The sequence below is a fragment of the Blautia sp. NSJ-175 genome, assembly GCF_022867815.1.
Taxonomy (GTDB): Bacteria; Bacillota; Clostridia; order Lachnospirales; family Lachnospiraceae; genus Blautia; species Blautia celeris.
This window is the reverse complement of record NZ_JALIFQ010000002.1, coordinates 173,014-230,684: the sequence shown is the minus strand read 5'-3', so window position 1 is coordinate 230,684 and position 57,671 is coordinate 173,014. Positions and strand designations below refer to the sequence as shown.

Annotated in this window: 42 protein-coding genes, 1 pseudogene and 3 riboswitches (2 of these 46 only partly in view); of the genes and pseudogenes, 33 read left to right on the top strand and 10 right to left on the bottom strand. The window is 46.2% G+C overall.

Going from position 1 to position 57,671, the window contains the following annotated elements; all coding sequences use genetic code 11:
* The 4 genes and pseudogenes from MUB35_RS04580 to phnX form a co-directional block, all read left to right on the top strand.
* Positions 1–308 carry the end of an ABC transporter ATP-binding protein gene (locus MUB35_RS04580; RefSeq protein ID WP_103732238.1) on the top strand. 463 nt of this gene lie to the left of the window's left edge, so the window shows 308 of its 771 coding nt (coding positions 464–771); its start codon lies off the left edge, out of view; it ends in the stop codon at positions 306–308.
* Between the two features lie 4 nt (positions 309–312).
* A pseudogene (locus tag MUB35_RS31000) lies at positions 313–2,966 on the top strand (extracellular solute-binding protein).
* A gap of 50 nt (positions 2,967–3,016) precedes the next feature.
* On the top strand, positions 3,017–4,114 hold the full coding sequence (gene phnW, locus MUB35_RS04565) for a 2-aminoethylphosphonate--pyruvate transaminase (RefSeq protein WP_103732235.1): 1,098 nt from the start codon (positions 3,017–3,019) through the stop codon (positions 4,112–4,114).
* Positions 4,111–4,878, top strand: a complete 768-nt coding sequence (phnX, locus tag MUB35_RS04560; protein WP_103732234.1) for a phosphonoacetaldehyde hydrolase — start codon at positions 4,111–4,113, stop codon at positions 4,876–4,878. The genes phnW and phnX overlap by 4 nt, the downstream gene beginning before the upstream one ends.
* Before the next feature lie 318 nt (positions 4,879–5,196).
* Here phnX and MUB35_RS04555 read toward each other — a convergent pair whose 3' ends face one another.
* Positions 5,197–6,363 carry an ROK family transcriptional regulator gene (locus MUB35_RS04555; protein ID WP_103732851.1) on the bottom strand — a complete coding sequence of 389 codons (1,167 nt, stop codon included), beginning with the start codon at positions 6,361–6,363 and terminating at the stop codon, positions 5,197–5,199.
* Between the two features lie 240 nt (positions 6,364–6,603).
* On the opposite strand from MUB35_RS04555, the gene MUB35_RS04550 reads away from it, so the two are divergent.
* Complete coding sequence (locus MUB35_RS04550) at positions 6,604–7,491, top strand: DUF1002 domain-containing protein (RefSeq protein WP_054352998.1); 888 nt, start codon at positions 6,604–6,606, stop codon at positions 7,489–7,491.
* 100 nt (positions 7,492–7,591) lie between these two features.
* Here MUB35_RS04550 and MUB35_RS04545 read toward each other — a convergent pair whose 3' ends face one another.
* The 4 genes from MUB35_RS04545 to MUB35_RS04530 all read right to left on the bottom strand — a co-directional run bounded on the left by MUB35_RS04545 (position 7,592) and on the right by MUB35_RS04530 (position 11,095).
* Positions 7,592–8,245 carry a GTP pyrophosphokinase gene (locus MUB35_RS04545; protein WP_181014537.1) on the bottom strand — a complete coding sequence of 218 codons (654 nt, stop codon included), beginning with the start codon at positions 8,243–8,245 and terminating at the stop codon, positions 7,592–7,594.
* A 167-nt stretch (positions 8,246–8,412) separates the two neighbouring features.
* On the bottom strand, positions 8,413–9,471 hold the full coding sequence (locus MUB35_RS04540) for a PTS transporter subunit IIC (protein WP_033140635.1): 1,059 nt from the start codon (positions 9,469–9,471) through the stop codon (positions 8,413–8,415).
* Positions 9,472–9,488: 17 nt separating this feature from the next.
* Positions 9,489–10,193 (bottom strand): S1 RNA-binding domain-containing protein, encoded by a 705-nt coding sequence (locus MUB35_RS04535; protein WP_103732850.1) that lies wholly within the window; start codon positions 10,191–10,193, stop codon positions 9,489–9,491.
* Between the two features lie 167 nt (positions 10,194–10,360).
* Positions 10,361–11,095, bottom strand: coding sequence for a 3-isopropylmalate dehydrogenase (locus tag MUB35_RS04530; RefSeq protein ID WP_118593835.1), 735 nt, complete (start codon positions 11,093–11,095; stop codon positions 10,361–10,363).
* A gap of 587 nt (positions 11,096–11,682) precedes the next feature.
* On the opposite strand from MUB35_RS04530, the gene MUB35_RS04525 reads away from it, so the two are divergent.
* From MUB35_RS04525 to MUB35_RS04415, 23 genes are all read left to right on the top strand, one after another.
* Complete coding sequence (locus tag MUB35_RS04525; RefSeq protein WP_103732946.1) at positions 11,683–13,341, top strand: putative manganese-dependent inorganic diphosphatase; 1,659 nt, start codon at positions 11,683–11,685, stop codon at positions 13,339–13,341.
* A gap of 31 nt (positions 13,342–13,372) precedes the next feature.
* Positions 13,373–14,881 (top strand): glycoside hydrolase family 31 protein, encoded by a 1,509-nt coding sequence (locus tag MUB35_RS04520; RefSeq protein ID WP_103732945.1) that lies wholly within the window; start codon positions 13,373–13,375, stop codon positions 14,879–14,881.
* Between the two features lie 24 nt (positions 14,882–14,905).
* Positions 14,906–15,490, top strand: coding sequence for a flavin reductase family protein (locus MUB35_RS04515; protein WP_054352939.1), 585 nt, complete (start codon positions 14,906–14,908; stop codon positions 15,488–15,490).
* Complete coding sequence (locus MUB35_RS04510) at positions 15,487–15,993, top strand: shikimate kinase (RefSeq protein ID WP_054352940.1); 507 nt, start codon at positions 15,487–15,489, stop codon at positions 15,991–15,993. The genes MUB35_RS04515 and MUB35_RS04510 overlap by 4 nt, the downstream gene beginning before the upstream one ends.
* A 252-nt stretch (positions 15,994–16,245) precedes the next feature.
* Positions 16,246–17,538, top strand: coding sequence for a UDP-N-acetylglucosamine 1-carboxyvinyltransferase (locus MUB35_RS04505; RefSeq protein ID WP_103733061.1), 1,293 nt, complete (start codon positions 16,246–16,248; stop codon positions 17,536–17,538).
* Positions 17,539–17,630: 92 nt separating this feature from the next.
* The gene (locus tag MUB35_RS04500) at positions 17,631–18,470 is read left to right on the top strand and encodes an AraC family transcriptional regulator (protein ID WP_158587240.1); all 840 of its coding nucleotides are present in this window, start codon (positions 17,631–17,633) and stop codon (positions 18,468–18,470) included.
* Positions 18,471–18,541: 71 nt separating this feature from the next.
* Positions 18,542–19,354: a leucine-rich repeat domain-containing protein gene (locus MUB35_RS04495; protein WP_103733063.1), complete on the top strand. Its 813-nt coding sequence runs from the start codon at positions 18,542–18,544 to the stop codon at positions 19,352–19,354.
* A gap of 272 nt (positions 19,355–19,626) precedes the next feature.
* Positions 19,627–19,757, top strand: a riboswitch (cobalamin riboswitch).
* An 85-nt stretch (positions 19,758–19,842) separates the two neighbouring features.
* Positions 19,843–20,027: riboswitch (cobalamin riboswitch) on the top strand.
* Positions 20,028–20,178: 151 nt separating this feature from the next.
* Positions 20,179–20,703: a hypothetical protein gene (locus MUB35_RS04490; RefSeq protein WP_054352945.1), complete on the top strand. Its 525-nt coding sequence runs from the start codon at positions 20,179–20,181 to the stop codon at positions 20,701–20,703.
* 93 nt (positions 20,704–20,796) lie between these two features.
* Positions 20,797–26,049 (top strand): hypothetical protein, encoded by a 5,253-nt coding sequence (locus tag MUB35_RS04485; RefSeq protein WP_118593836.1) that lies wholly within the window; start codon positions 20,797–20,799, stop codon positions 26,047–26,049.
* Between the two features lie 15 nt (positions 26,050–26,064).
* A complete protein-coding gene (locus MUB35_RS04480) occupies positions 26,065–30,120 on the top strand; it encodes an Ig-like domain-containing protein (RefSeq protein WP_118593837.1) in 4,056 nt (1,351 codons plus the stop codon).
* A 65-nt stretch (positions 30,121–30,185) separates the two neighbouring features.
* Complete coding sequence (locus MUB35_RS04475) at positions 30,186–31,400, top strand: DUF4430 domain-containing protein (protein ID WP_103731396.1); 1,215 nt, start codon at positions 30,186–30,188, stop codon at positions 31,398–31,400.
* On the top strand, positions 31,393–32,439 hold the full coding sequence (locus MUB35_RS04470; RefSeq protein WP_103731395.1) for an energy-coupling factor transporter transmembrane component T: 1,047 nt from the start codon (positions 31,393–31,395) through the stop codon (positions 32,437–32,439). Before MUB35_RS04475 ends, MUB35_RS04470 begins: the two co-directional genes overlap by 8 nt.
* Positions 32,393–34,192: an ABC transporter ATP-binding protein gene (locus MUB35_RS04465; protein ID WP_181014412.1), complete on the top strand. Its 1,800-nt coding sequence runs from the start codon at positions 32,393–32,395 to the stop codon at positions 34,190–34,192. The genes MUB35_RS04470 and MUB35_RS04465 overlap by 47 nt, the downstream gene beginning before the upstream one ends.
* A gap of 5 nt (positions 34,193–34,197) precedes the next feature.
* Entirely contained in the window at positions 34,198–35,058 is an 861-nt protein-coding gene (locus MUB35_RS04460; RefSeq protein WP_054352951.1) for an ECF transporter S component, read from the top strand.
* 3 nt (positions 35,059–35,061) lie between these two features.
* The gene (srtB, locus tag MUB35_RS04455) at positions 35,062–35,895 is read left to right on the top strand and encodes a class B sortase (protein ID WP_103731394.1); all 834 of its coding nucleotides are present in this window, start codon (positions 35,062–35,064) and stop codon (positions 35,893–35,895) included.
* Positions 35,896–35,927: 32 nt separating this feature from the next.
* Entirely contained in the window at positions 35,928–37,016 is a 1,089-nt protein-coding gene (locus MUB35_RS04450) for an adenosylcobinamide amidohydrolase (RefSeq protein WP_103731393.1), read from the top strand.
* A gap of 74 nt (positions 37,017–37,090) precedes the next feature.
* A riboswitch (cobalamin riboswitch) is annotated at positions 37,091–37,281 on the top strand.
* A gap of 339 nt (positions 37,282–37,620) precedes the next feature.
* Positions 37,621–38,172: a DUF2284 domain-containing protein gene (locus MUB35_RS04445; RefSeq protein WP_054352956.1), complete on the top strand. Its 552-nt coding sequence runs from the start codon at positions 37,621–37,623 to the stop codon at positions 38,170–38,172.
* 266 nt (positions 38,173–38,438) lie between these two features.
* The gene (locus MUB35_RS04440) at positions 38,439–39,467 is read left to right on the top strand and encodes a LacI family DNA-binding transcriptional regulator (protein ID WP_054352957.1); all 1,029 of its coding nucleotides are present in this window, start codon (positions 38,439–38,441) and stop codon (positions 39,465–39,467) included.
* A gap of 174 nt (positions 39,468–39,641) precedes the next feature.
* Complete coding sequence (locus tag MUB35_RS04435; RefSeq protein ID WP_103731392.1) at positions 39,642–40,913, top strand: uroporphyrinogen decarboxylase family protein; 1,272 nt, start codon at positions 39,642–39,644, stop codon at positions 40,911–40,913.
* Between the two features lie 33 nt (positions 40,914–40,946).
* Complete coding sequence (locus MUB35_RS04430) at positions 40,947–42,290, top strand: ABC transporter substrate-binding protein (RefSeq protein ID WP_103731391.1); 1,344 nt, start codon at positions 40,947–40,949, stop codon at positions 42,288–42,290.
* 21 nt (positions 42,291–42,311) lie between these two features.
* Positions 42,312–43,184 carry a carbohydrate ABC transporter permease gene (locus tag MUB35_RS04425; protein WP_054352961.1) on the top strand — a complete coding sequence of 291 codons (873 nt, stop codon included), beginning with the start codon at positions 42,312–42,314 and terminating at the stop codon, positions 43,182–43,184.
* A 9-nt stretch (positions 43,185–43,193) separates the two neighbouring features.
* Positions 43,194–44,024 (top strand): carbohydrate ABC transporter permease, encoded by an 831-nt coding sequence (locus MUB35_RS04420; RefSeq protein WP_158587241.1) that lies wholly within the window; start codon positions 43,194–43,196, stop codon positions 44,022–44,024.
* Positions 44,025–44,055: 31 nt separating this feature from the next.
* Positions 44,056–46,905: a hypothetical protein gene (locus tag MUB35_RS04415; protein WP_186971017.1), complete on the top strand. Its 2,850-nt coding sequence runs from the start codon at positions 44,056–44,058 to the stop codon at positions 46,903–46,905.
* A 124-nt stretch (positions 46,906–47,029) separates the two neighbouring features.
* Here the strand turns inward: MUB35_RS04415 and MUB35_RS04410 are convergent, their stop codons facing one another.
* From MUB35_RS04410 to MUB35_RS04390, 5 genes are all read right to left on the bottom strand, one after another.
* On the bottom strand, positions 47,030–47,776 hold the full coding sequence (locus MUB35_RS04410) for an EFR1 family ferrodoxin (RefSeq protein ID WP_186971016.1): 747 nt from the start codon (positions 47,774–47,776) through the stop codon (positions 47,030–47,032).
* Positions 47,777–47,805: 29 nt separating this feature from the next.
* On the bottom strand, positions 47,806–48,150 hold the full coding sequence (locus tag MUB35_RS04405) for an ArsR/SmtB family transcription factor (protein ID WP_054352967.1): 345 nt from the start codon (positions 48,148–48,150) through the stop codon (positions 47,806–47,808).
* 16 nt (positions 48,151–48,166) lie between these two features.
* Entirely contained in the window at positions 48,167–48,940 is a 774-nt protein-coding gene (locus tag MUB35_RS04400) for a nitroreductase family protein (RefSeq protein WP_054352968.1), read from the bottom strand.
* 226 nt (positions 48,941–49,166) lie between these two features.
* Positions 49,167–50,435 (bottom strand): lactate racemase domain-containing protein, encoded by a 1,269-nt coding sequence (locus MUB35_RS04395; protein WP_103731385.1) that lies wholly within the window; start codon positions 50,433–50,435, stop codon positions 49,167–49,169.
* Between the two features lie 31 nt (positions 50,436–50,466).
* The gene (locus tag MUB35_RS04390; protein ID WP_033142621.1) at positions 50,467–51,489 is read right to left on the bottom strand and encodes a zinc-binding alcohol dehydrogenase family protein; all 1,023 of its coding nucleotides are present in this window, start codon (positions 51,487–51,489) and stop codon (positions 50,467–50,469) included.
* A gap of 357 nt (positions 51,490–51,846) precedes the next feature.
* On the opposite strand from MUB35_RS04390, the gene MUB35_RS04385 reads away from it, so the two are divergent.
* From MUB35_RS04385 to MUB35_RS04365, 5 genes are all read left to right on the top strand, one after another.
* Positions 51,847–52,542, top strand: coding sequence for a GntR family transcriptional regulator (locus MUB35_RS04385; RefSeq protein ID WP_033142622.1), 696 nt, complete (start codon positions 51,847–51,849; stop codon positions 52,540–52,542).
* Between the two features lie 208 nt (positions 52,543–52,750).
* The gene (locus MUB35_RS04380; protein WP_103730931.1) at positions 52,751–54,148 is read left to right on the top strand and encodes a GntP family permease; all 1,398 of its coding nucleotides are present in this window, start codon (positions 52,751–52,753) and stop codon (positions 54,146–54,148) included.
* Positions 54,149–54,392: 244 nt separating this feature from the next.
* Positions 54,393–55,088 (top strand): FadR/GntR family transcriptional regulator, encoded by a 696-nt coding sequence (locus tag MUB35_RS04375; protein ID WP_033142623.1) that lies wholly within the window; start codon positions 54,393–54,395, stop codon positions 55,086–55,088.
* A 264-nt stretch (positions 55,089–55,352) separates the two neighbouring features.
* Positions 55,353–57,074 (top strand): dihydroxy-acid dehydratase, encoded by a 1,722-nt coding sequence (gene ilvD, locus MUB35_RS04370; protein WP_054352972.1) that lies wholly within the window; start codon positions 55,353–55,355, stop codon positions 57,072–57,074.
* 5 nt (positions 57,075–57,079) lie between these two features.
* Positions 57,080–57,671 carry the 5' portion of an SDR family NAD(P)-dependent oxidoreductase gene (locus MUB35_RS04365; RefSeq protein WP_033142625.1) on the top strand. The gene runs 179 nt beyond the window's last position, so the window shows 592 of its 771 coding nt (coding positions 1–592); the start codon lies at positions 57,080–57,082; the stop codon falls past the right edge of the window.

Sequence of the window (57,671 nt, the reverse complement as noted above, 5' to 3'; positions counted from 1 at the left end):
AGCCTCTGAGTGCCCTGGACGGCGTTATCAAGGAATCCATCAAGGAGAAGATCAAAGAGATCTCCAGAGAATTCCATCTGACAACCATTATCGTCACCCACGATCCGGAGGAGGCGCTGACCCTGTCCGATAAAGTGCTGATCGTAAACAAAGGAACCATTTCCCAGTACGGATGTCCGGAGGAAATCATAACTGCTCCGCAGAACCTCTTTGTAAAAGAGTTCATCCTGAACCAGTTGGAAATCAAGAAAAACAATATTTTCATGCTGTTCCGCCAGGATAAGCAGGTGAGTCTGCAGGTGGTGTGACTGTATGATAAAAAGAAATGAAAAGGAAATAAAGGTGATTTATGTACTGGTGGTCCTCCTGTTTTTGATATTTCTTGCAGTTCCCATAGTAAGGCTGCTGGGAAAATCCTTTGAGGGGACAGATGGATTGTCCGCGGAAAACTACATTGCAGTGCTGACCGGAAAAGGATTCGGCAGGGCACTTTTGAACAGTCTGTGGATTTCCGTGTGCAGTGCGCTTCTGGCTACTCTGCTGGCATTTTTCCTGGCTTACACGATCCATTACACCAATCTGAAAAAGAGGACAAAGAAACTGATTCGTACTTTGGCGGTTCTTCCCATGCTGCTCCCCACAATTACCTATGGGTTTGCCATTATTTATTCCTTCGGCAAACAGGGACTTCTGACGAGGCTTTTCGGACGTCAGATCTTTGAGATTTACGGCTTTAACGGCCTGCTTCTGGGGTATGTGATCTATACACTTCCCGTTTCCTTCCTGCTTATTTTGAACACCATGAGCTACATAGATAAAAAATTTATGGTGGTCTCAAGAGTCATGGGAGATAAACCTTTTGCCACCTTTATGGGAACCGTGGTGCGCTCACTTCTGGGCACTCTCGCAGCCTCCATGATACAGTGCTTTTTTCTGTGTTTTACTGACTACGGGATTCCCGCGTCGGTGGGAGGTAAGTTTGAGGTTGTGGCAACCGTTCTTTACAACGAAATGCTTGGCAGTGTGCCAAATTTCCGGAATGGAGCGGTAGTGGCAATGATGATGCTGCTCCCCTCTGTGCTGAGCATTTCCCTGCTTCACTGGCTGGAACGCTACAATGTCCGGTACAACAAGATTTCCGCCATAGAAATAAGACAGAACAGGAGAAGAGATTTTTTCTGCGGCCTGACAAGCGGTGTAGTTCTGCTTGTGATCCTCTCCGTATTTGCCGTGATCTTTGTGGTTCCCTTTGTGGAGGAATGGCCCTACAGAACAAATTTTACCCTGTCTCATGTGACGGAAGTCTTCCGGGACAGCAGTCTGCTGGGGGTATTTAAGAATTCCCTGCTCATGGCAGTGCTGACTGCGCTGGCAGGACTTGTCACCACCTATGGAGCGGCCCTTGCCACAGCCAGAAGCCAGCTTGGAAGGAGGTGGAAGGGCATCATTGAGAGCATTGCCCTGGTCACCAACACGATTCCGGGCATGGTGATCGGTATAGCATTTCTGCTTATTTTTACAGGTACACCGCTGCAGAATACCTTAGCGCTTATTATCCTGTGCAATGTGGTACATTTTTTTTCCACCCCGTACCTGATGATGAAAAACTCTCTGGAAAAGCTCAACAGTTCCTGGGAGACAACAGCCCTCCTGATGGGGGATTCCTGGGCGAAAACCATTTTCAGGATCGTAACGCCAAACATGCGCTCCACCATTCTGGAGGTATTCAGCTACTATTTTGTCAATGCCATGGTGACAGTCAGCGCCGTCATCTTTATCGCCGGAGCCAGAACCATGGTCATCACCACCAAAATAAAAGAGCTGCAGTATTACACCAGATTCAATGAAATATTCGTCCTGTCCCTTTTGATCCTGGCAACGAATCTGGTGGTGAAAGGACTAGTGGGATACCTGTCCCAGAGAGAATTCCATCCTGGAAAGATCCTGGAATCATCCATATTAAAAAAGAAAAGAGGAGTACAGAAAGTATGAAAATGAAAAAAGTGACAGCATTTATGATGACAGCAGCTCTGGCGGCATCCGTTCTTTCAGGGTGCGGTTCGGGCAGTGAGAAACAGGTAGTAATCTATTCCAATGCAGATGACGAGGCTGTGGAGGCTATGAAAGAGACACTGGACGCAAACGGTTATGAGGGAAAGTACCTGTTCCAGACCTTCGGCACCTCAGAACTGGGCGGCAAACTGCTGGCAGAGGGGAAAGATATTGAGGCGGACATGGTAACCATGAGCTCTTTCTATCTGGACAGTGCACAGGAGCAGAACAATATGTTCCTGGATCTGACCTTTGACTATAAAACCCTCACTGAGTTTCCGGCATTTTATGCACCCATCACCTCCCAGGAGGGCGCCATTATCCTGAACACAGAGATGCTCAGCGAAAACAACCTGGACAGACCGGAGAGCCTGAAAGACCTGACAAAACCGGAATACAAAGACCTGCTATCCGTGACAGATATCAAAAGTTCATCCACAGCATGGCTTCTTATGCAGGCGCTTGTCAGTGAATACGGCGAGAACGGTGCCAAAGACGTCCTGAAAGGCATCTATGAAAATGCCGGCGCCCACATCGAGAGTTCAGGCTCTGCGCCGCTTAAGAAAATCCGTGCCGGTGAGGTGGCAGTGGGATTCGGCCTCCGCCACCAGGCAGTTGCTGACAAAAAAGACGGCCTTCCCGTGGACTACGTGGACCCCAAAGAGGGCAACTTCTCCCTCACAGAGTCCGTTGCAGTCATTGACAAAAAAGAGGCGAACCCTCTGGCCATGGAAATGGCTCAGTGCATTGTGGAAAAAGGAAGAAGCGAGCTGATCAGGACATATCCGAACCCTATCTACGAGGGCGAGGAGGCAGACCCTGAAAATATGTCCGCCTACCCAAAAGTATTTCCAGAGAAGCTCACCGTTTCCTTACTGGAACGGCACCAGGAGCTTTCGGAAGAATGTAAATAAACGAAGGCTGTGAAAGATACCAATAAAATCACATACAGGAGAATAGAAACATGTTAAACTATAAATTATTAACCCCAGGTCCTCTGACCACGACAGACACCGTAAAAAAAGAGATGCTTTTTGACCACTGCACATGGGATGATGACTACAAAAAAATCACTCTTAGTATTCGCAGCCAGCTTCTGAAACTGGCTCATGTAACCGAACCGGAATACACAGTTGTCCTGATGCAGGGCAGCGGCACCTTCGGTGTGGAGTCCGTCCTCACCAGTGTGATCGGCAAGAGCGACAAACTTCTCATTGCCGCAAACGGTGCCTACGGCGAGAGAATGGCAGATATTGCTGCCCACGCAGGTATTCCCTATGTGCTGTACCGTGAGGAATACGACAAAGTCCCCTCAGCCAAGATCATCAAAAAGATCATAAAAGAAGACCCGGAGATCACCCATGTATCCATGGTCCACAGCGAAACAACCTCCGGTATCCTAAACGATATTGAATCTGTTGCAAAAGTGGTAAAAGACATGGGAAGGACCTTTATCGTGGATGCTATGTCCAGCTTCGGCGGTGTGGATATCCCGGCAGCAGACTGGGGCATTGATTTTCTTATCAGCAGTGCCAACAAATGCATCCAGGGTGTCCCCGGATTTTCCTTCATCATCTGCAGAAAAGACAAACTTATGGACAGCAGCGGAAAAGCCAGAAGCCTGTCCCTGGACCTGTACGACCAGTGGCTGACCATGAACAAAGACGGAAAATGGCGTTTCACATCCCCCACCCATGTAGTTCTGGCCTTCGCCAAGGCTCTTGAAGAACTGGAGGAGGAAGGCGGCATCCCGGCCCGTGCCAGACGCTATGAGGAAAACAACCGATATCTCATTGAAAAAATGGCAGAACTGGGCATACGTCCCTACATAGAAGGCAAATACCAGGGCCCCATCATCACAACCTTCTACTACCCGGAAGGCAGCCACTTCTCCTTTCAGGAGATGTACCGGTACATCAAAGAAAGAGGCTACGCCATCTATCCCGGCAAAGTCACAGATGCGGATACTTTCCGCATAGGAAACATAGGCGAGATTTACCATGAAGACATGGAAAACCTCTATAACATTATCAAAGAATTTCTGGAGGCAGACAAGAGATGAGCAGATTTGACGCAGTTATATTTGACTGGGCAGGAACCACAGTAGACTACGGAAGCTTCGCACCCGTACAGGCATTCATAAAAGCCTTTGAAGAATTTGGTATCACCCCCACCATAGAGGAGGTGCGTGCCCCCATGGGCATGCTGAAAATAGACCACATCCGCACTATGCTGTCCATGGAACGCATCCGTAATTTATGGTATCAGATCCACGGCGCTCCCTTCACAGAACAGGATGTAAAAGAGGTCTACGAGCACAGCGAGACAGCAATACTGGAAATCCTCCCCGACTTCGCTGCCCCCAAGCCCTACGTCCCGGAGACCATAGAAAAACTCCGAAGCCTGGGCCTTCAGATAGGCTCCACCACAGGATACACAGAACAAATGATGAAAATCGTAGCCCCCAAAGCCGCAGAGCAGGGATATGCCCCTGACTTTTGGTTCAGCCCCGACGACGTAGGCGGTATTGGCCGACCCTACCCCTACATGATCTTCCGCAACATGGAATCCATGCACCTGATGGATGTCCGCCGCGTTCTCAAAGTAGGTGACACCATAGCTGACATCAAAGAAGGCAAAAACGCCGGAATGCCAACCGCAGGCATCCTGGAAGGCAGCTCCGTCCTCGCCCTCACGGAACAGCAATACCAATCCCTCACTTCCAAGGCCCGTAACCACTGCCTCTATGAGACTGAACAAACATTCAAAACCGCCGGCGCCGATTACATCCTAAAAGACATCCGCGATATCCTGAACCTCCTGTAACTCCACCAGATTCCACACCCCATATCCACACCCAGCTTCCCCAGCCGCAGTCAAATCACAAGGGGGGGGAAAGGGTTCAATATTCTTCACAACAAAAGCCATCGCCCGGACATATCCAAACCGGGCGATGGCTTTTTCTATAAATATTAAAGGAAGGAGAGCCGGTCTTTCGACCGACATATGAAAAAGAAAATATAAAAATAATGTTTGTTTTGAATTATTTTTATGATATAAGTATATTCCCCAAATATGTGCAAATCATGTTTAAGTTGTGAAGAATTCATGAACGAAAACCGAATCTTTTATGAATGTAAAAAATTATCGTAAATTGTCACTAAACGGCACCCGTATTTTCAAATGTTTGATATCCAGAAAGTGCTCAGTCCCAAGCCGTATGCCGCCCATAAGTCCTGATGTATCCTGCAGTTTTGATGGAATGATGCGGCAGTCTCTGTTCTGGTGGCGGGCCAGATAGGCCACGATCCGCCGGTTGATGTCAGGGATATAGTTGGAGAAGGAGCTGTTCAGCACGATTAGGTCAATATTGAAGGTGTTGATGATATTATTAATGCCGATGGACATGTATTTTACAAACAGATCCATCATTTCCAGCGCCTCGGGTTTCTGTTCCTGATAAGCTCTCAGAAAGCTGTCAATGGTGACAGAATCCTGATGTGTGCGTGCGGCATATTCATTCAGTATGGCTCTCTCTGAGGCGTACAGCTCAAAACAGCCGTTATTGCCGCAGGGACAGGGCTTTCCGTCGGGAAACAGGATGGTGTGGCCAAACTCTCCGGCGTAGCCGTCACGGCCCTTGTAGAGCTGTTCATCGATCAGGATACCCATGCCGACACCGTCGTGGATATTCAGATGTATCATGTTTTTATAATTATAGTGGAAAGCAGACTCGCCCAGCACGGACAGGTTGGATTCGTTCTCCACAGTGACCGGTATGCCAAACTCCTCAGCCAGTATTTTACCGAGATGAGGCTCCGGAAGGGGATAATAGGGAGTGAATATTATTTCATTATCCCGCACAACACCGTATATGCCGATGGAGATCCCCACGATTCCGTAAGGCGCATCCTGACACCGTGGAATCGTCTCCTTTATTATACGGCGGAGTAGTTCAAGCAGGCAGTCCTCCTCCCGGAAAGGGTATTCCCTTAAATGGCAGTCCTCACCTTTCAGATCAGAGGTCAGGGTGATGATCTGTCTGGGATGGACGTCAATGGAGAAGGCATAGCCGCATTTTTTCTGGAATTCCATCAGGATCGGCTTTCTGCCCAGGGCGGTCTGGGCGCTCCCTATCTCAGCCACCAGATTCTGGTCCATAAGCTCCTGTACGATATTGGATATGGTTGCCTTTGTCAGGTGCAGCTCCTTGGCCAGGGCAGCGCGGGAAATGGGCGGATTGTTTACGATATACTCCAGGACCAGACGCCGGTTGTTGTCTCTTATCATTTCTTGGTTTGCGATTGCCATAAAGATCCTCCGTGATGCAGCAGCTGATCATGCCGCATCTTTTTACTGTTACAGTAATCATACCACTTTTTTGGTGCCTGGGGCAAGCAGTTTGTTTACCCACTATACAAATATTGTGAACAGTAACAACAGTAACTTAATAGAAACTTTAGATGCAGGATTTGGCGATTTGTGCTATTCTTAATAGCAAGCAGGGACATCCTGCGAGCTGCAAGGGGATAAATGAAAGGAGTTATGATTATGATGAAACGAGGAATTGCGTTCCTGGCTGCGGGGATCATGCTGCTGGCATCACCAGTCAGTGTACTGGCAGACAGGGAGGACGCCAAACTGGAAAAACCATATGTATCATTAGGCGCGGATCTGAATGCGCAGGAGCGTGCAACCGTACTGGAGCTTCTGGGGGTTACAGAGGATGACCTGAAAAATTATACGGTAGCCACTATCACCAACCAGGATGAACACGACTATCTGGATGCTTATCTGGACAAGAGTGTGATTGGTTCCAGAGCGCTCTCATCCGTACTGGTAGAAGGCAAGACGGACGGGAACGGAATCAAGGTAACAACTCACAACATTTCCTATTGTACCACCGGTATGTACCAGAATGCCCTGGTGACAGCAGGCATCAAGGATGCGGATATTGTAGTTGCGGGACCATTTAAGATCTCAGGGACAGCAGCTCTTGTAGGCGCCATTAAGTCCTACGAGAACATGACCGGAGAGAAAGTGGAGCAGGAAAATGTGGACACAGCCACCAATGAGCTGGTCATCACAGGAAAGCTGGCTGAGAATGTGGGAGACAGCGAGAAGGCAGAGCAGCTTGTGGGCGCGGTCAAGGAAAAGGTCGTGGAGGCCCAGAACATGTCAGAGGATGAGATAGGTGACGTGGTGGACCAGGCGGCAGATGAGATGGAGATCAATCTTTCCGCTGAGGACAGACAGGCTATTGTGAATCTGATGGAGAAGATCAAGGGGCTGGATCTGGACGTGGACAGCCTGAAGGAACAGGCAAAGGATTTGTATAACAAGATTGAGGACCTGGGACTGAAGCTGGATATTAACCAGGAAAAGGTACAGGGATTTTTTGATAAGATCATAGAGTTCTTTAAGAACCTCTTTAGCTGATAAATAAAAGGATGGCCCCGGGCATGCAGAATATCTGCGGCCAGGGGCCTCTCTTTCATACTTCTTAACAGCCGGCACTCTTTAAGGCCGGCCCGGACGTCTAATCATTATCATAACCGGTGCTGCACTTCTGAATTGCCTCGTTCAGGGACAGCATACGGCGGTCAAGCTGGGATGCTATTTTGGCACATTCCTGTAATTCACTGCTTATATAGGCCGGAGCATTTCCCTCAAATTTGTAATAAATCTTGTGCTCCAGGCTTGCCCAGAAGTCCTGGGCGATGGTGCGGATCTGTATTTCCACCTTGGTCTCCACTACTCCGTCTGACAGGAAGATGGGTACGGTTACGATCATATGGTAACTCTGATAACCGCTCTCCTTAGGATTCTTGATGTAATCCTTCAGGGAAAGTATCTTCAAATCAGTCTGTTTTGCAATCATGTCGGCTATGCGGTAAATATCTGAAGTGAAAGAACAGATGATTCGGATACCTGCAATATCGTTTACATACTTGACCATGTTCTCGATATTGGAATCATATCCGTTCTTCCTCAGTTTCTTTACAATACTCTCAGGAGTTTTAATCCTGGATTTTACATGTTCTATCGGATTATAACGGTGGATGTGCTGAAATTCTTCGTTCAGAATATCAATCTTGGTCCCCACTTCCTTCAATGCGGCATTGTACAGGAACATCAGAGTTTCCCAGCTGTTTACGTCCTCGTAATTGGTAATATGAAGGGCGCTGCTCATTCTTTTCACATCCTCTTTCGTGATTCGTGGCAGTTCAAGGACACTCTGTCAGGTGTATTTTACTGCCGGCAGGAAGATTTCCCACTTTTATCAAGTATATCACAAAAGCGTCAGATTGTCACATTTTTGACGATTGTTAATGAAAATTTTATAGGATTGACAATATTTTACACTTCCAGCTTCATATCACCATTCTTGATCCAGTTCAGCTTCCGCATACAGTTGCAGAAGAACAGGGACAGAAGTCCCGGCAGCAGAAAATGGATCACAATGATTTTCACCATTACGAGTACGGCCCCCTCTGCGGGAACCATAGTCTGCCATGTCATGATCTGGCCTACAAGCCCTGCGGTTCCCATTCCGGAACCGGTGGCGTTGTTGGTCATTTTAAATACCATGGTGCCGATGGGTCCCAGAATCGCACTGGACAGGATTACCGGCAGCCAGATGACCGGTTTTCTTACTATGTTGGGCACCTGGAGCATGGATGTACCGATTCCCTGTGCCAGAAGACCGGAAACCCCGTTCTCCTTAAAACTTGCCACAGCAAAGCCTACCATGTTGCAGCAGCATCCTACGGTTGCTGCGCCGGCAGCCAGACCGGACAGATTCAGGATAACGCCCAGTGCGGCAGAGCTTATAGGCAGCGTAAGTATCATGCCCATAAGGACAGACACGATGATGCCCATAAGAAACGGCTGCTGTTCGGTTCCCCAGTTGATAAGGGAGCCTAACTGTGTCATCATGCGGCTGATGGGAGGGCCTACAAGTATGCCCACAGCAGAACCGGAGAGGATACCCACAAGGGGTGCCAGGATAATATCCAGGCGTGTTCTGCCTGCTACCAGCCTTGCCAGTTCAATAGCAACATAAGCGGCCACAAAGGCACCGAGAGGTTCCCCGGGGCCGGACAGGATGACAGAACCGTCCTCTGCAAATACGGCGCCCGCAGTGATCTTACCTGCGAAACCGCCCACCATGCCTGCGGTGGCGGCAGAGAGCACCACAAGAGGTGCCTCCTTAAATCTGCAGGCCACACCCACACCGATTCCGGCGCTTGTCATGGCTGCAGCCATCTTGCCGAACTGGTACAGCAGAGTCCCGATATTTCCGCCAATGAGATTTCCTATCTGCTGGATGATCGTGCCGATGATCAGCGTGGCAAAAAGCCCGGAGGCCATGCCGCTCAAACCATCCACGAAAATCCGGTTCAGTAATTTTTTCAATGTTCTGTACTCCTGTCTTAATCCAGTTTGATATTTTTAAACAGGGAGCCGAGAGTGGTGGTCAGCTCTTCGCTTTTCGGAATTTCGATATCTTCAAACTCATCTTTCTCTTCCGGCACTTCCTGGAGTGCTTTCATGCTGAGGCTGATCTTGCCGTCTTCATTCTTGATCACTTTAACAGTTACCTTATCGCCTACAGATAAAACTGCTTTCGGGGATTTGATCCTCTTCTGGCTAATCTGGGATACGTGTACCAGACCGGAGATACCGTCACCTAAGTCCACGAATGCGCCGTAGTTCTGCAGTGTCTCAACAGTGCCTTCCAGAACTGTGCCGACTTTGATGTCAGCGATTTTTTCACGTCTCTCAGCGTCTCTCTTCTCTCTTAAGACTTCTCTTGCTGAGAGGACCAGGTTGTTCTCCTCCTCATTCACATCAAAGACGCGGACAGTCAGAGTTTTTTTCAGGAACTCTTCCGGGTCTTCCACATACTGCAGGGACAGCTTGGATACGGGGATGAAAGCGCGGATGCCTTCCACGTAAGCGATAGCGCCGCCTTTTACAATACCCTCAATAGTCACTTCAAATTCGGTCTTGTCCTCTTTCATCTTCTCCAGCTTCTCCCAGATGTCCATATCCGCATCTCTGAAACTTTCAAAAGAAGCATCGATCTCCTTTGCGAAGTCGTCCATAGTTTCCTGGTTTTTCATTTCTTCTGCCATGATTTTCCCTCCTGTGTCGGTTAGCAAATTCTTTTGCTTTCGATTATATCACAGAAAGGGGAAGGTCTGCAATGTCCGTGTGCAGTTCTTTCTATATCGGTGCATCGCGAAGCGTGTTACCAAGCACACAGTTGAACAGTAACCGGTTTTGAGGGTATGGGCAGGATTTATTGGATTTTCTGTTCAAAGTCCTGAATTGTCTCGGCCCTGGCCGCATATCTGAGCCAACGGTCCAGAACTTCGGTATCGTTCTGCTCCATAATATTTTGCTGCAGTTTTTCAGATACTTCACCCAGATCTTTAAGCAGAGTTATAATGCCCTCTGCCTTACCCAGAGCCAGACCTTCCGCTTTTTTGGCTTCCAGCTCATCCTTCATCAACTCTTCCAACGCTTCACACATAATCTTCGCCTCCTCGAATTTACCTCTGTTTGCACGGACAATAAGATCCATAACGGATTTATACAGGTTATTTTCTTTATGCTTTCCATACTGCTCAATCAAGCGTTTTGCCATTTCTGTTTCTTCCAGTTCATCTGTCAAGTGCCGCATGAGACTGCGCGGATACCGGTGGCATACAAAGGTTATGGTAATGTCATGAATGGCGATGCTGTCAGCCTGCGCGGTATCTGCCTTATAAAAATCATCCACGCTCAGATAATCCTTAGGACTTTTATATTCCACAATATTGTGCGTCCTGAAAATCCTTCCGATATTTTTCCGGATAGAAACATCTCTTTCTTTTTTTACAATCAGCACATCGATTTCCTTTGGTTTTGTCCCCAATTGATGCTCGTTTTCAAAGAGCAGCAGATCTGCCTCCGCTTCCAGTTCAATTTGAATCCCGGCATAAAAAGCAGGATGCCACTGCAGGGCATGCGGCTGCTGTTTCCGTTCTTCCATATAAAACCTCCTTTTTAGTTATAGACGCAGGAGGTTTCCAACCTTTCCGAAAACTCCTGCAAAAAATGTGGTGAAAAGCACGAATTTTCCGAAAGGACAGGCCGTACATACGTCGACCCGTTATTATGAAATGATATAAGATATTTTGAATCCCAAGACAGATTCAAAAAAAGAAAGATGATCCAGAAAATATGCTTTTTCTTAATTTTAGCACAGGCTTTTCCTGCCGGCAACAGGTATTTCCGGTCTATAACTGAAATATATTATGGTTCGGCCAGGGTCATCCAAGCAAATCTTATCTCCGCATAAAATCTGACAAAACAGTACGGAGGACACTGATCAGCAAACGATAAATCCCCATAACTGTTTATAATGAAAAAGGATATGAAAAAGGGCAGGTAAATTGATATTCTCCCAAAAGTATGTTAGGATGTAACTATTCAACAGGCCAGTGTATTTACCACACTGACCGCAGGAATTCCCCGGTAGGGGATCACGTTTAGCCGTCAGGCAGAAATACAATGCATAGACTGGAAAATTCTACAGAAAATTATAATTATATAGAAACAAGGGAAAGGACGCAGAGAATGGCAAAACAAGGGAAAATCTATATTATGGGCCATAAAAACCCGGATACGGATTCCATCTGCTCAGCTATCGCCTATACGGATATCAAGAACCGCTCCGGCGATGGAAGAAGATATTTGGCAAAGAGAGCAGGACAGATCAACAGTGAGACGGAGTATGTACTGAAGCGTTTCGGCATGGAAGCGCCGGGTTATCTGGCAGATGTGGGAACACAGGTGAAGGATATGGAGATCAGGGAGACACCCGGTGTTTCCAGCAGTATTTCCATCAAGGATGCCTGGGCCATCATGAAGGAGAGCAATGCCGTGACGCTGCCCATAACAAAAGAGGACGGACAGCTTGAGGGACTCATCACCACAGGAGATATTGCAAAATCCTATATGGATGCCCACGACAACTATTTCCTGTCAAATGCCAGAACCCAGTACAGGAGCATTGCCAACACTGTGGATGGAACTGTAGTGACGGGAAATCCCCATGGATATTTTGTCAAAGGCAAAGTGGTTATCGGTGCGGCCCATCCGGACAAGCTGGGAGAATTTCTGGAGGAGGACGACCTGGTGATCCTGGGTGACAGACACGAGGATCATTTGTGTGCCATCCGCGAGAACGTGAGCTGCTTTATTGTCTGCAACAACACCGAGGTGGCGGAGAATATCAAGGATGCAGCCGTGAAAAACGACTGTGTGATCATCCGTTCCCCCCTGGATACATTTACAGTGGCAAGACTTATCAACCAGAGTATTCCGGTAAAACACATCATGAAAAAGGATAATCTGATCACCTTCCAGACCGACGATTTCACAGACGATATCAAGGATGTGATGGTCAAGAACAGACACCGGGCTTTCCCTGTGGTGAACAAACATGGAAAATACATCGGAACCGTGTCAAGACGTAACCTGTTAGGCATGAAGAAGAAAGAGCTGATCCTGGTGGATCACAATGAGAAGACCCAGGCAGTGGATAATATTGATGCAGCGGATATCCTGGAGATCATTGACCACCACAGACTGGGATCTCTGGAAACCATCTCACCCATCATGTTCAGAAATCAACCGGTGGGATGCACTGCCACCATTATGTATCAGATTTATACGGAAAAAGCCATGGAAATACAGCCAAACATTGCAGGGCTTCTCTGTGCGGCCATCATTTCCGACACGCTTATGTTCCGTTCCCCCACCTGCACCCATATGGACAAAATGGCAGCAGGGGCGCTGGCTCTCATTGCCGGTATAAATATAGAAGAATTTGCAAAAGAAATGTTCACAGCGGGAAGCAATCTGAAAGGAAAGACCACAGAGGGCATTTTCTATCAGGATTTCAAACGCTTTACCGCAGACGACACCAATTTCGGCGTGGGACAGATCAGCTCCATGAATGAGGAGGAGCTGAAGGACCTGAAAAAACGCTTGATTCCGTTTATGAAAAAAGAATGCGGCAAGAACGGGATCACCATGGTATTCATCATGCTTACCAACATACTGGACGAATCCTCAGAGATTATCTGTTACGGGGACGGAAGCGGGAAACTGGTGGAGGATGCCTTTGGTGTGAAAGAGGAGGAGGGCGGCTATATCCTTCAGGGAGTCGTATCCAGGAAGAAACAGCTTATCCCGGCCTTTATCGGTACGCTGCAGCAGAATAATAACTAGGGCTCTGCGGGGTCTAATACGGGAGGAAGATATGGTATTTCCAATTTTAGAAAATGAATACTGGTACGGCGGATATGTATACGGCTCCTGTGCGCAGCCCTATGATGCCTCCAGTGAAGCAGAGATCGATCTGCGGAGAAATGACAGTACAAATCAGGCGGTTCCCTTCTTTGTATCCACAAAGGGCCGCTACATCTGGTGTGAAGAGGGCTTTCTGCTGCATTTCGGCGGCGGAAACATTACAATTGACCGGAATGTGGAATTGAGGGAAGGTTATGTAAACCTAAAAGGCGCATATCTGGCCGCCTGCAGAGAACATTTTCCTTTCAGGGAAAACACCCTGAGTGATGAGTTTTTCAAAAATCCGGTCTACAATTCATGGATAGAGCTTACATTCTGGCAGAATGAAGAAGACATTCTCCGTTATGCGGATCACATTCTGGAAAACGACATGCCTGCAGGTGTGCTCATGATCGATGACGGCTGGTCTGATTACTATGGAAAATGGGTTTTCAGCCGGGAAAAATTCCCTCATGCGGAGGAAATGCTGAAGACACTTCACAGCAAAGGCTTTTTTGTCATGCTCTGGATCTGTCCCTACATTACCCCGGACACCCTGCAGTACCGTCAGGCCAAGGCCATGGATATTCTCATCAAAAATCCTGACGGAAAGCCTCTCATCACAGAGTGGTGGAACGGCTGGTCCGCTGCCCTGGATCTGTCGAACCCCGCGGCTGTAAACTGGCTGGACGAGCAGCTTCAGGCACTGAGAGCCATGGGCGTGGATGGTTTTAAGTTCGATGGGGCGGACGTGCTGTATTATCCTGACGACATGGTCACTGCCGGCGGTGTTACACCCAATGAGATGGCACGCCTCTGGTGCGCCTACGCAGAGAAATTCCCGTTCAACGAGCTGCGCATGGCCTTTAAGGCAGGGGGAATGTCCCTGATGCAGAGACTCTGTGACAAGCCCCACAACTGGGGAGAGGAGGGCATCCGGGCGCTGCTGCCCGACACTCTTATGCAGGGGATCACAGGACATCCCTTTGGCAGTCCGGATATGATCGGCGGCGGTGAATACGTGAATTTCCAGGAAAACAGCGGTAATCTGGACCAGGAGCTGTTCAACCGGCACAGTGAGATCGCCTGTCTCCTGCCTGTTATGCAGTTCTCCGCAGCACCCTGGAGAGTGCTTGGCAGGGAAAGCTATGACAGGATATTAAAGAGTGTGAAACTGAGGGAACGCTATGCGGCCAGGATCCTGGAGCTTGCCCACCATGCCGCGCGGACAGGGGAACCCATTGCCCGGTATATGGCATATGAATTTCCTGAGGGCGGATACGAGAGAGTCAATGACCAGTTCATGCTGGGAGAAGATATCCTGGTGGCACCCATCTGCGAAAAAGGCAGAACGTCCAGAAATGTGGCAGTGCCAAAAGGGAAATGGCGTTTCCGCGGCACTGTGATCGAGAGCGAAGGAACCCTCATGGAACTTGCTCCGGAGGACGGTGAGCCGATTGTGCTCGAAAAATGCGAATAAAAACCTTTGAAGAAAGGAAACAAAATGTCTAAAATAGAATGGAAGCCCGGAAACATGCTTTACCCGCTGCCGGCCGTGATGGTGACAGTGGCGGATGAAGAAGGGCATGACAATATCATTACCGTGGCATGGGCCGGGACGGTCTGCACCAATCCGCCCATGGTATCCATCTCCGTAAGGCCGGAGCGCTACTCCTATAAAATGCTCTGCAGCACCAGGGAGTTTGTTATAAATCTGACCACGGAAAAGCTGGCATATGCCACAGATTACTGCGGGGTAAAATCCGGCAGAGATGTGGACAAGTTTAAAATGGCCCATCTCACCAAAGAGGAGGCTTCCCATGTGGGTGCCCCGATGATAAAAGAATCACCGGTCTCCATAGAGTGCCGTGTGAAGGAGATCACGGAGTACGGGAGCCACAGTATGTTCCTTGCGGATGTGCTGGCCGTACATGTGGATAAAGAATACATGGATGAGAAGGGGAAATTTGACCTGGCCCTTGCCAATCCCATTGTCTATTCCCACGGAGAGTATTACAGCCTCGGGAAAAAGCTGGGAACCTTCGGATACAGTATTAAGAAACGCAGAAAGAAGAAAAGCAGAAAATGAAAAGAAACATAGTATTGATCGGAATGCCCGGTGTGGGCAAAAGTACGGTTGGAGTCATTCTGGCAAAGGTACTGGGATACCGGTTCATAGACGCAGACCTGGTGATCCAGGAGAGAGAGAACCGGCTGTTAAGTGAGATCATTGCCCAGGACGGGCTGGAAGGATTCCTAAGAGCAGAGGAAAATGCCAATATACAGGTTGCCAATGAGGCCAAAAAGGCTGTTATCGCCACAGGGGGGAGCGTGGTGTACTGCAGCCGGGCTATGGAGAAATTATCAGAGACAGGACAGATCGTCTATCTGAAACTGGATTACGACACCCTGGACAAACGCCTCAGTAATTTGAAGGGACGCGGCGTTGTCCTGAAGGAAGGTCAGGACCTGAGAGGACTCTACGATGAGCGCATACCGCTGTACGAAAAATATGCGGATATCACAGTTGATGAGAAAAATCTGGATGTGGAGGAAACTTTACAGAAAATTGTAGAAAGACTGAAACAGTGACAGAGAATAGAGAATGTCGGTTTATGAAGAAAAAATGAAAATATTAATTTTTGTTTACAAATTGCTTTATCTGTTATAATATAATATTTAAGTCGTAGACTATCTTAGCAGGAAGACAAATCATGAACCTGCCGGAAAGTCTGTCTTTTATCCGATCAGATGAATTAAGAAAAGTAAATTTGAAGACGAGATTATGTTTTCTGGTACCGAGTATACCGGCGGGGAGCATAAATAAAATATAGAGGTGTGAATATGGAACAATATGTTATCAAAGGCGGTAACCCGTTAGTCGGCGAAGTGGAGATCGGCGGCGCGAAGAATGCGGCACTGGCCATCCTTGCGGCGGCAATTATGACGGATGAAATGGTTTACATCGAGAACTTACCGGACGTACGTGACATCAATGTTTTATTAGAGGCAATCAGGGAAATCGGCGCATCTGTTGAGAGAATCAGTCCCACAGAGGTGAAGATCACAGGTTCCACCATAGCCAACATCAGCGTGGAATACGAATATATCAAGAAGATCAGAGCGTCCTACTATCTTTTGGGCGCGCTGCTTGGAAAATACAAGACAGCGGAAGTTCCTCTTCCCGGAGGCTGCAACATCGGAAGCAGGCCCATTGACCAGCATCTGAAAGGTTTCCGGGCTCTTGGTGCGTCCGTTGATATTCTCCACGGCGCAGTAGTCGCCAAAGCGGAGAAGCTGACAGGAAAGCATATTTTCCTGGACATGGTGTCCGTAGGAGCGACCATCAATATCATGATGGCAGCCGCCATGGCAGAGGGCAATACCACCATCGAGAATGCGGCCAGAGAGCCTCACGTGGTGGATGTGGCCAACTTCCTGAACAGTATGGGAGCCAACATCAAGGGCGCCGGTACGGATGTTATCCGTATCAAAGGCGTGGAGAAGCTTCACGGAACCAGTTATTCCATCATCCCGGATCAGATTGAGGCGGGTACTTTCATGTGCGCTGCAGCAGCTACCATGGGGGATATTATGGTGAAGAACGTGATTCCGAAGCATCTTGAGGCGACCACAGCCAAATTAGAGGAGATCGGATGTGAGGTGGAGGAATTCGATGACGCGGTACGCGTAGTAGCCTCCAAACGCCTGAAACGCACCCATGTAAAAACCATGCCCTATCCGGGCTATCCCACAGACATGCAGCCCCAGTTTACTGTGGCACTGACACTGGCGGAGGGGACAAGCATTGTGACGGAGTCCATTTTCGAGAACCGTTTCAAATACGCGGACGAGCTTTCCCGTATGGGAGCCAGCATCAAGGTGGAGGGCAATACAGCCATTATTGACGGGGTACACAAACTGACCGGTGCCAGGGTAAGTGCGCCCGATCTGCGCGCGGGAGCGGCTCTTGTCATTGCAGGACTTGCGGCAGAGGGACTTACCATTGTGGACGATATTGTTTATATCCAGCGGGGATATGAGCGTTTTGAAGAGAAATTAAGATGCCTGGGAGCAGAGATTGAGAAGGTTTCCAGTGAGAAGGATATACAGAAATTTCAGCTTCGTGTAGGCTGACAGGAAATAAAAAAACAGGGATGCTGCGCAGGGCGTGCGGCATCCTATTTTGTTTGTCGAAATATGTCGAAAAAGCATGGGGGAAGGTACATATGAAAAAGATCATGGACGATAAGATACTGGCCTATATAGAGACACATTTGGATATGGAGTACGGGCAGGATGATATTGCAGAGGCTTTCGGCTATTCCACAGATCATTTTCGCCACCTTTTCCGCATGTATTACGATATGCCTCTGGGAGAGTATATACGCAGGAGGCGGCTTCTCAAAGCAGCAGCCAGGATTGGGGACGGAGAACAGATTGGGAATGCCGCGTCAATGTATGGTTTTGAGACAGCAGCTGGATTTGCCAAAGCCTTTAAGAAGGAATTTGGTTTTCCTGCCAGTGAATTAAAGCGGCAGGATGATATCAGGCTGGATGTGCTGCCTGAACCGGAATACGACGGGAATCAGATACGCATTTCATTTCTGGAGACACAGGAGCTGAAGATGGCCGGACGGTCAATCATTCCGGAGGAAGGAGCAGATATTGACCTTCTGGAGGAGGTGGCTTACTGGCTGGACCATGAGTTTCCGGAAATAGATAACGCGGAGCTTTCCGGAATGCAGTGTTTCAAGGATGATTACATAGCCATGTGGTATCATCCCCTGGACAGCCAGGAGATCACATATCTTATGGGGCCTGTCGTCAAAAATTTCTCCTGTGTGCCCGAGGGTCTTGTAACTGTAACCATACCGGGGAGGCGCTATGCTGTGTTCGAGACAAAACAGGATTCAGACAAAAAAGAGCTGGCAGAGACCGTGAGATATCTCTGCAAATACATATTCAGGGAGTGGGTGCCTGCCAATGATGTCATTGCAGACAGAATGGGTTTTACATTTGAACGGTATTACGGAAATAAAGTTTCTGTTTATCTTCCTTTAATATAACCAGTTTGGACAACAAAAATATTCCCTCTCTATGTTATAATGGCACATATGCAAGGCGGGAGTGAAGAAAGATGGAATATTGTGTACTGGAACGAAAAAATGTTATTCGCGCAGCGGAGGAGGATATGCAGATACCTGCCTGTTACCAAATGCTGGGCGTGTGTTTTCTTAAGAATAATATCAAGGTAAAGAACATAAAACTGCCCGCTGTCCGTGTCGTGGGTACAGAGGCGTTTTTTAACTGCACAGCTCTCAGGCATGCAGCGCTGCCCAGAGTATATGTGATCAAGAAGGGTGCCTTCGGCAACTGCAGCAATCTGAGGGAGATACTGCTGCCAAAGACAGTGAGGGAATTGGGAAAAGGCGTATTTGACGGATGCAAGAGGATGGAGAAAGCCCTGTTTGACCCCATGGGAAACTGCAGGATACTGCCGGACATGACATTTGCCAACTGCCGTGCCCTTTCCAATGTTACACTGCCCGAGGTGATGTGGACAATTGGGAATCAGGCGTTCTATAAGTGCGAGTCCCTGGAGGATATAAAATTTCCCGAAAAACTGCACAGGATAGAAAACCAGGCATTTTATCAGTGTGGCCTCAAATCCCTGCATTTTCCGGAACATCTGGAAATGATCGGTGAGAGTGCATTTCTAAAATGTAAGAAGCTGGAGTATGTTTTCATTCCGCCGTCGGTGCAGAAGATAGGAAAATGGGCTTTTCATGGCTGCAATAACCTGAAGGTGCTGGAAATCCTCCATGACCCACAGGATGTGGGGGAATGGCTGACCAATAAGAACTGTGTCATCCGCTGCCGCCGGGGAAGTAAGATGGAGACCTATGCGGCACAATACGGCATTCAGGTGGAATATGCCGACGGCATCTGAAAAATAGTGACATATGGTTACTGTTCACTGCGTGCCCAGTAACACGTTTCGCGATGCACAGTTCTGCCCTTTAGGGTACAAAATGCAATAAATTGCATTTTGGCGCTGGCTAACTCGGGATTTTGCTTCGCATCGCGCAGCATCCCCTTGGAGAAAACACCTCCCGGGGCAATGGCGTGTGACCTGTTATGACATATGTACAAAGTAAGAAAATTATTGCACAGTATATTGACAAATATTACCAAATGAGTTAGAATGTAGCCATATCGAGAATATAGAAAAAAGATTGCAGTTTATTCTGATGCATAATGTCAGAATAATAATGGGAAATCCGGTGAGAATCCGGAACAGATGTAAATCTACTGTAAACAAAGTCAGTGCCCGCTGTTTTCCTGTCATGTACAAGGGAGCAGTCTGGGTATATTTATTATGAATCCATAACGCCTTCCTGTATGTACGGGAAGGCGTTTTATAGTTTGAACAGAAAAATTAAATATATCTTCTGTGGTCAGGGCAATAGCCCTGTTTAAAGGAATCCGGTGAGAATCCGGGCAGAACATCCCTGCTGTAAGGGGGACGAACAAAGCAGCAAAGCCACTGGGCATCATTCCCGGGAAGGCGCTTTTAGTAGGACGAACCCAAGTCAGAACACAAACACAGTTGTGGCAAACCAATTATTTGCAGTGTCCGAAGGCATGACGGACGTGTATTTTTTGTACCATTTTTTGAATAATTTAATAGATTATGACAAGACGAGGGCCCAGTCTTGTTGTGATAGATACTGCCGGAAGGCAAAATAAAAAATATCATAAGGAGGAAACAAAATGAAAAAAGGTATGAAACGGTTTTTAGGTATTGTATTGGCAATGGTTATGATGCTGTCGATGAGCATCAGTGTGTTTGCAGCCGATAATGATATTTCCGTAACGGTGACGTTAAATGCTGTGGCGGATGGGACACATCCTGCATTGAACGGGAGTGCTACAGTTAAAGTGGCGCCTGGTACCAATGTGGAGTTAATAGTAAAAGAAGCGCTTCCTAAGATGAACCTTGATATTACAAAGGGATTCTGGAAGGTGGTACCGGATTGGCAGAATCCAGATATTAAATACAACGCAATAGATGGACTGTATATAGGTGGAACCGCAGAAACAAATCTGTTTTATCAGGGAAAAGCGTACGAGTCAGATGCTGCATATTATGGTGTGGGCTGGACGTATTCGGGATTTGATGGAAATACACCATTAAATGAAAACAATTATATGAGCCAGAATACAATTAGCCAGGATCGTTCATCAGTTGTACTTAGCTATGCTAGCTACTATTATCCTAAAACTACTTCTAAATAAAGAATATTAATATTCCAGGAGGACAGGACGGTATGGAGACATACTGCCCTGTTTCTTAGTGAATTAATATGAATATAATATGGAGGAAGAAATATGAAGAAGTTGCTAAAGATTTTGAGTATGGCAGTTCTTGTAATGATCGCAGTACTAAACAAGACAGATGTATGGGCAGCAGAGAATACAGCAGATAATTCTCAGATACAGATAAATATAAAAAATAGCGACCATGAATTTTCATTACAGCCATTGGAAGAAAACGGAAATATCTTTGTCGGAAACAAGGATTTTTATAGAATTTTTTATAATGATCAAATTATAATAGAAGGCGTTTTACCAGATTCCGAAAGCAAAGTTACAGAGGTCTTTGGTTCCTTGGATATATATAATGAAGAGGGAACCCTGTTCGCTGATTCAGATAAAAAAATAGAGAATACAGTAAAAGATGGAAAGACACATTTTATTATAACCTATTCCAATATTATGAGTGATATGCAAATGTATTCCAATACATCTATATTTGGCGCATTGTATTTTGATATTAAAGTAGAAGCTGCAAATGGGAAAGAGACAGATCTTATAGCTGTTTTCAATACGGAAACGTCCTTTGGAGCAGACTCGGGTTATCCGTTTCTGGTTGAATATTTAGGCATTAAAAACAATGAGACAGATGAAATTTTATCAGGGGAAACAGAGAAAACAAATTTTGAAGACGGTCTATATCATTATGCTGAGCTGTCTGGTGATATAGATAATTTTTCCATGGTAGTAAACAGGCAGCAAAATAAAATGGAAACAATTAACCTAAGTGCCATAACGAAATCCTGCTTTTATTGGATGAATATAGGAAATAATTATATGTCAGTAAACGGCAGCTCTCCACAACGGTTTGATGTAATCAGTAATATATATAAAGGAAAATACAACACTCCGGTCATCAAGCCTCATAAGGGTTTGAACGTAGTTAATTTATCTTTTATTTTGGGTGTACCACCTATAAAGATGGATATTGATTTTAGTGAAATGCCTCCTGTGATGAAGATATTAGATACGAATATTAGCGTACCAGGATTAAACGAATCCGATAATATGCTGCCGAGATATGTTTTGAATATACCTTATATCTTTTACTGGGATGGTGAAGAGGCTGATATTGAAGAAAGCAGTGACACGAAAATATCTGAGATTAAGGCAGTATCTTTTCCTGAAAACTATGTGTTCCCAATACAATATGAGACAGCGTTAGACAAGGAGTCCGGGAATTATATCATCAGTGTTCCTAAAACATCAAAGAACAATAAACTTTTGCTCAGTGTTCTTCCCTCTGCCGGCGGAGCGAAGGTAAATGTCCTTGGAAACGAAAATAGCGAAGGTGGTTATTTTGATGACGGAAAAGGGGAATGCGGCAATTATATAGGAGTTAATTTAGATGATTCGGGTATAGAGATAGATGAGAGTGGAAACAAGATTATAGATGTTGAAATTACTGCGCCGGATGGAGTGAGCAAAGATATATACAAAATAAAGGTGGTCCGTAAATCAAGTGGGTGTTCCTTAGAAGCTTTAACCATAAAAGGAGGTACGGTAAAAGATTTAGAGCAAAGTTTGAACAGCGGGGAGAATAGTTTTATTCTGGAACTGGATTCTGATGATGGAGAGATAACGTTTGATGATATTCAGATTTCTGCTGATGCAACTTATACAATAGACGGAACAGAAGTCGAAGATAATACTTACACGGTCAATGCAGGCGATGTCACCAGAATTGAGGTGACGGCTGAAGATGGATTGAATTCTAAGGTATATATTTTCCTTCATCAGAAACAAGATGGTACACTTCCATATTACTCTATTTCTCAGGAGACAAAAGATCTGGCGAATGATATTCTTTCCGGATGGTACGCACGTCCAGAAGAAGAGAAAAAGAATCTGGGAGGTTCATGGCCAATATTTATGGCATGTGCTACATCAACAGATGAGAATAATAATTTGGACGGGGCGGCTGTGAATGATGTAAATGAAAATACATATAGTCAGCCCACCGACTATGCAAGGACAATCATTCAATTAATTATGACAGGAGAAAACCCATATAATTATACAGACGATAAAGGAAATAACCTGGTTGAACATTTGGAAAAAAATTGGACGGGACCATATGCTAATACGATATGGGCGTTGATGGCTTTAAAAGCAGCAGGTGCCAATATACCTGATGGGTTGATAGATGATGTGACGGGGTTAGCTGCTTCTGATACGTTTGATCTGGACATGCGTGCGTGGGCACTGGGGGCTATTGCTGACCAGGTTTCCAAAACTAAATTAGCATCCCTTGTGGAAGGATTTCGGTCGACGTTAATCACTGAGGGAGACGAAGCAGGAATGTTTTATAATTTCTGGTACAAGTATGCAAATACGATATCTCACGGCTGTGTACTTGAAGGAATGGCAGCAGCAGGAATCGATATTGAAAAAGTCTTTGCAGTAAGCGATACAATTACACCATTAAAGGCGCTTCAGAGATATCAGTTGGAGGATGGGTCGTTTTGGTATGATATCAGCCAAACACAATCTATGTGGTCAAAAGATGCGATTATAGGTTTGGGAGATACTGTACATGGAGATAACGTATGGAGTCGTTATGCCCTGACTCTTGACAAATATGATAATCTGATTGATACGGCCATGGAGTGTTATGGCGAAGACGGTTCCTCTATTACTGATGAAACCAAGAGAAAAGCTCTGGAGGATGCTCTGAATACAGCAAATTCGGCACGTGCAGATGCGGAAAGCATTCAGGGGCTTGGGGACGAATATTATGCGTTATACGCAGCCGTTGCAGATGTGGATTATACATTGGTAGGACAACCTCAGGTAAGAGTCTGCAGTTATGAAGAGTCCGTGCAGATTGACGCTGTAATTGAGTCTATCAGTAAATTGGAAGATTTAGCTTCTGTAACAAAAGAATCAGTTCAGACTGCCGGAAGTGCCTATGAAGCCCTTGGCGGTGATGATACAGAATTAAAGGAAAAGCTTCAGGGATATGTTACAAATAAGAGCGTTTTGAAAAAAGCAGAAGCCTATCTGAATTTCTCCGAATTAGTGGATGTCGTGGGAGAAGTAACCTTAGAAAGCGGACAGGCTATTCAGGATGCGGAAGCTGTATATGAAAACTTAGATGTGTCCTATAAAGACGATCAGTCATTTGCGGACAAGTACCAGGTATTGCTGGACAGCAGAAAAGTATATGATGTACTGTCAGCTATTGCGGCTCTGCCGTCTGAGATCACTTTGGATGATGCAGATACAGTGGAAAGCATCCGCACATCATATGACGCTCTTACAGATGATTTGAAATCAAAAGTTAGTAATGCATCCGCTCTTATACAGGCTGAAAAGACAATAAAAGATCTAAAAGCAGTTAAGAGTGTGGAAGCGCTGATCGCAGAACTGCCTTCTCCGGATGAGGTGACGGCAGAGGATGAGGCTGCTATTCTGGAGGCATACAGTAACTATAATCTGCTGACATCTGAACAGAAAGCAATGGTAAATGCTGAATTGTCGGAGAAACTGGAAACGGTTTATTCTGCACTTGATCAGGCGAAAAAGGATGCGGCAGCTGTAAAAGATGTGATTGATAATATTGCAAAACTGGAAAATCTTGATGATGTCACACTGGAGGATCAGGAGTTTATCAGAAATGTGCGCAGTCTCTATGATAATTTGTCCTCAGATGCTCTTCGTTCGCAGGTGAGTAATTATGATCTGCTGGTTGCGGCGGAGAAGAAACTTGAGACACTTGCCAAAGAAAATTTGTTGAATAAAGTTGAGAACCTCCCGTCACCGGATGAATTGGAAGGAACAAAGCCGGATGGATCTGATATCCAGATGACAGAAGAAATCCTGCGGGCAATTGCTGATGCAGTCAGCACATATCAACAGATGGATGATGCACAGCAGAAGATATTTGCGAATGAGAATCCCGATGCATATGAAAAGTTAATGACATTAAATACGATTGCGGAGCAGTACGAAGGATACGTGAATGAAGTCCTTGCACCTATTGTTGCAAGAATCGCAGCGTTTGAACTTCCTGTAACAAAATTCAATCTGGGAGAGGCTGGCGATCTGCTTACAAAATATGAGGCCAATGAGGATGCACGTACATATCTTGACAGCATTGTCTGGGAAGACGGAACAAAGCTCGTTGACAAGATGGCTGCTCTAAAAGAGCAGATAGGACAGGTGAATGAGGATCTTACGCAGGCAGCAGCAGTAGATGCTATGATTGAGAAACTGCCGTCTGAGGTGACTGCAGATAATCTGTCGGATGTGAAAGCGGCACTGGAAGCGATCAAAACTGCTTATGAGGCATTAAATGAGCAGGCGCAGGAGTATGTGAATGATACAGGCACGTGGAACACTGTGGAGTCATTGGTAAAGAACTTCGAGAAATCACAGGAGAATGCAGAAAAAGTACTTGAAATGATGAAGGATGCTGTGGATGAAGATGCTTATGAGCTGACATCTGAAGAAATTATTACAGTGTTGAAAAGTGCGCAGGAGGCATACGATGCCCTGACACCGGCTGAACAGGCATTGATACCGGCTGATGCTGTTGAGAACATGGAAACTTTGAAGGAGAAAATATCCAAGACTAAGACCAAGGATTCTTCAGAGAACAATCTGGTTACATACAAGGGAAACATTCCATGGGATGTAGTCATCGAGATAGAATCAGTGGCACAGTCAGATAATTCCTATACAACACTCAGTGGAAAGCTGGATACAGATAAGAAAGCTTCTGTTATGAAAGTATTTGAAATCAAAGCGTACAGAGTACTTGCCGATGGAACGAAAACAGATTTCATGGTAAGCGGAGGATTAACCTTTGTTGTACATACAGGAAACGATCTTACGGGTAAAACCATAGTTCTCGTTCATCTTCTGGACGATGGAACCGTCGAGTATCTGGACTGTAAAGCAGATGGCAGTGATCTTACATTTACTGTGAAAAGTCTGTCCGCGTTTGCAGTCGGAGAGGTCAAGACAACATCCGGAACAGATGATGAAGAGAAGGGTAACAACAATAATAACAATAATAACAATAATAACAACACAAACGGAAGCGGAAATAATTCTGGTTCCGGAAATAAATCAACATCCGGCTCTTCCAACAATAAATCTTCTGGAAGCGGTAATAAGTCCACTACTACAGGAGGAAGTACAGGTGTACCTAAAACAGGAGATACACTGGCATCTCAAATGGACATTATGAATCTTCTTGTACTTGCCGGAAGCTTTATCCTGTTTGCATGCCTGAAAAAAAAGAGAGAGAATAACAGATAAGAAAAGAGGAAGCATATGAACAGAGGGAAAATGACATTAAAAAGAATATGGGCTTTCCTGATGGCATGCTTTCTTGGGCTGGGACTGGCGCTGGGAAATCCGGCGCCGGTTATGGCCAAGGATGCGTCCAGCTCCGTGATTTTATCCGTAGAGCGTTTTGCTCTGGGGAAGGGATGGGTGACAGTGCCTGATGTGGTGCCGCTGCAGAACGGAGATACGGTGGCTACGCTTCTGGAACGGTATATGGAAGAACAGGGATACCCTTGTATTGTTAAGCGGGATAGTTCCTATGGGTGGTACCTGGAGGGAATTACTGATGCGGATGGGGATGGACTTCCTCTCAGCATACCTCAAATCATCAAAAACAAAGCAAAAAAAGATGGATATAAGCTGGATGACAGCCTGATAAATGAGTACAAACCAAACCTCACAGAGTATTCATATTCAAAAGAAAGCGCAGGAACCACAACGTCCGGATGGATGTATTCGGTCAATGAAGAGTTTCCGGGATATAGTATGAACGGTTATAAACTGCAGGGCGGAGATGTTGTCCGGGTGCAGTTTAGTTTATATGGGACGGGGCTTGATGTGGAAGGGACTAATGCCTATGATTCCATTTACAAAAAGGCTGATAAATCACAATTACTGACTAAGATTGCTTATATTAATCAGGATACAGAGTCCTGGCTTCCGGAAGAATCAGACAGAGCGGCATATGATACAGCGCTGACAGTAATGCAGAAGCTGAATGCCTCACAGAGTGAAGTGGATAAAGCACTGGAAAATCTGCCTCAGACACAAACAGTTTGGCCGGAGACCGTGGTTTTGTCAAGCAGTACCCTTAGTTTGTATGATAATGACAGTGCAGTGCACCTCAGTGCGGATATATATCCTCAGGAGACTTTATTTAAAAAAATTGCATGGAGTTCTTCTGACGAGTCCATAGTCAGTGTTGACAATAATGGAAATATTATACCTCATGCACCTGGAGAGGCGGATATTACAGCAACCGCTCAGAACGGCGTGAGTGCTTCATGCAGGGTTACGGTTACATACAGGCCATATACAGCCATTGGATTGGATAAGACGGCATTATTCTTTCAGGCAGAACAGACATACCAGTTCCAGGTGACCGGCACACCATCTAATGCGACAGAAGAACTCCAATTGGAGTGGAGCAGCAGCGACGAAAATGTGGCTGTAGTTTCCCAGGAAGGGCTTGTGACTGCAGTCTCAGCGGGAAATGCAGTTATTACGGTTGTAAAAGCAGGAAGTCAGATATCTGCGTCTTGTCAGGTCACAGTGGGTAATGCTATGGAGATGGCAGAAGCAGCAGCGGGGCTGATCAGAGCACTTCCGAAAGCCGGAGAACTGACGATTCAGGATTCCGCTCAGGTGGCAGAAGCATCGGGAGCATATCAGTCGTTGTCTGAGGAGGCTAAAACGTATCTTGAAGACCGGGCAGAGCTGGAACAGAAGCTGGACAGGTGTGTATCCATGATGGAGGCTCTGCAGAAGAAGTATGCAAATGTAGCAGCAGCAGAAGAGCTGATAGGGCAGATTCCTTCTTTATCGGCACTGACCATTGACAGCAGCAAGACAGTGGAGGAAGCCCGGACCGCATATGAAGGTTTGAGGGCAGAAGAAAAGGTTTTGATCGATACTTCACTTAAGAACAAGCTGGACAGCGCAGTAAAACGTATGGAAGAATTAAAAGAGCACGTGAATACAGTAAACAGTATCCTGGCATCTCTTCCTGAAACGTTAACCCTGGAGGAAGCTGAGCTGATTGGTCAGGCCGCAGAAGAGTATAATAATTTGGATGACGCGCAGAGGGCACAGCTTTTTACCGGTGCCGAGGAACGGCTGTCACAGGCACTTTCTGCATTGACCCAGTTGATCACTGAGGCAGCGGAGGTCATGGACACTACTGCTAAAGTAAATCTTGAGGCGGCAGAGACAGCAAATTTTCTCAAAGCAGCAGAAGCTTTTGATCAGTGGAAGGATTTGCTGGCCGTAAGTGAGAGTACAGCCAAAAAGATTCAGGATGTTAAGAATTGGATTGGAAGCAATATCCATAGCCAGAACGGTGTGACTGCAGATAGTTACTGGTATATTAAAACAAATGCAGAAAAAACCGGGGATACCCGGGAGGCTGAAAAAGCAATCCGTAAAAAATATAAGAACGCAGAGGATTGTAAGTCAGCATGGAATTTGTCTTATACTGACATCAGAGATGGTAATAGTTATGAGCAGGAAAAAAATGTAACCATGACTTTTTCAGTGAGCAAACTGTCTTCTATGGAGAATCCTGTCCTTTTTTCCTATAAAGATGGCAAACTGAAAAAAATGAAGGCGGAGATAAATTCTAAAGCAGATACGATTTCCACCAAGGCAAAGACAGACGGAATGTATTTGATAGTGAATGTCCCTGTTCCTCTTACCGGGCTGAGTATGGAGAGTCAGATCCAGATTACAAAAGGCAATAGTAAAACGCTGACTCCAGAAAAAGTACCGGCAGATGCAACCAGTAAGGTGAATTATGTGTGGAAAAGTTCAGATTCTTCCGTTGTATCTGTGGACAGCAGTGGTGTAATTACAGCTAAAAAAGAAGGTACAGCCACTGTGACAGCTTCGGTTGAGGGCAAATCATCTATTAAAGCATCTGTAAAAGTAAAAGTCATAACAAAAGCGGACTCTCTGTCCCGTTCCGTGTCAGATGTACTGGCAGAGACAAAGGCATATGTTCTTGCCACAGATAAAAACCCCACTGTTGGAAGCGAATGGTATGTGATCGCTCTTGCACGGGGAGGGATGGATTTAAATGACAGTTATTTTTCTACATATTACAATCATCTGGCAAATTATTTAGCAGAGAAGAAGGGAGTGCTGACTGACACTAAAAAGTATTCTGAGTACAGTAAAACTATATTAACAGTAACTGCAATAGGCAAAGATGCGCGGAATGTGGCAGGTTATAATCTTCTTGAATATCTGTCGGATTTTAACAATGTCAAGGCACAAGGCCGCAACGGCCCTATTTGGGCTTTGATCGCCCTTAACTGTCATCCGGATTATACAATCCCTGAAAAGTCAGGAGTATCCAATCAGACAACAGAACAAAAACTGATAGATTATATTGTGGATGCACAGGTAAAGGACGGCGGCTGGACACTGACCGGATCAACAGCAGATTCGGATATGACAGGAATGGCACTTCAGGCTTTGGCACCCTATTATAAGAAAGACGGATATGATAAGGTGACAAAGGCAGTTGATAAAGCTCTGGATAATCTCAGTTCCATGCAGTTGTCAAGTGGTGGATTTGGTACCATGAATGTGGAAACCTCAGAGTCGGGAGCACAGATTCTTACAGCGCTGAGCGCATTAGGGATAGATCCTCAGACAGATGCAAGGTTCATTAAAAATGGTAAATGGATTGTGGGAAATATGATATCTTATCATATTAAAGACAGCGGGTTTATGCACGTAAAGGCCGGAGCGGAAAACAACGGTGGTGCCGAGCCGGGAACGGTGGACGGTCTTGCAACAGGGCAGGGGTTCTATTCTCTGGTAGCATATCAGCGTTTTCTGGATAAGAAGACAAGCCTTTACGATATGTCGGATTTGATTGTGCAGCCGGGAGGCTCCGGTGATGGAAGCGGAACCGGTCTGCCGGAGGAAGAAACTTCAGAATCAGTGCAATCGAAGCAGACGGGAACTTCTCAATCGTCATCTTCAGGCAGCAGTAAGACAGCATCAGGAAGCAGCAATAAGAAGACAGCGGCCGGCACTACAGCTAAGAAAAAGACTGAAGAAAACGATTCCAAGAAAAAAGAGAAGGATACACTCTGGAGTTTCAATGGGGACACATACGAGCCGGAAGTCAGAGAAAAAGCCGGAATGGATGCGTCTGAAGATACAGAAGAAACAGCAGCGGACAGCAGCGGAGGTGAGAGCAAACAGGGACTGGCCAGGATTTTCAATAAAAATACACTGCCGTATATTCTCTGTATAGCCTGCGGAGCAGCAGTCATTGGTGTCTGTGTTTATTTTAAAAAGAAAAATTAGCATTGAAAAGAGGGAAAGTGCATTAGGGCACTCTCCCTTTTGGTGCTGTGTTGGAGGCGAAACAAATGAAAAGGAAGAGAAAAGTATTCCTGGTCCTTTTAATTGCTTTTGTAATTTTAATAACCGGAGGATGCAGCCAGAAGGTAAAAAGTGATCAAATCACACAGCTTGACAGAGTAGAAACCACAGAGAAAAAGGGTACATCAGTCAAAAAACTTGAAAAGATAAATCAAATACCAGATGACGGTATTATCACAGCCGCTCAAATGGATACGATATCCGGTGAAGATGGTCAATTCCAATTTTCCGGAAAGGATCAGGATAAAGGGATTACTTATGTATGGACCTATGAAGGAAAACGAATCAAAAACCCTGTTGATCAGAATCTAAAAGTTGAATTTTCTGATGCCAAGATAGAAGAGGTAAAAAAAGCCGGGGGAAATGCTCCGTATGGCCTGGCCATTACACTGCAGAAAATGAATTTGGCGGCGCCGGCAGCTCTGGGCCTTACTTTAAATGAAAAGTGGGATGCAGATAATGCCGTTTTATGCAAATATGTGGATGGAGAAGCAAGGAAGGTTTGTGATGTGGTTGTAGGCTCTGTCTCCGGAATCGGGGATAAGGCGCTGACTAATCTTGCTTTTAATGTTTTAGAAGTAGGTGATACTTATTATATACTTGCCGGCAAAAGTAAAGAAGATAATGAGGAAAACAAAGGCGCAGAGGAGAAAACAAAAAATAACGGAAACAATGATCAGCAAAGTCATGAGGTAGACAATTCACCGACAGGTAATAATCAAAATGACTCAGAACAGGCTGCAGAGACTCAGAGCGGGCAATCGTCCGGCGAAAATCAAAATGATCAGGGCTCGTCCCATACCTGCACCATATCGATTGAATGTTCCACAATTCTTAATAATTGGGATGATTTAAATGAAGCAAAAGCGGATTTTGTACCCTCAGATGGGTGGATTCTATATACCTCTGAGGTAGAGTACTCTCCGGGTGAAACTGTGTATGATGTCTTGTACCGGGTGTGTAAAGATACTTCCATCCAAATGAGTGCAAAGTATACACCTGCCTATGGTTCTTACTATGTGGAAGGCATCAACCAGCTCTATGAGTTTGACTGCGGCGAATTGTCCGGCTGGATGTACAGCGTGAATGGCTGGTTCCCAAATTACGGCTGTTCTCAGTATGAAGTCAGCGATGGTGACATAATCGAATGGCGCTACACCTGTGACCTGGGCCGTGATGTGGGAGATCAGTATTATGAATAAACGGTCGGATGCATTTTCAGCCTGCCATCCTGCTGTAAATTTCTTTTACTTCATGCTTGTACTGCTGGTCACCATGTTTCTCAGCCATCCGGTCCTTCTGGGCATTTCCTTTTTGGGCGCATTTTTCTATGCGGTGCGCCTGAAGGGGTGGAAGGCTGTGGCAAAATTCAATTTGATCTTCACGCTTCCTGCTATGGTGATCGTGGCATTTATCAACCCGGCGTTTAACCACTATGGCGTCACTACGCTTTTTTATCTGAAGACAGGGCCGGTGACGTTGGAGGCTATTGTGTATGGAATCGTTCTGGCCTCCATGCTGTTTATTGCTATATTGTGGTTTTCCTGTTATAACGAGGTTATGACCACAGATAAGTTCGTCTACCTGTTTGGCAGGGTGATTCCGGCGCTTTCCCTGGTGCTTTCCATGGTATTCCGCTTTGTGCCGAAATTCAATGCACAGGTAAAGGTTATACGAAACGGGCAGAAATGCGTGGGACGTGATATGAGCAATGGAAAACTGATAAAGAAAATCCGTTATGGACTCACGATCCTTTCCATCCTGATCACCTGGGCCTTGGAGAACGCCATAGACACCTCAGATTCCATGAGGGCCAGAGGATACGGCCTGAAGGGCCGTTCCTCGTTCTCCATCTATCACTTTGACAGAAGGGATGTGACGGTCACAGGTATTCTGGCCGGGCTTCTGGGAGTATGCCTCTTGGGATTTCACTATGGGTTTTCCTTTGCGCAGTATGATCCGGTGATTAAGATCGGCGGTATCCCGCTGACGCCTTGGAGCGTAATCACCTATCTGGCCTGGACGTTTATATGCTTTTTCCCCTTTCTGCTGGGATTATGGGAGGATGAGAGCTTTAAGAAACTGGAGAAGAAAATGCGTATGGACAGGGATATCCCCTGGTACTTAAAGGAAGATGAACCGGGCAGTGAGCAGAAGATTTTGAAGACAGACATGACATTTACAGAATATATGAATGGCGGGAAAGAAACAGAGGGAGGAACGGAATGTGAATTGTATTGAAATAGAAAAGTTCAGTTTTCTGTATCCCCAGCAGACGGTACCTGCGCTGGCCGGGGTGGATATGACAGTGGAGGAGGGCAGCTTTGTTGTGCTGTGCGGAAAAAGCGGATGCGGAAAAAGTACACTTTTGAGACAGATGAAGACAGTCCTTGCCTCCCATGGACAGAAAAGCGGATGTATACGGTATTTTGGAACAGAGCTTGAAGAGGTGGATGAGAGAACCCAGAGTGCGGAGATTGGTTATGTGCTTCAGAATCCTGACAACCAGATCGTGACGGACAAAGTCTGGCATGAGCTGGCTTTCGGACTGGAGAGTCTTGGCTATGACAGTGCCACTATACGGCTCAGAGTGGCTGAGATGGCTTCTTATTTCGGTATACAGGCATGGTTCCTGCGTAATGTAAACGAGCTGTCAGGAGGCCAGAAGCAGCTTCTGAATCTGGCTTCTGTTATGGCTATGCATCCGAGGCTGCTGATCCTGGATGAGCCTACATCCCAGCTTGACCCCATAGCAGCCTCGGATTTTCTGGAGACAGTGAGGAAGATCAACAGGGATGTGGGAACCACGGTTATTCTTACAGAACACCGCCTGGAGGATGTGATCCCCTGGGCAGACCAGGTATATGTCATGGATGGCGGCAGAATGATTGCTGACGGCACGCCCTCAGAGATAGGGCGGAAACTCAAGGAGCTGGGGCATGATATGTTTCTTTCCATGCCCACGCCTATGCAGGTATATGCCGGGGTGGAGAGCAGCCGGGAGTGTCCCCTGACCGTAAGGCAGGGAAGGAGATGGCTGGAAAAGGAGCTTGAAGACCTTCAGCTAAAGGCCGCAGAGTGTGAAGAAAACATAGGCGGAAACGGCAGGGAAACAGAATCCGTTCATCATGAGACAGAATCCGTCAGGAAGAGAACCCATGTATTTTCAGAGAAGGAAGTACCGGAAATACGTCTCAGAGATATCTGGTTCCGCTATGAGCGTGAGCTGCCCGATGTGGTGAAGGGACTTTCCCTGGATGTAAGGAAACGGGAAATCTTCGCGCTGGTGGGCGGCAACGGCACCGGCAAAAGTACCACCATGAATCTGATCGCCCGTATCCGCCACCCGTACAGAGGGAAAATATGGCTGGAGGGGAAGAGCATAGATAAATACACGGATAATGAGCTGTATCACGGCTTCCTCGGCGTAATGCCCCAGAATCCCCAGAGTCTTTTTGTGAAGAAGACAGTGCGGGACGATCTGTATGAAATGATTGACGGAAAAAAAGAAAAAAGGAGCGACGCTTTTTCCATAGAAATGAGCAAGAGAGATGCTGTTGCGGGAATTGTGTCCCTGACAAAGCTGGCGGACCTTTTAGACCGTCATCCCTATGATCTGAGCGGCGGAGAACAGCAGCGGCTGGCACTTGCAAAGGTGCTGCTGCTGCGCCCCAGGATCCTGCTCATGGATGAGCCTACGAAGGGGATAGACAACCACTATAAAAAAGAACTGGGAGAAATCCTGCGAAAGCTGACAGAACATGGTGTTACCATTCTTCTCATTTCTCATGATGTGGAATTCTGTGCGCAGTACGCGGACCGGGTGGGTCTGTTCTTTGAGGGAAATGTGGTGACAAATAAACCGGCAAAAGAATTTTTTGCGGGAAACAGTTTCTATACAACCGCTGCAAACCGTATGTCACGACAGTTCTTTCCTGACGCGGTGACCGTGGAGGATGTGGTTGCAGGAGTGGATGCATACGTCAGGAGGTGAACAGTATGCTGCGGGATGATAAATTAGATGATTTTCTGGATGTGTTTTGGGATGAGAAGAGTGCAGACTCCGTGGACACGGATTTTTGGGAGGAGCCTCAGGGAAAGGAGAAACTTAATTATCTGGAATACAGTGACTTGATGGCTGTCCCGAAGAATAAGGGGAAACTGCCGCCCAGGACTCTGGCGGCTATATTTCTGATCGTGGTCATGATACCTGTGACCATATGGGTGGGGATACATTTTTTCAATGACAGGAAATATCTCCTGATCAGTCTGTTCATTGTGTTCTATTCTATGATACCGTTTTTTCTGACCTTTGAAAGCCGAAGGCCCCAGGCCAGGGAAGTGTTGATCATCGCAGTGCTCACGGCCATAGCGGTGGCCGGCAGGGCGGCATTTTTCATGGTACCCAGTTTTAAGCCGGTCATGGCGTTTGTGATCATATCGGCAGTGTGTTTTGGGGCCGAGTCCGGATTTTTGGTAGGGGCACTTTCCATGCTGGTGTCAAATATGCTGTTTGGGCAGGGGCCATGGACGCCCTGGCAGATGTTCTCCATGGGTATCATCGGGTTTCTGGCCGGAATACTGTTCCAGAAAGGATGGCTGAAGGCCAGGAAGGTTTCTCTCTGTATCTTTGGTTTCTGGGCAGCCCTGTTTATTTACGGAGGAATCATGAACCCGGTGTCGCTGCTTATGTCCTCCTATGCCATAACGAAGAGGAACCTTCTGGCTATCTATATATCAGGGCTGCCGGTGGACATGGTGCACGGGGCGGCAACGGTTATCTTTCTTCTGCTCGCCAGTAAACCCATGATCGAGAAGCTGGAGAGAATCAAAATAAAATACGGTTTGATTGAGGAGTAGAGTATGACAGAAGAGAAAAGGACGGAAGAGAAAGAAGCGGAAGACGTAAAGTCTGCGGATAAAAAGAAAAAAAACAGGATTCTGAATATTGTGATACTGTGTGCGGTATGCATCATCGCCTATGGAGTCTTCAATATGATATCCCTGCAGAAGCAGTATAAACGGGCCGGGGAGGAATATGCCCGGGTGCAGAAGACTGCCGGTATGGATCAGGCAGAGGATGTTTCGGCTGATCCGAAGAAGGATGACGGGGATGCGGATGTTCCGGAGGTTCCGGATGTGCAGGTGGATCTGAAGTCTCTTCAGAAGGAGAATCCGGACACGGTGGCCTGGCTCTATTACCCGGCTCTTGGCATTAACTATCCGGTCATGCAGGATGAGGATAATACATATTATATCAAGCATACATTTTCCGGGGATAAGAACGCGGTGGGAAGTATTTTTCTGGATGCGTACGGAAATAAGGATTTTTCAGATGCAAATACCTTCATCTTCGGCCACAACATGAGGGATGGCTCCATGTTCGGCAGTATGAAGAATATACGGGATGAGGGGACCGTCAAAGAGAATCCGTATTTCTGGATCTATACAGCGGATGGCTGGAGCAGATACCGGATATTCTCCTATCATGATGCCAACGCCACAAAAAAAGATATGGCATTCCAGATCAAGTTTGAAAACGAGCAGGCGCATCAGCAGTTCCTGCAGACCATACTGGACGCTTCAGAAGAGAAGCTGGGCGTGGAAGTGACGATCAGGGATAAAGTGGTGACCCTGGCCACCTGTACCAGTGACGCATCCGTAAGGCTTGTCATTCACGGGGTACAGAAGGATTAAAAAGTATAAGGACGGCGAAAAGGAAAAGATATATGATGCAGGATAAAAGGTTTCTGCCCGGCAAAGGGGATAAACTCTATAGAGATGAAAAATATATTGCCGCGGTTTTCGGAGGAAAAAGGAAGGTTCTGAGCACTTCGCCCCAGAACGGGGGATTGAGGACAGACTTAAAAGCTGTATATAATTATGACGGCGGACAGGAGGGGGAAAAGGAGATACGGCTTGAGGGAGGGACCTATGAAAGTCATATGCGTTATGTCTCTGACAGCATCATAGGTTTGTCAGCGGACTCGTCATCAGGTATTATGACAGCCGCCTCTATGAAAAATGCCTCTTATGTCAGGACACAGTACAGGGATATTGCCGTCAGCGTGATCGCAACAGGCGGTATTGAAGTCAACGCCGGGCGTGCAGGGGACCGGGCATCCTGGTACGAGAAGGACGGGGTCTGGGTGGATCTGGACGGGGAATGCAGGCATACACTGGGAACGATCAATCTTATGATTTTCCTGAATGCGGACCTGACAGACGGGGCCATTGCCAAGGCCCTGATAACCTGTACAGAGGCAAAAACAGCCGCGATCCAGGAGCTGTGCATAGCCAGCAGATATTCCCACGGGCTTGCCACGGGTTCCGGTACAGACGGCACGATCATTGTGGCTGACATGGAGTCTGATTTTAAGATCACGGAGACGGGCGCACACAGCAAAATAGGAGAAATGATAGGATGTGCGGTGAAAGAGGCTGTGATGGAATCCCTGTTTCTGCAGACTGGCGCAGGCGCCAGGATGCAGCACAATGTCTTCCGAAGGCTGGAGAGATTCTGCATAACGGCAGATGCGGCAGCCTCCCGTGCTGTGGAGACAGGCGTCATAGAGCCGTCAGAACAGGCGGATTTTAAGCGGCAGGCAGAAGAGTGGGCAGGCTGCGGAGATGCAGTTTCATGGGCCGCTCTTGAAGCGCATCTGCTGGATGAGAGGGAGTGGGGGATGCTGAAGGAAAGGGAAGTGCTGGATGCGGAGAGGAAGCTTCTGTGTGCATTCGGGATGGACAGTCCCCGTATGGGAGAGGATGCTGTTCTCATGGATCATATTATTTTTGCGATTAAAGAAAGAATATGAGCCGGAGGAATTGACAGATACCGGCCATTGTGCTAAAGTAATCATGTGTATAAATTCCATATCAGCTTGCCAAGTGCATCAGGATTTAGTTTTGCCCTCTTTTAGAAAATCCTGGTGAAAAGGGAATCAGGTGTAAGTCCTGGACGATCCGGTCACTGTGAGCGGGGAGCGAAGCGCATAAGTCCATTGTATAAGAGATTATATGAGAAGGAGCGCCGAACGAAGATCCGTGAGTCAGGAAACCTGCTTGGATGAGTAAAAGGTTGAGACTTCCGAAGAAAGTTTTCCATCCATTATGTTATTTGATATGGAATGCCTGCTTAGAACGTGAACGAAACAGGAACCTGTGTGAGGAATTTATGCATCCATGAAAAGCAGGAGGAGCCCAAGAGACGATTTTGTTTCTATATGTTTTATCCTCCGCACCCCAAATGTATAGATTGGTCTGACATCATCCGCTCATGGGCCTCCTGCAGGTAAAGGAAATAGTGTTAGAAGCTGCTGCGGGATAACTGCCTGTCAGCAGCTTTATTTATGACAGGGACAGCCGGCAGAGTGTCCGTGCGAGACAGACCGGAGGGATTCAGAAGGGAGAATCAGTAATATGCGTGAAGAAGATTTGATTGCAGTCGCTGAGGATGCGGGGTTTGCGAAAGCCGCCGTAATGAACACGGAAGATTTAGAATTTGAACATGAGTTCCGCAAGTTCTGCGAACAGAACGACTGTGGAAATTATGGCAATAACTATGGATGTCCACCCTACTGCGGAACCCCCGAAGAGATGGAGAACAGAGTTATGCAGTACCGCCGGGCGGTAGTTTTCCAGTCCAGAACACCTGTTAACAACATCTTTGATGATGCGGAGACAAAACAGATCAAGAAGATACACACCCGGATGACACTGCGCACAGTAGAAGAACTCAAGAGAAGAGGACTGGATAAGGACGGCATGTTCGTCATGTGCGGACCCTGCAACCTGTGCGACGCATGTAATATGCCGGAAGGAAAACCATGCGTGCAGGAGCAGAATCGTTTTTCCTGTCTGTCTGCGTATTGTATAGATGCGGCGAAGATGGCGAAACACTGCAATATGAATATGCAGTGGAATGGGGATGTGGTTTCGTTTTTTAGTATGTATCTTTTTGATAAAAAATAAAGAATAACGGATTGCAGAGAAGGTCAGATACGGAGCAGTCCGGACTGATAAATATATGAATATTAGATGGTACTTCGTAAATGGAGTACCATTTTTTTAATGTGTTTTGTATCATATCTGCTGATTGAGACAGAGCATTCCCAAAAGTTAGTAAATATTCACAAAATTTAATGACAAATTTCGCATATTATAGACAATTGCCAAAAGCGATTGTATAGATTATAATACAATTATTAAACGTGCACGGACACGGTGTAGGAGAAACCATGAAAGTTACAATCCGAGAAGTCGCAGAAGCAGCGAATGTATCAAGAGGGACAGTGGACCGGGCCTTAAATCACAGACCGGGTGTAAATCCGCAGGTAGCGGAAAGAATCATAAAAATAGCAGACGAGCTGGGGTATAAGCCCGATATGGCAGCCAGAACACTGGCAAATAAAAGATATACTAAGACAATAGGCGTAATTCTTTGTTCGGAGGGCAATCCATTTTTTAATGATGTTATCAATGGTGTCAACAACGCACTGGAGGAAATGGGGCATTTTGGAATACAGAATATTGTCAGAAAGATTAAAGGGTTTGACGCGGACCTTTTACTAAAAGAAATAGATGGACTTCTGGCAGAAAAAATATCCGGTCTTGTAATAACTCCGGTTAATTCCCCAAATGTGGCACAGAAGATCCAGGAATTGGAAGACGCAAATATACCGGTAGTAACTATAAATACAGACATATCCAGTGTAAAACATCTTGCGTATGTGGGGTGCGATTATATAACCAGCGGATGTGTGGCAGGTGAACTGCTGGGTATGATGAGCAATGGATTCGAGGAACATGTCGCCCTGATCATCGGTTCCAGTATGGTCATGGCACAGGAGCAGCGTCTCAGGGGAATAAAGAAAACCCTGAAAAGAGATTACAGTAATATAACAGTGGAAGCAGTTATTGAGAATGACGACGATGACCAGAAATCATATGAACAGGTGAAAGCGCTGCTGAAAGAGAAGCCTGAACTGACTACGATCTGTTTTGCATCAGCAGGTGTGGAGGGTGGTATAAAGGCCGTCCGTGAGTCGGAATGCGGAAGAAAGCTCCGTATAATAACGTATGACCTTACGGATATTGTGCGGGAAAATTTGAAATCCGGTGTTGTCTCAGCCACCATTTGTCAGGAGCCCTTCAGGCAGGGATTTCTGGGAGTTGAAATTTTAGGGCGTTATCTTTTATATGGCACAAAACCAAAGGAATCTACAGTAAAGACGCATATATTTATAGCAACAAAATATAACTTATGAAAGTTTCTCTTTATCCGATCAAGGGTAAAGAGAAAAAATTTAACCTTTATCGTGCACGGACACGAAAGAAAAGATTAGTTTTAAGCGTATGCTTTTACTAATAAATTTCAAAGGGTTTTATGAAACTCGAGATAGTAAAATTCTTTGATGAACTACATTGGAGGAGGAAGAAAAATGGCAACCAGCAGAGAAAGGCTGAATCAGACACTGAATCATATTGAGCCGGAAGAAGTGGTCGTAGATATGGGGGCGACACCAATTACCGGAATCAATGCAAATGCTCTTGACCGGTTAAGGAGGGCACTGGGCCTGGAGGAAAAAAGAGTAAAGATCAACGAACCTCTTCAGTTATTGGGGGAAGTGGAAGAGGATGTTCGTCAGAAACTGCATCTTGACTGTGTGGAAGTATCCACAGGCATGAACATGTTCGGATTTTCCAATTCGGGCCGTAAGCCCTGGGTATTGCAGTCCGGTCTTGCAGTTGATGTTCCCTTGAATTTTAATACCACAGTAGATGAGACAGGTCGTACATATCTGTATCCCCAGGGGGATTTAAGCGTACCGCCATCCGGTATGATGCCAAAAGGGGGATTTTTCTTTGACAACATTACCAGAGGAAATATCGAGTTTGATGAAGACACAGACAGTGCGCGGGTGGATTTTAAGGATGACTTTGCTGTCATTACAGATGAACAGCTGGATGAACTGAAACGGCAGTGTGACTACTACTATAACAATACAGATTACGGAATTGTTTACAGCGGTGCCATAGCCTCAATAGGTGATTTTGCAACGGTTCCCGGACCGAATGTGAAATATCCGAAAGGAATCAGGAACCTGTCAGATTTTATGATGGCACATCATGTATGTCCGGACTATATCCATGAGATTTTTGAGATGCAGGTGGAGACGGGACTAAAAAATGCAGAATTGATCCGCCAGGCCTGCGGCGACAAAATCCAGGTGATTTACATATCAGGGACAGACTTTGGAACTCAGAACGGGCCGTTTATGTCATTGGATTCGTTTAGAGAGTTTTACAAACCGTATTATAAAAGAATCAATGACTGGGTGCACAAAAATACAAATTGGAAAACATTTTATCATACATGCGGCGCAGTCATGACATTTTTACAGGACTTTTACGAAGCAGGAATGGATATTCTGAATCCTGTTCAGCTCTCAGCCAAGGGAATGAATGGTAAGATCCTGAAGGAAGAGTGGGGCGATAAGTTTGTTTTCTGGGGTGGAGGTATTGATACACAGCATACTCTGCCTTTCGGTACACCGGATGAAGTATATCAGGAGGTAAGAGAACGCCTGGAACTATTTTCAAAGGGCGGCGGATTTATATTTAATACAACGCACAATATACAAAGTCCTACAAGTGCAGAGAATATGCTGGCAATGTTTCAGGCAGTTGAAGATTTCAAGAATACGAAATAGGTCTCGTTTTGGAGAGGAAAGTGGGGAAAAACTATGAAAAAAATGGCGATGTTTTTGGGAACGGCAATGCTGATGACTACAATTTTAACCGGATGCGGCGGCACAAGCGAAGAGACAGATAATGGGGGGAAGGAAAATCAGGCGGATACAGGTACAGGGGGAGATACAGAGACAGTAACAGATACGAATTCAGATGATATTGTAATATGGGCATTTGCAGAACCACATGCGGAATATTTCAGATGGGTGACAGAGGAATATAAGAAGGAACATCCGGATGTTAATTTTACCATTGAGATCATGACAACAGATGCGCTTTCTGAACGTTTGGCAGTGATCAATGCATCCGGGGGAGAAGGAGCCCCCGATTTGGTAGATCAGGAACAGGGGTTTTTCTCACGCTTTATGTCCGAGGAGCAGATGTGCTATTATCCTCTTGACGAATTTATGGAGCGGGACGATGTAACGGATAAGATGGTCAAGAACCGCTTGGACCTGTATGCTTATGATGGACATTATTACGGCCTGGAGCATGCTCTGTGTCCGGTGACTATGGCATACAGAAAAGATTTATTTGAGGAATATAATATTGAAATTCCAACCACATGGGAGGAATATAAAGCTGCAGCAGAGGAATTTGCAAAACATGATATTTATATTTCGGCAACAAAGGATATGTCAATGGGCGGCGAACTTGACGAGATTGTTTTACTTCTGCGCGCTGCCGGTCTGGACTATGTGGACGAAAACGGCAAACTGAATATCACAGATGAATTTAAAAACATTGTCATGGATTATGTCCAAATGCAGCAAAACGGAATGATGTATGCCTGGGAGACACAGGACGAGGCATGGCCGGTGGTAGCGGAAGATAAAGTGGCAACCTATTTTACCGCTGACTGGGCGGCAGGGTGGCTCAGGGATAATGTTCCGGAACAGAGTGGAAAATGGCAGATGGCACCATTGCCGAAGCTTACAGATACAGCTTCTGTGGTATCCGTCAGGGGAGGTACAGGCCTTTGTATGACAAAGTATACGGACAAAGATAAAGAGGAGCTTTGGGACTTCATGAAGTTTGCACAGCTGGATAAAGATAACTGTGTAAAGAAATACGAAATGATCGCATTATATCCACCGGTTTACGATGCCATGCCTGAATGTAACAGTCCGGTAGAGTATTATGACAATCAAAATCTTGGAGAACTCTATGAAAGCCTTGCAGACGAGATACCTGTACAGTATCAGGCAGACTGGAGAAATGCCTTTACAGAATCCTTTAATTCCAATGCCTACGATCTGGTAGAGGGAAATATAAGTATTGATGAGCTGACAGATATATTGACAGAGGCGGTGAATGAATATAACGAATCAAAATAACATACAGGAGGATATGTAAATATGAAGAGAAATAAACGAAAAATTATGCCGTATCTTTTCATATCACCGTTTTTTATCCTGTATGCGATCTTTGGATTATATCCTGCAGTTTCAGGTCTGATATTGTCTTTGCAGACAAAAGCCGGACAGTTTACATTTTCCAATTATCAGACAGTGTTTATGGACTCCAGGTTCTGGAAGTCTGTAACGAATGCTGCCATTTATATGCTGGGGAGTATATTTATTATACTTCCCGTTGCATTAATTGCCGCGCTGATGCTGAACAGTAAATTTATGGGTAAGAAAAGCGGCTTTGTTTCAACCGCATTTTTCATTCCAAATGTAACATCTGTTATTGTAGTAGGCATTGTATTTAAATTAATCCTTAGAACTAATAACGGGTTGATCAATACAGCTTTACAGGATATGGGTATCATAGAAAGGGCGGTTAAATTTTTAAGTGATCCGGTGTGGGCGATTCCTTCCGTGCTTTTGATCGGATGTTGGAGATATTTTGGTATTAACAGTCTGTATTTTCTGAGCGGTTTACAGGGGATACCCACGGAACTTGGGGAGGCGGCCAGAATCGATGGTGCGGGCAAGTGGAAAGAGTTCTGGTATATTACACTACCTTTGCTGAAGCCTATTATGACATATATCGTATTTATTGCGATTACGGGTTCTTTTGCCATGTTTGGCGAAGTCATCACCCTGGTTCAAAACGGTTCATCTGTGGGTTCAAGGGATTCCATGCTGTATCCCGTTATATACCTGTACAATATGATGTTTAAAAATAATCAGGTAAACCGCGCGGCTACGATGGGATATATGATAGCAGTTATCCTTCTGGTAATCACAACTATACAGAGATATCTGTTTCGTGAGAAAGACTGAGGTATGCGGATGAAGAAAAAAAGAGTGATTGCAAGTATCCTTTTCCATATAGTATTGTTGGTGGCTGTGCTGTTCATCCTGTACCCCTTCGTATTTATGATATCAGGAGCACTTAAGACGGATCTGGAGATGAACAGGCATATATTACGGCTGATTCCGAGGGAGATAACCCTTGATAATTTTAAAACCCTATTTGAGACTATCCCGTTCTGGAAGCAGTTTATGAACAGCTTTTGTGTGGCTGCGGCTGCTGCGGTTCTTGCTATGCTGGTTGACGGGCTGGTGGCATATGGATTCACAAGATTTGAATTTAGAGGAAAAGGTATTCTTATGAGCCTGATACTGGCAACGATGCTGATACCCCCGCAGGTGCTGATGGTTCCCCAGTTTCAGATGTATAAAACCATGGGGCTGTTCGGATCGTATGTACCCCTGATCATACCGGCACTGATAAACGCATTTGGAATATTTCTGCTGTGTCAGATCATGGGACAGATTCCAAAAGATTTATATGAGAGCGCAATGATTGATGGGTATGGTGAGTTTAAGATATTCATGAAGATAGCAATACCCCTAAGTAAGGCAGGAATTGGCATACAGGGTGTTCTTACATTTATGAATACATGGAATGATTTTATGACGCCTTTGATCTATCTGAATGCGGAGGAAAAGTATACACTGCCTATTGGCCTCATGCGTCTTCAGAGTTTTTATAAGATATCTTACGGGGCACCTCTTGCAGGGGCGTTACTGTCATGTATTCCGGTTATCATTATACTGGCTGTAGTGGGGCAAAAATATTTTGTGAAGGGACTGATGGCAGGGGCCGTCAAGGGTTAAGTAAGCAGAAGGGATAAGTGTGTAGGTAGATATGAAAAGCTATATAGTGACAGAAAAGGGAATGGACCTGCTGACAGGTCTGGCAGCAAAGGAATTAAGGCGTTATCTTTATGTGTTGGGTTTGGAGCTGCCGCTGATAGTGAATAAAATGCCGGATAGCGGGAATGCGATAATTGCCGCATGTAAAGGAAGCAGCTTATTAGAATCATATGGACATGTTCTGGACTATACAGATCTTGGTGAAGAAGGATATATCTTGTATGGTTCAGGTACCGGAAAGGATCCGGTCATACTTACCGGAAATACGGAGATTTCTGTACTTTACGCAGCGTATCATTTTTTGGAGCTGCTGGGAATCAGATTTTATCTTCATGGGGATACCATACCGGAAGAGGATTGTGCTGTTGACATATGGAATAGGAAGATAAATATCAGAGAAATACCAATTTTTAAGGAGAGAGGAATCCATCCGTTTCATGACTTTCCGGAGGGACCGGATTGGTGGAATAAGGATGATTATTATGCGATTCTGACACAACTGCCGAAGATGCGGGCTAATTTTTTTGCACTCCATACCTATCCTGAAAACAGGGAAGAACCAAAGGCAATGACCGCAGAACCACTGGTCTGGATCGGAAAGAAAGAAGACTGTAATAAAGATGGCACGGTAAAGTACAGTTATCCGGTCCAGCATTTTAAGACCAATGGAAACAGCTGGGGATATCATCCTATGAAGACAAAGGATTACCCTTGCGGGGTGGGAAATATATTTGAGAAAGACTGTTATGGCCCAGATTATATGCAGGGGTATGAAGACGAAATATACAGTCATGAAATACACGAAGCAGATGTTCCGGCCGAGAAGTATAATCGGATGTTTAACGCTTATGGTAAAGTTTTGGCAGAGACCTTTTCTTATGCTAAAAAGATGGCCGTTAAGACATGTATAGGAACAGAAGCTCCCCTGACAATACCGGAAGCAGTAAGAAAACGTCTGGGTATTACAGAAGAGCCGGATAAAGAAATGATTCAAAGCCTTTATGAAGGTATTTTTGAAAGAATCAAAAGGACCCATTCCCTTGATTATTATTGGATGTGGACACCGGAAGACTGGACATGGCTTGGAAATACAAAGGAAGATACAGAAAAAACCATAAGGGACTTTTCCTGTGCCTTGGAGGCAAAAGAGAAGGTGGATGCCCCCTTTGAGCTGGCTGTCTGTGGCTGGACATTGGGTCCACAGGAGGACCGCGCGGCATTTGACAAGTATCTGCCGGAGAATATGCCATTTTCATGTATTAACAGAAATGTAGGCTTTGATCCGATTGAGCCTAAATTTCAGGATTTGAAAAAAGACAGGCCATCCTGGGCAATACCCTGGCTGGAGGATGACCCTGCCATGATTTCTCCCCAGTTATGGGTGGGCAGGATGCGCAGGGATGCCTTCGACGCCAAACGATACGGTTGTGACGGACTTCTTGGGATTCACTGGAGAACAAGTAGTATTGCGCCAAATATTAAAGCACTGATGGAAGCCGCCTGGGAGCAGCCCTGGAATGAGTCAGTGTCTGAAAAAATATGTCTGGAAGGATATGTGGGAGCGGATTCTTATACAGAGGAATACCCTGAGTGCAAGGGCGTTTTGAACACAGCCAGAAAGGGGTGTTCAGGGTATGTTTTAAAACTTCCGCCGGGAAATTATACAGTATGTATGGTATTCCAGAAGTGTGATGCAAAACTGGATATTAAGATCAAAAACCTGATTTTACGTGATAGAATGATCAGTGAGGAAAATAATGAAATTTGTGTCCCTGATATAGAGGTGGAACAGGATACGGTCCTTTCCATTGATTTTATGGTAAAAGAAGGATGCCCGGCAATTTCCGCTGTCACAATTGAGGGAGCGACCAAAAATAACCAGCTTGCGGGCAATGATTTCTCCAGGAAAATAAACTGCGGAGGCACAAGTTGGCAGGACTATGAAGCCGATTTGGAACTGTATAAAAAAAATGGACGCTGTGCTCCGACCGGTGACTTTTACCGAAATTTTTCTGTAGCTGAATTTGGTAAAGGAGCGGGGGAAAAAGCAGCAGATATTTTTGCAGAACAGGATGGAAATATGCCCAGGCCAAGCAGATGGGAAGATGGACCGGGGAATATATACTGCAATGAGATTCCCTGGGACGATATGAAGAAGCAGTATGACTTTGTGGATGAATTCGAGAAGCTGGGAACTTTGATACACAGTGCAGGTGAAAAATCACGTTATGATTATTGGAACCATACATTTCAGGCAATGAAGCGGACTGCTGAGATCGGATGTCTGTGGGGAAGCTTTGAAATACACTGTAAAGCAGACAGCCATGAAAGTGCATTGGCAGATTATAAAGGACTGCTCAGAGCGGTGGAAGAGCTGGAATATCATCTGCTGATGGCTGTAGAATCCAATGGAGACATGGGGGTTATAACGGATATACAGCAGAGAGCGGTTACGCCTATACTGAGACAATGCAAAGATAAACTGACAAAGTGGTATTCTGATCTGCCGGAGTTGAAGGAAAATGTGGTAGACAAGGCATTAAGACTTGTTGTTCCTACGGCCAGAACTTCCCTGCAGAGAGGAGAGGATTTAAGGCTGAAGGTAATTGTCATAGGCGGCAGTGAAATATCGCCGGTTTTGGATATAAGATATATAGGATGTTCGGAATACAGGAGGTATAAGTTTGCAAAGTGTGAAAGGTGGGTGTACTCCCTGACAGTCCCGGCGGCAGAACTGGCGGAAGATTTTGAGTATCATATTTCACTGGAGGAAAATGGCAGGCGGCTGGTATACCCCTGCAGTTCTAAACATCAGGACCAGACAGTAGTTATAGCAGATTGATCTGCCCATTTCTGGAATTACTATATATAGAAATACAGACAGGATATTTTCTGCAGAGATCAGCGGAAATATCCTGTCTATGTTTTTACGGATCAGCGGAGAAACAATCGCCCCCGCATTACTCCTATTTCGGACAAATATACCGCGGCAGCCCCATACTATGCCTCCCATACTCAATTGCCTCTTTCGGACAGCGGCAGATACATGCCATACAATGCGTACAATCTTTTCCCCACACCGGTTTCCCGTTATCCATATGGATATTCCCCAGCGGACATATATCCGCACATTTTCCGCAGGAGATACAGGAGTCCGCTGCGTAAAACTTCTTTGCATGAACAAACACCGGATAAAAGATATCGTTGACAATGCTGCTGTTTATTTTATCTTTTACGGTAAGGTGACTCTGAGGGAACTTTTTTCCGCCCTTTATCAGGCGTGCGGCATTGTCTATATGGGTTTCTGCAAGGCGGATGGTTTCCAGCGCCTCTTCTCTGCCGGGAGTGGAGAACATGGCTATATAATTCTCGGGCATGAGGAGGGGAAAGCATCCTGAAAAATCCATGTTTTTAGAACTGCATAGTTTTTTTAGATACTTTTCCGCATTTCCGATACTGCCTCCGCAGGTCATGAGAAAATAAATCTCTCTGCTGCCGGACAGCGCAGTCTTTTCCAGCCATGCATGCAGAATGCGGGGGATTCTCCATGCATAGGTGGGTGAGACGATAACCCACGGCCTGTCAGAGCGCATGGCTGAAAAGTCATGGTTTCTGATCCTTTCAAACAGATTCGTAACTTCATCTCCGATTTCTTTACCAATCCGCTTTGCAGCATATTCACTGTTGCCTGTTCCTGAAAAATATAAGATCATGGGACTGTCCTCCAAAATATAAAAAATTGTTATGACCGTGAGCTGATGTGCCGGATACTTCCATAGATAAGGTTAACTAAATCAGCGATTTCCCTCCACTGCGTCTCCTCTGCACTCAAATAATAATAGTTTTTTGTTCCTTCTTTCCGCATTGCGACGATACCGGATTCTTTGAGGATCTGAAGGTGATGGGATACAGAAGGTCTTGTCAGATGCGTCTTTTGCGCAATCTCTCCTACCCGAATACCTGACAGGTCGCTCTCCAGCAGAACAAGCAGGATGAGCTGCCTTGTATCATCTCCAATGGCAGAAAAGGCATTTCTGTTCTTTTGGAATCCGTCTACTATTTTTTTCAGTCTTTCTTCACATTCCATTATCGCACTCCATTTTCTATAGATATCTTACATCTAAAGGTTCACGCTGCGCCGGGCGGAGATATTTTACATCCGGATATCCTAATACCAAAGTCATGGCAGCATGCTTTCCACGGGGTATTTTCAAAGCTTTTTTGATTTTGAAAGAATGGTTGGCTGCGGTTGTAAAAAAGCCGCTGTACAAGACTCCAAGTCCGTTTGCTTCTGCAGCGAATTCCATATTCTGGGCCGCCAGAATACCGTTCGTTTTATTTTTTGCCAGAATGACAATAACAGTGGGTGCTCGGAAAAAGAAAAAGTGTTTATCTATCTTATTACGCCTTGCCATGGGGCTGATTAGGTCAACAGCAGGTTTTATTTTTTGAAAGAGTCTGACTGCCATCTGCTCTATGTTGTCTTTTTCTTTATCAAGGACAACAAAGGATACGTCCTGCATATTCTTTGCTGTATGGGTGAGTCTTCCGGCTTCCAGAATCTGATCCATGATCTCTTTTGGTATCTTTTTGTCCCGGAATTGCCGGATACTTCTTCGGAAACGGATCGTATCCAGAACTGCCGGGGGGTCTAAACGCACTTCTGGGTTCCTGTATGTGTCCTCATGTTCATAACCGCTTATGGAAGCGGCCTCTTTGGGACAGACAGCGGTGCACTGTCCGCACATAAGGCAGTCATCCAGTATGATTTTGGCCTTCTTATTCTTCAGCTCTATGTTATGTGCCGGGCATGTCTTCACACATATTCCACAGCCAACGCATTTGTCTGTATCTATTCTTACCTGATGTTTTTTCACGGCTGAAATCCTTTCGTTTAAGTATGTTAACCATTATACAGAACAAAAATGCCGGATACAACATCGGTAAAGAAATCGGTTACCATAAAAATGCTCCCCGGCCGCTGTTCATTTCGTGCCCGGCAGCACGCTTTGTAATGCACAGCAACGGGGTATTTCTGCGTATATTTACAGAAATAACCCGTTGTTTATAAAACAATGCAAAGATTCAATTTATATTTTCCCGTCAGTCCACTTTCCAAAGACCCAAAGCAGGCGTCTTCACAAAATAAATCTCTTCCCCGTTCTCCAGTGTGTTCCACCCGTCGTGCAAAGTCTCCGGATCGTACAGGGATGCGGCTTTTTCATAATCCATCCACTGATAGCCCACACTCTCAATCTCTTCTTTTGAAAGATTTTCCGGTCTGGTACAGTATGTGATCCGGAATCTTCCGTCAGAGGAGCCCTGGATCAGATGAGCGGCAGCCATGATCCTGTTCTCAAAAGCACCTTCATTGAACAGTTTCAGCACATAGTCCCGGCCCTTGTAGCCGTATGTCCTGGTCATATGATCCATCTCTTCGTTTTCGCCGAAGGCCTTGACGCCGGGAGCCAGAATGATAAGGTCCCCTCCGTCGGCGACTGCCATTCTTGTGCGGTAGATGCCTTTGTTTCCCACCCATGTGGTTTTCAGCTCATAGGGGTCCAGATAGGTGACAAGTTTTTTTGCCCTGCGCTCCACATGACAGATGTTCAGCTTTTCGGAGAGCTGGACCGCAAGCTCAAATGGTTTTCTGGAAGGCCCTGTGTAAAGTCCGTTCAGGCAGATTTCCTCATCCTTTAAGGTGGTGACAGTCTGGATATACACCAGGGGGAGTTTTCCGTCTAGGAAATGCTGCTGGGCATAGTCGAAGACTTTCCTTGCGGGGGAGTCCGCAACACCCAGGGCCTTCTCCATACCGCAAATGGCGCTGAGCATGTGGGATTTGTTGATCATCTGGCGTCCGCCCACACCTACGAAGATGTTCTTGCTGTAATTGGCCATGCCCACAACCTCGTGGGGAACCACCTGTCCGATGGAGAGGATCAGGTCATATCCTCCGTGGATGAGCTTTTCATTGACCTCCACCTCAATGTCCGTGGAATACAGCCCTCCGGAAATTTCCTCGATGACTTCCTTAGGCACTTTTCCGATGGAAACGGTGTCTGTCTGCCAGTGGTGTACTAAAAATGCTTCCTCAGGCACGACATGGCCGAACATCTTTTCCTTCTCCTCTGCGTCCATTGCCATGTGAGTGCCCAGGGCGGGCATCACATGTACGGTGGCGGTGGGGGACAGCTTCTTATAGAGAATCTGTGTCAGTTCCCCGGCATAGGAGTAGCAGCGGGTGAAATCCGGCGGTATGATAAGCACCTTTTTTAAGTCCGGGTACTGGGCCAGCAGTTCATCCATGCATTTCTCCACTTCAGCGGGAGTGATACCGGAAGTTTCATTTGTCAGGTATATCTCGTTCATAGATTCCTCCTGTTTCTGTCAATGGATTGATTTAGTCTTCAAACTTCAGGACAAGCTTCAGTACATCCTGGGGATGTTCCGTGATCATGGTCAGAGCTTCCATTATATCTTTGTAATTATAGGATTTTGTCATGAGCTGTTCCGGATGGAGGGTGCCGTCCTCAAAACCGGCGATCACTTCGTCGAAACAGTTGTTGTTCAGACGTGAGCCTGCAATGGTCAGTTCCTTTTTGGTGATGTCAGCCATGGTGATCTGAGAGGGAACATTCTTCAGTCCGAGAACTACAATACGTCCGGCCGGGCAGGCAAGCTGTACACTCTGCTCAAAGGAGGAGGGGATGCATACAGTGTCTACGATCACCGGGATTCCTTCTCCGTCTGTGAATTTCAGGAGACGTTCCTCCAGGTTCTCCTCAGATACCAGAACCACTTCGTCTGCACCCATGGAAAGGGCCTTGTCAAGGCGTTCTTTTACCAGGTCTGTCATGATGACTTCAGCACCGTTTCTTTTAGCAACCTGCATAGCAGCAATACCGATAGGGCCGGAACCCATGATCAGCACCTTGTCGCCCTTTGTGATCTGGCCTCTTCTGTTGATCTCCACGCCGATGGTGAAAGGCTCGACCAGTCCCAGGAAGGATTCATCAAAATCCTTGTGGAATTTGTGGATGTTGGCTTCCGGAGCGCATACGAACTCAGCAAAGCCGCCGTCCCTGTGAACGCCCATGACTTCCAGGGTAGAGCATACATTATGACGTCCGATTCTGCAGGCATAGCAGTGGCCGCAGCTTATAACCGGGTCAACGGCAACCTTGTCGCCTGCCTTTACGGATGTTACATTTTTACCTGTCTCTGTTACGATTCCACCGAACTCATGGCCGATCAGACGCGGATAAGTTGCCAGTGAATTGGTTCCGTTATATATACCGATGTCAGACCCGCAGATACCACCGGAGGTGATGCGCACGATTACATCATCATCATTTTTGATCTCCGGCTTGGGGACGTCGACGATTTCAACTTTGAATGGTTCGATTACTTTAATGGCTTTCATGTGATTAGAACACTCCTTTTTATTTGAAAAATAAACGTTGATATAGAACACGTTCTGTATATTGCAGCGCAACTGATATATTAATTCGCGGCTTTTATTCTCAAGAATATGAAGAAAACAAGCCGAAATGGAATGGATGGATGAAATGAATTGATATATCAGTTATCCTGAAACTACTATAACAAATGCAGAAGCAAAGTACAATATGAAAAAGTGCCAACATATAAATGAGATTTATGTATAGAATTCACAAAACGTATGACGTCTCTTGTCTTATGATGCTGCTTGAGTTGACGCGGTGTCCAGGGTATGTTACGCTTCAGTAAAAGAGAGAATATACAGGACAGAGGACAGATTATGACCATTAAAATATCAGAGAAGAGAGAAAAGGAAAATAACCGGGAATATGCCTACAGGCTGCTGAGAAGCAACATCATGACGCTGCAGCTCATGCCGGGGGCCACATTAAATGAAGGGGAGCTGACTGAGCTGCTGGGAATCAGCAGGACGCCCATACATGAGGCGATCATTATGCTGAAGGAGGAATCCCTTGTGGATGTTTTTCCGCAGAGCGGTTCCAGGGTTTCCATGATTCATATAGATATATTGAAGGAAGGGTATTTTGTCAGATCCGTGATCGAACCGGAGATCATTCGCCAGATTGCAGGCAATATAAAGGAAGAGGGAATGAAAATCCTGAAGGACAACCTGGACAGGCAGAAGGCAGCGCTGGAAGATGAGGAGAAGATAGACCCCTTCTTCAAGCTTGACGATGAATTTCATCATCTGATCTATACCATGGCGGGAAAGCAGAAGACCTGGTATGCCATGAAAAAGGTCAGTTCTCATTACGACAGGGTCAGGTATCTGGATGCGATCATGAACAAGACTGACCTTACAGCCATTCATCAGGAGCACAGGGATATCTATCATATGCTGCTTCTGGGACTCTCTGTGGACTTTGATCTGAAGATTTTTTATGACCGGCATTTGGGTACCTACCGGAGACATTTCCAGGAAATACTTGAAAAATACCCAGAGTATTTCTGCTAGCAGCGCGTTAAAGTGAAATGCGATATAAAAAGTGCACAAAAAGTTTATGGAAAATTTATAATAAACTTACATAATTTATATTTACCCTTGACGTGTGACGTCTGATTTGTTATAGTCGAACTATGGAATGGATGAGAGGTCATACGTGTTATTACTTGCTGAAGAAGTGACAGGGATAACAGGAAAAGGGAAAAGGAGGAAAACGTATATGTTTTCAGGAGAAATGGTAACAGGGCCATTGCTGATAGGTATTTTTATTCTTGCAATTGTCGTATTATTGTTGTTGATCATTAAATTTAAGCTGAACGCTTTTGTTGCGCTGTTGATCACCGCATTTGGCACAGGTGTGCTGGTGAATATGCCGCTGGCTGATGTGGCGCAGACCGTTACAGACGGATTCGGCGGTACTCTGGGCGGTATCGGTATGGTAACAGGTCTTGGTGTAATGCTGGGTAAGTTCATGTTCGAGTCCGGCGGTATTGAGTCAATTTCCAATAAGATATTAGGTGCATTCGGTGAGAAAAAATCACCTATCGCCGTAGCACTTTCAGGATTTATCACAGGTATTCCGGTATTCGGCGATGTTGTTTACATCATGTTTGCCCCAATGCTCCGTGTGCTTTCCAAAAAAACAAAGATCTCCATGGTAACATTTGCCTGTGCGATCTCTGTTGCAACAACATGTACTTTCGCATTAGTGCTTCCTACAGCGCCGCCGCTGGCTGTTGCTGAGGAGCTGAATATTGAAATCGGTATTTTCTTCTTCTATGCATTGATCTCCGCATTTGTGGGAATGATCGTGGGCGGTATCTTCTATGGTTCTATCCTGAACAAGCAGGACCACAAGAACAACCACTTCTATACATTTGAGGATCTGGATGAAGAAGAAGCAGAAATGTCCAAGAGCGGAAAAGGAAAAGAGCGCGCGAAAATGGGCGCAGGCAAGGCATTGTCCATCCTTCTTGTTCCCATCGTACTGATTCTGCTGGGAAGTTTTATCCCTCTTGCAGTGGGAAAAGATTCCGCGATCGTTCCGTTTGTGACATTTATCGGAAATAAAAACTTTGCCATGATGGCAGGTGTTATCTACGCTGCAGTCATCTCAAGAAAATACATCACTAAGACAGCCACAGACATTATGACAGAGGCTGCCGACCAGGTTGGTCTGATTCTGTTGATCACAGGTGCAGGCGGAGCTTTCGGTAAGGTTCTGCAGGCTACAGGTATCGCTGATTATGTTGCAGGTTCCCTGTCACAGTTCAGCATTCCGATTCTGGTACTGTGTTTCCTGATCGCACAGATCATCCGCTGCGCACAGGGCTCCACAACTGTAGCGCTTATGACAACAGCAGCGATCATGTCCAGCACAATTGCATCCGGCGGTGTATCCCCGATTCTGTGTGCAATTGCTATCTGTGCAGGCGGTATCGGCCTTTCACTGCCGAACGACTCCGGATTCTGGGCAATCAGCCGGTTCTTTAAGATTTCTGTTACGGATACTATCCGTGGATGGAGTATCGGCGGTTTTGTTGCCGGCGTGGCAATTCTCATATTTGTATCCATACTTTCTCTGTTCCAGGGCTTCCTGCCGGGACTTATGATGTAAGTGTGAGAGCATAAGGTTAAAGCTGCCGTCCGGGGGATGCGTTTCTCCGGACGGCATTTTTTATGCTGTGCCTGGTAGACTTTCTTTAAACGAACATGCTATAATATGTAAACAAATGCTGAAAAATGCAGAAAACCTTCGACAAAAAGTACCCCTGACAGGGTTCCGTCTGTGATACACGTACAGCAAAACAGTGGTTATGAGGGTGCAGGATCATTATAAACAGGTAAAGAGGTAATTATATATGTTAGAATCGTTGAATGAAAGTAAAAAATTACTGCCTGAGAGAGTGGCAGAGCAGATTATCAGCCTGATAGCGGACAGGGCGCTGAAGGCGGGGGATAAGCTGCCGAATGAATTTGATATGGCACAGCAGTTATCCGTGGGAAGAGGTACCATAAGGGAGGCAGTGAAGATCCTTGTCTCCAGAAACATCCTGGAGATCCGCCGGGGCTGCGGGACTTTTGTCTGTGAAAATCCCGGAGTGGTGGATGACCCGCTGGGATTTGCCTTTGTGGATGATAAGAAAAGGCTTGGCCTTGATCTTTGTGAAGTCCGCATGATCATTGAGCCGGAAATCGCAGCGCTTGCCGCAGAGCGGGCCATGCCGGAGGAAATAGAAGAGCTGCAGCGGATCGAGGATGAGGTGAAAGAACTCTGCGACAAAGAGGAGCCTCATATGCACAAGGACATTGAGTTCCACGAAATGCTGGCAAAGATGAGCAAGAATATGATCATGCCGAATATCATTCCGGTCATCCAGTCAGGTATTTCCCTTTTTATAAATATCACGGACTATTCCCTGACAAAGGAAACCGTGCGCACTCACCAGATGATCGTGGATGCCATCAGAGAACGCAATCCCAAGGCTGCTAAGGATGCCATGATAGAGCATCTGGCAAGCAATCAGGATAAGATAGAGAGACTTTCCGGGCTGTAACAGGCCCGGATTTTTTATTGCACACGGCGCAGAAGGAAAAAGTCCCGGGTGCCGTGCATGAAAGCGGCCTCTTGTTTTGTGAAATATGCATAAATTTCGGAGGGTAAAAATAAGCAAAAGGGATAAAATAAGTGAGCCTCTTGACCCCGGGGAAAAGAAGTGTTACTATACAAACAGATACGACGTATGATGTCTTCAAAAAAACCAATCCATTCCAAATCAAGCAGCGATTCATCAGATTCACTTAGTCAAAGGAGAACGATTATGAAGTTAAGAAGCCAGGAATTAAGAAAAATTGCACCGGAATTAGACCCGCTCCGTCTGGGAACAGGATGGAAGCTGGAGGATTTGTCAAAACCCCAGATTATGATTGAGAGTACCTTTGGTGACAGCCATCCGGGCAGCGGACACCTGCTGGAGCTTGTGGAGGAGGCCAGGGCAGGAATCGCTGAGGCGGGCGGACACGGCGCCAGATATTTTACCACGGACATCTGTGACGGCGAGGCCCAGGGCCACGATGGAATCAACTATTCCCTGGCATCCAGAGATATGATCGCCAATATGATCGAGATCCATGCCAACGCCACACCTTTTGACGGCGGCGTGTTCGTTGCAAGCTGTGACAAGGGAATGCCGGCGCACCTGATGGGCGTGGGAAGAGTGAACATTCCTTCCATTATTGTGACAGGCGGTGTTATGGACGCAGGTCCTGACCTTTTGACACTGGAACAGATTGGTAAGTATAATGCCATGTGCGAGCGCGGGGAGATCACGCAGGAGAAGCTGACCTTCTACAAGCAGAACGCATGTCCCTCCTGCGGTGCCTGCTCTTTCATGGGAACCGCATCCACCATGCAGATCATGGCAGAGGCACTTGGCCTGATGCTGCCGGGAAGTGCGCTTATGCCCGCTACCAGCAAGGACCTGCGTGTAGTGGCAAGGGAAGCGGGAAAACAGTCAGTATGGCTGGCAGAGCATGATCTGACACCGGACAAGATTGTGACCATGAAGTCCTTTGAGAACGCCATCATGGTGCACGCTGCAATCTCCGGCTCCACAAACTCCCTGCTCCACCTCCCGGCTATTGCAAGGGAATTCGGCATTGAGATCGACGGCGATACCTTTGACAGACTCCACAGAGGTGCACATTATCTGCTGAACATCCGTCCCGCAGGAGAGTGGCCGGCACAGTTCTTCTACTATGCGGGCGGCGTTCCGACCATTATGGAAGAAATCAAGGATATGCTGCATCTGGATGTGATGACAGTCACCGGTAAGACATTGGGCGAGAACCTGGAGGAACTGAAAAAGAACGGCTTCTATGATAAATGCGACAGCTACCTGGAAAAAGTGGGTCTGAAAAGGGAAGATGTGATTCGTCCTTTTGACAAACCTTTTGGAACAGACGGCAGTATTGCCATTCTCTACGGCAACCTGGCTCCGGAAGGGGCTGTGGTAAAGCATACCGTAGTTCCGAAAGAAATGTTCGAGGCTACCCTGAAAGCACGTCCTTTTGACTGTGAGGAGGATGCCATCCACGCGGTGCTGACTCATGAGATCAAACCCGGTGACGCGGTGATCATCCGTTACGAGGGACCGAAAGGAAGCGGTATGCCGGAGATGTTCTATACCACAGAGGCCATTGCGTCTGACGCGGAGCTGGGCGCTTCCATTGCCCTTCTCACAGACGGAAGATTTTCAGGAGCATCCAAGGGTCCTGCAATCGGACATATCTCTCCGGAAGCGGCAGAGGGCGGTCCCATCGCTCTGGTTGAGGAGGGCGATCTGATCGAGGTGAATATTCCGGGCCGCGTGCTCCGCATAGTGGGAATCGCAGGTGAGAAGAAGACACAGGAAGAGATTGAGGCTGTTTTAAAGGAACGCAGAAGCAAATGGCAGCCAAAACCTGTAAAATATGAAAAGGGTGTCTTGAAAATCTTCTCAGAAAGGGCCGTCTCTCCTATGAAGGGCGGATACATGGAGTAAAGCAGATGCACGCACAGGATTTATTTGATATCAGCGGAAAAAAAGCCATTGTGACCGGCGGGACAAGAGGACTGGGTTACGGAATGGCGGAAGGCTATATGGAAGCAGGCTGTGAGGTAGCGATCGTGGGTACCTCTGACAGTGTGTTCCGGGTGGCGGAGGAATTTAAGAGCCGTGGATTTAAATGCCACGGAGTCAAGGGAAATCTGGGGGACAGGGAGGATATATACCGTGTTTTCCGGGAGTGCCTGGACAGTCTGGGCGGTGATGTGGATATTCTTCTCACTGCCCACGGAATCCAGAGACGCCACAGTGCGGAAGAGTTTCCGTTGGAGGAGTGGGATGAGGTCATCCGCGTGAACCTGACCAGCATTTTTATCCTCTGCCAGGAGGCAGCCAGGGTGATGCTGAAAAAGGGTTACGGCAAGATCATCAACATTGCCTCTATGAATTCCTTTTTCGGCGGCCAGACCATACCTGCATACGCGGCATCCAAGGGTGGTGTGGCACAGCTTACCAAGGAACTCACCAATGACTGGCTGGCAAGAGGAATCAATGTGAATGCCATTGCGCCGGGGTATATGGCGACGGAGATGA

Bases quoted from the DNA above. Each gene is read 5' to 3' on its own strand.
- MUB35_RS04490 (WP_054352945.1), top strand. From the start codon at position 20,179: ATGAAAAAAGGTATGAAACGGTTTTTAGGTATTGTATTGGCAATGGTT.
- MUB35_RS04430 (WP_103731391.1), top strand. From the start codon at position 40,947: ATGAAAAAAATGGCGATGTTTTTGGGAACGGCAATGCTGATGACTACA.
- MUB35_RS04440 (WP_054352957.1), top strand. From the start codon at position 38,439: ATGAAAGTTACAATCCGAGAAGTCGCAGAAGCAGCGAATGTATCAAGA.
- ilvD (WP_054352972.1), top strand. From the start codon at position 55,353: ATGAAGTTAAGAAGCCAGGAATTAAGAAAAATTGCACCGGAATTAGAC.
- MUB35_RS04415 (WP_186971017.1), top strand. From the start codon at position 44,056: ATGAAAAGCTATATAGTGACAGAAAAGGGAATGGACCTGCTGACAGGT.
- MUB35_RS04485 (WP_118593836.1), top strand. From the start codon at position 20,797: ATGAAGAAGTTGCTAAAGATTTTGAGTATGGCAGTTCTTGTAATGATC.
- MUB35_RS04460 (WP_054352951.1), top strand. From the start codon at position 34,198: ATGCTGCGGGATGATAAATTAGATGATTTTCTGGATGTGTTTTGGGAT.
- MUB35_RS04510 (WP_054352940.1), top strand. From the start codon at position 15,487: ATGAAAAGAAACATAGTATTGATCGGAATGCCCGGTGTGGGCAAAAGT.
- MUB35_RS04375 (WP_033142623.1), top strand. From the start codon at position 54,393: ATGTTAGAATCGTTGAATGAAAGTAAAAAATTACTGCCTGAGAGAGTG.
- srtB (WP_103731394.1), top strand. From the start codon at position 35,062: ATGACAGAAGAGAAAAGGACGGAAGAGAAAGAAGCGGAAGACGTAAAG.
- MUB35_RS04445 (WP_054352956.1), top strand. From the start codon at position 37,621: ATGCGTGAAGAAGATTTGATTGCAGTCGCTGAGGATGCGGGGTTTGCG.
- MUB35_RS04525 (WP_103732946.1), top strand. From the start codon at position 11,683: ATGGCAAAACAAGGGAAAATCTATATTATGGGCCATAAAAACCCGGAT.
- MUB35_RS04555 (WP_103732851.1), bottom strand. From the start codon at position 6,363: ATGGCAATCGCAAACCAAGAAATGATAAGAGACAACAACCGGCGTCTG.
- MUB35_RS04480 (WP_118593837.1), top strand. From the start codon at position 26,065: ATGAACAGAGGGAAAATGACATTAAAAAGAATATGGGCTTTCCTGATG.
- MUB35_RS04410 (WP_186971016.1), bottom strand. From the start codon at position 47,776: ATGATCTTATATTTTTCAGGAACAGGCAACAGTGAATATGCTGCAAAG.
- MUB35_RS04395 (WP_103731385.1), bottom strand. From the start codon at position 50,435: ATGAACGAGATATACCTGACAAATGAAACTTCCGGTATCACTCCCGCT.
- MUB35_RS04435 (WP_103731392.1), top strand. From the start codon at position 39,642: ATGGCAACCAGCAGAGAAAGGCTGAATCAGACACTGAATCATATTGAG.
- MUB35_RS04495 (WP_103733063.1), top strand. From the start codon at position 18,542: ATGGAATATTGTGTACTGGAACGAAAAAATGTTATTCGCGCAGCGGAG.
- MUB35_RS04465 (WP_181014412.1), top strand. From the start codon at position 32,393: ATGGCGGGAAAGAAACAGAGGGAGGAACGGAATGTGAATTGTATTGAA.
- MUB35_RS04530 (WP_118593835.1), bottom strand. From the start codon at position 11,095: ATGGAAGAACGGAAACAGCAGCCGCATGCCCTGCAGTGGCATCCTGCT.
- MUB35_RS04450 (WP_103731393.1), top strand. From the start codon at position 35,928: ATGATGCAGGATAAAAGGTTTCTGCCCGGCAAAGGGGATAAACTCTAT.
- phnW (WP_103732235.1), top strand. From the start codon at position 3,017: ATGTTAAACTATAAATTATTAACCCCAGGTCCTCTGACCACGACAGAC.
- MUB35_RS04425 (WP_054352961.1), top strand. From the start codon at position 42,312: ATGAAGAGAAATAAACGAAAAATTATGCCGTATCTTTTCATATCACCG.
- MUB35_RS04520 (WP_103732945.1), top strand. From the start codon at position 13,373: ATGGTATTTCCAATTTTAGAAAATGAATACTGGTACGGCGGATATGTA.
- MUB35_RS04420 (WP_158587241.1), top strand. From the start codon at position 43,194: ATGAAGAAAAAAAGAGTGATTGCAAGTATCCTTTTCCATATAGTATTG.
- MUB35_RS04475 (WP_103731396.1), top strand. From the start codon at position 30,186: ATGAAAAGGAAGAGAAAAGTATTCCTGGTCCTTTTAATTGCTTTTGTA.
- MUB35_RS04550 (WP_054352998.1), top strand. From the start codon at position 6,604: ATGATGAAACGAGGAATTGCGTTCCTGGCTGCGGGGATCATGCTGCTG.
- MUB35_RS04515 (WP_054352939.1), top strand. From the start codon at position 14,906: ATGTCTAAAATAGAATGGAAGCCCGGAAACATGCTTTACCCGCTGCCG.
- MUB35_RS04500 (WP_158587240.1), top strand. From the start codon at position 17,631: ATGAAAAAGATCATGGACGATAAGATACTGGCCTATATAGAGACACAT.
- MUB35_RS04380 (WP_103730931.1), top strand. From the start codon at position 52,751: ATGTTTTCAGGAGAAATGGTAACAGGGCCATTGCTGATAGGTATTTTT.
- MUB35_RS04405 (WP_054352967.1), bottom strand. From the start codon at position 48,150: ATGGAATGTGAAGAAAGACTGAAAAAAATAGTAGACGGATTCCAAAAG.
- MUB35_RS04505 (WP_103733061.1), top strand. From the start codon at position 16,246: ATGGAACAATATGTTATCAAAGGCGGTAACCCGTTAGTCGGCGAAGTG.
- MUB35_RS04385 (WP_033142622.1), top strand. From the start codon at position 51,847: ATGACCATTAAAATATCAGAGAAGAGAGAAAAGGAAAATAACCGGGAA.
- MUB35_RS04390 (WP_033142621.1), bottom strand. From the start codon at position 51,489: ATGAAAGCCATTAAAGTAATCGAACCATTCAAAGTTGAAATCGTCGAC.
- MUB35_RS04545 (WP_181014537.1), bottom strand. From the start codon at position 8,245: ATGAGCAGCGCCCTTCATATTACCAATTACGAGGACGTAAACAGCTGG.
- MUB35_RS04470 (WP_103731395.1), top strand. From the start codon at position 31,393: ATGAATAAACGGTCGGATGCATTTTCAGCCTGCCATCCTGCTGTAAAT.
- MUB35_RS04535 (WP_103732850.1), bottom strand. From the start codon at position 10,193: ATGGCAGAAGAAATGAAAAACCAGGAAACTATGGACGACTTCGCAAAG.
- phnX (WP_103732234.1), top strand. From the start codon at position 4,111: ATGAGCAGATTTGACGCAGTTATATTTGACTGGGCAGGAACCACAGTA.